The 56,236-nt window shown below is 65.7% G+C and carries 55 protein-coding genes (2 of these 55 cut by a window edge); 42 read left to right on the forward strand and 13 right to left on the reverse strand.

Features of this window, described 5'->3' with window-relative positions:
• Positions 1 to 1,394 carry the final stretch of a pitrilysin family protein gene (locus tag P1IM2_RS12445; protein ID WP_186402652.1) on the forward strand. The gene continues 1,549 nt to the left of window position 1, outside the view, so only the last 1,394 of its 2,943 coding nucleotides appear in the window; the start codon falls outside the window, past its left edge; its stop codon occupies positions 1,392 to 1,394.
• Here the strand turns inward: P1IM2_RS12445 and P1IM2_RS12450 are convergent, their stop codons facing one another.
• Positions 1,395 to 3,170: a cation:proton antiporter gene (locus P1IM2_RS12450; protein ID WP_186402653.1), complete on the reverse strand. Its 1,776-nt coding sequence runs from the start codon at positions 3,168 to 3,170 to the stop codon at positions 1,395 to 1,397.
• A gap of 78 nt (positions 3,171 to 3,248) precedes the next feature.
• Positions 3,249 to 4,463 carry an NADP-dependent isocitrate dehydrogenase gene (locus P1IM2_RS12455; protein WP_062900589.1) on the reverse strand — a complete coding sequence of 405 codons (1,215 nt, stop codon included), beginning with the start codon at positions 4,461 to 4,463 and terminating at the stop codon, positions 3,249 to 3,251.
• A gap of 146 nt (positions 4,464 to 4,609) precedes the next feature.
• On the opposite strand from P1IM2_RS12455, the gene P1IM2_RS12460 reads away from it, so the two are divergent.
• Both P1IM2_RS12460 and P1IM2_RS12465 read left to right on the forward strand, forming a co-directional pair.
• Positions 4,610 to 5,344, forward strand: coding sequence for a phosphatidylserine decarboxylase (locus tag P1IM2_RS12460; RefSeq protein WP_003040171.1), 735 nt, complete (start codon positions 4,610 to 4,612; stop codon positions 5,342 to 5,344).
• Entirely contained in the window at positions 5,344 to 6,117 is a 774-nt protein-coding gene (locus P1IM2_RS12465; protein ID WP_062900588.1) for a CDP-alcohol phosphatidyltransferase family protein, read from the forward strand. The genes P1IM2_RS12460 and P1IM2_RS12465 overlap by 1 nt, the downstream gene beginning before the upstream one ends.
• Here P1IM2_RS12465 and P1IM2_RS12470 read toward each other — a convergent pair.
• A complete protein-coding gene (locus P1IM2_RS12470) occupies positions 6,101 to 6,349 on the reverse strand; it encodes a hypothetical protein (RefSeq protein ID WP_058812614.1) in 249 nt (82 codons plus the stop codon). The genes P1IM2_RS12465 and P1IM2_RS12470 overlap by 17 nt on opposite strands.
• 322 nt (positions 6,350 to 6,671) lie before the next feature.
• On the opposite strand from P1IM2_RS12470, the gene rpsB reads away from it, so the two are divergent.
• The 12 genes from rpsB to rpmE all read left to right on the forward strand — a co-directional run bounded on the left by rpsB (position 6,672) and on the right by rpmE (position 18,029).
• The gene (gene rpsB, locus P1IM2_RS12475) at positions 6,672 to 7,481 is read left to right on the forward strand and encodes a 30S ribosomal protein S2 (RefSeq protein ID WP_003040161.1); all 810 of its coding nucleotides are present in this window, start codon (positions 6,672 to 6,674) and stop codon (positions 7,479 to 7,481) included.
• A gap of 130 nt (positions 7,482 to 7,611) precedes the next feature.
• Entirely contained in the window at positions 7,612 to 8,538 is a 927-nt protein-coding gene (gene tsf, locus P1IM2_RS12480) for a translation elongation factor Ts (protein WP_062900587.1), read from the forward strand.
• A 115-nt stretch (positions 8,539 to 8,653) separates the two neighbouring features.
• Complete coding sequence (gene pyrH, locus P1IM2_RS12485) at positions 8,654 to 9,376, forward strand: UMP kinase (RefSeq protein WP_186402654.1); 723 nt, start codon at positions 8,654 to 8,656, stop codon at positions 9,374 to 9,376.
• Positions 9,377 to 9,399: 23 nt separating this feature from the next.
• The gene (gene frr, locus P1IM2_RS12490; RefSeq protein WP_003040152.1) at positions 9,400 to 9,954 is read left to right on the forward strand and encodes a ribosome recycling factor; all 555 of its coding nucleotides are present in this window, start codon (positions 9,400 to 9,402) and stop codon (positions 9,952 to 9,954) included.
• A 122-nt stretch (positions 9,955 to 10,076) separates the two neighbouring features.
• Complete coding sequence (uppS, locus tag P1IM2_RS12495) at positions 10,077 to 10,763, forward strand: polyprenyl diphosphate synthase (RefSeq protein ID WP_082819790.1); 687 nt, start codon at positions 10,077 to 10,079, stop codon at positions 10,761 to 10,763.
• Between the two features lie 3 nt (positions 10,764 to 10,766).
• Entirely contained in the window at positions 10,767 to 11,444 is a 678-nt protein-coding gene (locus P1IM2_RS12500; RefSeq protein WP_003040145.1) for a phosphatidate cytidylyltransferase, read from the forward strand.
• Position 11,445: 1 nt separating this feature from the next.
• Positions 11,446 to 12,606, forward strand: a complete 1,161-nt coding sequence (locus tag P1IM2_RS12505) for a 1-deoxy-D-xylulose-5-phosphate reductoisomerase (RefSeq protein WP_186402655.1) — start codon at positions 11,446 to 11,448, stop codon at positions 12,604 to 12,606.
• Complete coding sequence (gene rseP / locus P1IM2_RS12510) at positions 12,599 to 13,732, forward strand: RIP metalloprotease RseP (protein ID WP_186402656.1); 1,134 nt, start codon at positions 12,599 to 12,601, stop codon at positions 13,730 to 13,732. Before P1IM2_RS12505 ends, rseP begins: the two co-directional genes overlap by 8 nt.
• Positions 13,733 to 13,805: 73 nt before the next feature.
• On the forward strand, positions 13,806 to 16,499 hold the full coding sequence (gene bamA / locus P1IM2_RS12515; protein WP_062900583.1) for an outer membrane protein assembly factor BamA: 2,694 nt from the start codon (positions 13,806 to 13,808) through the stop codon (positions 16,497 to 16,499).
• The gene (locus P1IM2_RS12520) at positions 16,499 to 17,182 is read left to right on the forward strand and encodes an OmpH family outer membrane protein (protein ID WP_062900582.1); all 684 of its coding nucleotides are present in this window, start codon (positions 16,499 to 16,501) and stop codon (positions 17,180 to 17,182) included. The genes bamA and P1IM2_RS12520 overlap by 1 nt, the downstream gene beginning before the upstream one ends.
• A gap of 6 nt (positions 17,183 to 17,188) precedes the next feature.
• Positions 17,189 to 17,662: a 3-hydroxyacyl-ACP dehydratase FabZ gene (gene fabZ / locus P1IM2_RS12525; RefSeq protein WP_186402657.1), complete on the forward strand. Its 474-nt coding sequence runs from the start codon at positions 17,189 to 17,191 to the stop codon at positions 17,660 to 17,662.
• Between the two features lie 139 nt (positions 17,663 to 17,801).
• Entirely contained in the window at positions 17,802 to 18,029 is a 228-nt protein-coding gene (gene rpmE, locus P1IM2_RS12530) for a 50S ribosomal protein L31 (protein ID WP_003040127.1), read from the forward strand.
• Between the two features lie 34 nt (positions 18,030 to 18,063).
• On the opposite strand, the gene P1IM2_RS12535 is transcribed toward rpmE, so the two are convergent.
• Positions 18,064 to 19,536, reverse strand: a complete 1,473-nt coding sequence (locus tag P1IM2_RS12535) for a glycerol kinase (RefSeq protein WP_186402658.1) — start codon at positions 19,534 to 19,536, stop codon at positions 18,064 to 18,066.
• A 333-nt stretch (positions 19,537 to 19,869) separates the two neighbouring features.
• On the opposite strand from P1IM2_RS12535, the gene P1IM2_RS12540 reads away from it, so the two are divergent.
• Together P1IM2_RS12540 and P1IM2_RS12545 are read left to right on the forward strand one after the other, a co-directional pair.
• Entirely contained in the window at positions 19,870 to 21,258 is a 1,389-nt protein-coding gene (locus P1IM2_RS12540) for a DEAD/DEAH box helicase (RefSeq protein WP_062768744.1), read from the forward strand.
• A gap of 49 nt (positions 21,259 to 21,307) precedes the next feature.
• Positions 21,308 to 22,351, forward strand: coding sequence for an alpha/beta fold hydrolase (locus tag P1IM2_RS12545; protein ID WP_186402659.1), 1,044 nt, complete (start codon positions 21,308 to 21,310; stop codon positions 22,349 to 22,351).
• Here P1IM2_RS12545 and P1IM2_RS12550 read toward each other — a convergent pair.
• From P1IM2_RS12550 to P1IM2_RS12565, 4 genes are all read right to left on the reverse strand, one after another.
• On the reverse strand, positions 22,296 to 23,057 hold the full coding sequence (locus tag P1IM2_RS12550) for an alpha/beta fold hydrolase (protein ID WP_260834092.1): 762 nt from the start codon (positions 23,055 to 23,057) through the stop codon (positions 22,296 to 22,298). The two genes, P1IM2_RS12545 and P1IM2_RS12550, sit on opposite strands and share 56 nt — an antisense overlap.
• A gap of 58 nt (positions 23,058 to 23,115) precedes the next feature.
• On the reverse strand, positions 23,116 to 23,361 hold the full coding sequence (locus P1IM2_RS12555; protein ID WP_186402661.1) for a hypothetical protein: 246 nt from the start codon (positions 23,359 to 23,361) through the stop codon (positions 23,116 to 23,118).
• Positions 23,362 to 23,545: 184 nt separating this feature from the next.
• Complete coding sequence (locus P1IM2_RS12560) at positions 23,546 to 24,016, reverse strand: hypothetical protein (protein WP_062902960.1); 471 nt, start codon at positions 24,014 to 24,016, stop codon at positions 23,546 to 23,548.
• Between the two features lie 64 nt (positions 24,017 to 24,080).
• Positions 24,081 to 24,707: a class I SAM-dependent methyltransferase gene (locus tag P1IM2_RS12565; protein WP_186402662.1), complete on the reverse strand. Its 627-nt coding sequence runs from the start codon at positions 24,705 to 24,707 to the stop codon at positions 24,081 to 24,083.
• A gap of 101 nt (positions 24,708 to 24,808) precedes the next feature.
• Between P1IM2_RS12565 and trxB the strand changes: the two genes are divergently transcribed.
• Positions 24,809 to 25,774, forward strand: a complete 966-nt coding sequence (trxB, locus tag P1IM2_RS12570) for a thioredoxin-disulfide reductase (RefSeq protein ID WP_062900576.1) — start codon at positions 24,809 to 24,811, stop codon at positions 25,772 to 25,774.
• Between the two features lie 173 nt (positions 25,775 to 25,947).
• Here trxB and rplI read toward each other — a convergent pair whose 3' ends face one another.
• The 4 genes from rplI to P1IM2_RS12590 form a co-directional block, all read right to left on the reverse strand.
• Complete coding sequence (gene rplI, locus P1IM2_RS12575; RefSeq protein WP_058812625.1) at positions 25,948 to 26,577, reverse strand: 50S ribosomal protein L9; 630 nt, start codon at positions 26,575 to 26,577, stop codon at positions 25,948 to 25,950.
• Positions 26,578 to 26,590: 13 nt separating this feature from the next.
• The gene (gene rpsR / locus P1IM2_RS12580) at positions 26,591 to 26,815 is read right to left on the reverse strand and encodes a 30S ribosomal protein S18 (protein WP_003040094.1); all 225 of its coding nucleotides are present in this window, start codon (positions 26,813 to 26,815) and stop codon (positions 26,591 to 26,593) included.
• Positions 26,816 to 26,826: 11 nt separating this feature from the next.
• On the reverse strand, positions 26,827 to 27,192 hold the full coding sequence (rpsF, locus tag P1IM2_RS12585) for a 30S ribosomal protein S6 (RefSeq protein ID WP_003040085.1): 366 nt from the start codon (positions 27,190 to 27,192) through the stop codon (positions 26,827 to 26,829).
• A 158-nt stretch (positions 27,193 to 27,350) separates the two neighbouring features.
• Entirely contained in the window at positions 27,351 to 28,739 is a 1,389-nt protein-coding gene (locus P1IM2_RS12590) for a Mur ligase family protein (protein ID WP_062900575.1), read from the reverse strand.
• A gap of 102 nt (positions 28,740 to 28,841) precedes the next feature.
• Between P1IM2_RS12590 and P1IM2_RS12595 the strand changes: the two genes are divergently transcribed.
• The 4 genes from P1IM2_RS12595 to P1IM2_RS12610 all read left to right on the forward strand — a co-directional run bounded on the left by P1IM2_RS12595 (position 28,842) and on the right by P1IM2_RS12610 (position 32,065).
• Positions 28,842 to 29,669: an LD-carboxypeptidase gene (locus P1IM2_RS12595; protein ID WP_062900574.1), complete on the forward strand. Its 828-nt coding sequence runs from the start codon at positions 28,842 to 28,844 to the stop codon at positions 29,667 to 29,669.
• Between the two features lie 125 nt (positions 29,670 to 29,794).
• On the forward strand, positions 29,795 to 30,733 hold the full coding sequence (gene fabD / locus P1IM2_RS12600; RefSeq protein ID WP_062900573.1) for an ACP S-malonyltransferase: 939 nt from the start codon (positions 29,795 to 29,797) through the stop codon (positions 30,731 to 30,733).
• Between the two features lie 22 nt (positions 30,734 to 30,755).
• Positions 30,756 to 31,496: a 3-oxoacyl-[acyl-carrier-protein] reductase gene (gene fabG, locus P1IM2_RS12605; protein ID WP_003040073.1), complete on the forward strand. Its 741-nt coding sequence runs from the start codon at positions 30,756 to 30,758 to the stop codon at positions 31,494 to 31,496.
• 29 nt (positions 31,497 to 31,525) lie between these two features.
• Positions 31,526 to 32,065, forward strand: coding sequence for a hypothetical protein (locus P1IM2_RS12610; protein ID WP_186402663.1), 540 nt, complete (start codon positions 31,526 to 31,528; stop codon positions 32,063 to 32,065).
• 65 nt (positions 32,066 to 32,130) lie between these two features.
• Here the strand turns inward: P1IM2_RS12610 and P1IM2_RS12615 are convergent, their stop codons facing one another.
• Positions 32,131 to 34,203 carry a TonB-dependent receptor gene (locus P1IM2_RS12615; protein ID WP_186402664.1) on the reverse strand — a complete coding sequence of 691 codons (2,073 nt, stop codon included), beginning with the start codon at positions 34,201 to 34,203 and terminating at the stop codon, positions 32,131 to 32,133.
• A gap of 195 nt (positions 34,204 to 34,398) precedes the next feature.
• Between P1IM2_RS12615 and P1IM2_RS12620 the strand changes: the two genes are divergently transcribed.
• From P1IM2_RS12620 to P1IM2_RS12715, 20 genes are all read left to right on the forward strand, one after another.
• Positions 34,399 to 35,379 (forward strand): cysteine synthase A, encoded by a 981-nt coding sequence (locus tag P1IM2_RS12620; RefSeq protein ID WP_062768714.1) that lies wholly within the window; start codon positions 34,399 to 34,401, stop codon positions 35,377 to 35,379.
• Positions 35,376 to 35,762: a hypothetical protein gene (locus tag P1IM2_RS12625; RefSeq protein WP_186402665.1), complete on the forward strand. Its 387-nt coding sequence runs from the start codon at positions 35,376 to 35,378 to the stop codon at positions 35,760 to 35,762. Before P1IM2_RS12620 ends, P1IM2_RS12625 begins: the two co-directional genes overlap by 4 nt.
• Complete coding sequence (locus tag P1IM2_RS12630) at positions 35,759 to 36,913, forward strand: hypothetical protein (RefSeq protein ID WP_186402666.1); 1,155 nt, start codon at positions 35,759 to 35,761, stop codon at positions 36,911 to 36,913. Before P1IM2_RS12625 ends, P1IM2_RS12630 begins: the two co-directional genes overlap by 4 nt.
• Before the next feature lie 274 nt (positions 36,914 to 37,187).
• The gene (locus P1IM2_RS12635; RefSeq protein ID WP_062900568.1) at positions 37,188 to 37,688 is read left to right on the forward strand and encodes a division/cell wall cluster transcriptional repressor MraZ; all 501 of its coding nucleotides are present in this window, start codon (positions 37,188 to 37,190) and stop codon (positions 37,686 to 37,688) included.
• Positions 37,685 to 38,677, forward strand: a complete 993-nt coding sequence (gene rsmH, locus P1IM2_RS12640) for a 16S rRNA (cytosine(1402)-N(4))-methyltransferase RsmH (protein ID WP_082819788.1) — start codon at positions 37,685 to 37,687, stop codon at positions 38,675 to 38,677. Before P1IM2_RS12635 ends, rsmH begins: the two co-directional genes overlap by 4 nt.
• The gene (locus P1IM2_RS12645; protein ID WP_062768706.1) at positions 38,671 to 39,267 is read left to right on the forward strand and encodes a hypothetical protein; all 597 of its coding nucleotides are present in this window, start codon (positions 38,671 to 38,673) and stop codon (positions 39,265 to 39,267) included. Before rsmH ends, P1IM2_RS12645 begins: the two co-directional genes overlap by 7 nt.
• Positions 39,264 to 40,958, forward strand: a complete 1,695-nt coding sequence (locus P1IM2_RS12650; RefSeq protein ID WP_186402667.1) for a penicillin-binding protein 2 — start codon at positions 39,264 to 39,266, stop codon at positions 40,956 to 40,958. Before P1IM2_RS12645 ends, P1IM2_RS12650 begins: the two co-directional genes overlap by 4 nt.
• Positions 40,958 to 42,397, forward strand: coding sequence for a UDP-N-acetylmuramoyl-L-alanyl-D-glutamate--2,6-diaminopimelate ligase (locus P1IM2_RS12655; RefSeq protein WP_186402668.1), 1,440 nt, complete (start codon positions 40,958 to 40,960; stop codon positions 42,395 to 42,397). The genes P1IM2_RS12650 and P1IM2_RS12655 overlap by 1 nt, the downstream gene beginning before the upstream one ends.
• On the forward strand, positions 42,394 to 43,770 hold the full coding sequence (gene murF / locus P1IM2_RS12660) for a UDP-N-acetylmuramoyl-tripeptide--D-alanyl-D-alanine ligase (protein WP_186402669.1): 1,377 nt from the start codon (positions 42,394 to 42,396) through the stop codon (positions 43,768 to 43,770). Before P1IM2_RS12655 ends, murF begins: the two co-directional genes overlap by 4 nt.
• A complete protein-coding gene (mraY, locus tag P1IM2_RS12665) occupies positions 43,770 to 44,840 on the forward strand; it encodes a phospho-N-acetylmuramoyl-pentapeptide-transferase (protein ID WP_062900564.1) in 1,071 nt (356 codons plus the stop codon). The genes murF and mraY overlap by 1 nt, the downstream gene beginning before the upstream one ends.
• On the forward strand, positions 44,837 to 46,144 hold the full coding sequence (gene murD, locus P1IM2_RS12670) for a UDP-N-acetylmuramoyl-L-alanine--D-glutamate ligase (protein ID WP_186402670.1): 1,308 nt from the start codon (positions 44,837 to 44,839) through the stop codon (positions 46,142 to 46,144). The genes mraY and murD overlap by 4 nt, the downstream gene beginning before the upstream one ends.
• A complete protein-coding gene (locus tag P1IM2_RS12675) occupies positions 46,137 to 47,387 on the forward strand; it encodes an FtsW/RodA/SpoVE family cell cycle protein (RefSeq protein WP_003040034.1) in 1,251 nt (416 codons plus the stop codon). The genes murD and P1IM2_RS12675 overlap by 8 nt, the downstream gene beginning before the upstream one ends.
• A gap of 10 nt (positions 47,388 to 47,397) precedes the next feature.
• Positions 47,398 to 48,576 (forward strand): undecaprenyldiphospho-muramoylpentapeptide beta-N-acetylglucosaminyltransferase, encoded by a 1,179-nt coding sequence (gene murG / locus P1IM2_RS12680; RefSeq protein ID WP_186402671.1) that lies wholly within the window; start codon positions 47,398 to 47,400, stop codon positions 48,574 to 48,576.
• Positions 48,576 to 50,006 carry a UDP-N-acetylmuramate--L-alanine ligase gene (murC, locus tag P1IM2_RS12685; RefSeq protein ID WP_186402672.1) on the forward strand — a complete coding sequence of 477 codons (1,431 nt, stop codon included), beginning with the start codon at positions 48,576 to 48,578 and terminating at the stop codon, positions 50,004 to 50,006. Before murG ends, murC begins: the two co-directional genes overlap by 1 nt.
• Positions 50,003 to 50,902 (forward strand): UDP-N-acetylmuramate dehydrogenase, encoded by a 900-nt coding sequence (murB, locus tag P1IM2_RS12690; protein ID WP_186402673.1) that lies wholly within the window; start codon positions 50,003 to 50,005, stop codon positions 50,900 to 50,902. The genes murC and murB overlap by 4 nt, the downstream gene beginning before the upstream one ends.
• The gene (locus P1IM2_RS12695) at positions 50,899 to 51,825 is read left to right on the forward strand and encodes a D-alanine--D-alanine ligase (RefSeq protein ID WP_186402674.1); all 927 of its coding nucleotides are present in this window, start codon (positions 50,899 to 50,901) and stop codon (positions 51,823 to 51,825) included. Before murB ends, P1IM2_RS12695 begins: the two co-directional genes overlap by 4 nt.
• A gap of 10 nt (positions 51,826 to 51,835) precedes the next feature.
• Positions 51,836 to 52,774: a cell division protein FtsQ/DivIB gene (locus P1IM2_RS12700; RefSeq protein WP_186402675.1), complete on the forward strand. Its 939-nt coding sequence runs from the start codon at positions 51,836 to 51,838 to the stop codon at positions 52,772 to 52,774.
• 5 nt (positions 52,775 to 52,779) lie between these two features.
• Positions 52,780 to 54,036 (forward strand): cell division protein FtsA, encoded by a 1,257-nt coding sequence (ftsA, locus tag P1IM2_RS12705; protein ID WP_003040016.1) that lies wholly within the window; start codon positions 52,780 to 52,782, stop codon positions 54,034 to 54,036.
• Positions 54,037 to 54,188: 152 nt separating this feature from the next.
• Positions 54,189 to 55,628, forward strand: coding sequence for a cell division protein FtsZ (gene ftsZ / locus P1IM2_RS12710; protein ID WP_186402676.1), 1,440 nt, complete (start codon positions 54,189 to 54,191; stop codon positions 55,626 to 55,628).
• Between the two features lie 57 nt (positions 55,629 to 55,685).
• Positions 55,686 to 56,236, forward strand: the 5' portion of a protein-coding gene (locus tag P1IM2_RS12715; RefSeq protein WP_062900555.1) for an SPOR domain-containing protein. Its footprint extends 1,198 nt past the window's final position; only the first 551 of its 1,749 coding nucleotides appear in the window; the start codon lies at positions 55,686 to 55,688; its stop codon lies off the right edge, out of view.

Below are 56,236 nucleotides of genomic sequence, written 5' to 3' on the forward strand. Positions count from 1 at the left end.
GCGTCGCGGCGGCCAAGGTCGATTTCAGCCAGCTTCCCGCGCTGGGGCATCCCGGCACGATCGAATCCGAAACGCCGCTCCCCGGCCTGCATGTCCAGCGTCTCGAATTCGCCAATGGCGTGACCGCGCTGGTGGCCGACAACAAGGTCGAACCCGGCAAGGTGCGCGTCAACGTCCGCTTCGGCAGCGGCAATCGCAGCGTCGCGGGGAACGCACCCAATCTGCTGTGGACCGGCGATTATGCGTTGATGGCAAGCGGTGTCGGTCCGTGGGGCCAGAACGAGCTCGACCAGGCAACCAACGGTCGCCAGATCCAGATGGGCTTCGATATCGACGACGACGCCTTTGAGATGACCGCAGAGAGCAACCCCGCCGATCTGCGCGATCAGCTGCGCCTCATGGCGACCAAGCTCGCGGCGCCGCGCTGGGATGCCTCGCCGATCGAGCGGCTGCGCGTTGGCCTGCTGACCGGTTTCGACCTCAATGACGCGACGCCCAATGCGGTACTCGACCGCAATCTGCGCGGCTGGCTGGCGGGCGGCGACACGCGCTGGGCGCCGCCGTCGCGCGCCGCGATCGAAGGGCTTACGCCCGCCGCCTTCCGCGCTTTCTGGGAACCGCGCCTCAAGAGCGGCCCGATCGAGGTCCAGATATTCGGCGATCTCGAATCGGTCGATTACAAGCAGTTGCTTGCCGAAAGTTTCGGAGCGCTTGCGCCGCGCCAGCCGCTCGCACCGGCGGGCGGGCAGAGCGTCGCCTTCGCGCAGCATAATGCAAAGCCGTTCGTTGCCTATCATACCGGCGACAAGGGGCAGGCGGCGGCGATGATCGCCTGGCCGACGAGCGGCGGGATCGACAATATGCGCGATGCGCGGGCGATGGATGTGCTCGCTGCGATCTTCAACGACCGCCTGTTCGACCGGCTGCGCGCCGAACAGGGCGCAAGCTATGGCCCGGTCGTCGACAGCCATTGGCCGACGGGTTTCGAAAAGAGCGGCGGCTATCTGCTGGTCGGCAGCCTGCTGGCGCCGAAGGACGTTAACCGGCTCTATAGCATCGCCGACGACATTGCCGCCGATCTCGTCGCGCGGCCCGTCAGCGCCGACGAACTCGCGCGCAATGCCGGGCCGATCCGCGAACAGGTCGCGCGCGCGACGACCGGCAATCTCTACTGGATGTATCTGCTCGAGGGCGCGACGCGCGATCCGCGCTATATCAAGGCGGCGATGGCGATCGAGGACGATGTGACCAATATCAGCGCCGCCGATATTCAGCGTCTGGCGCGGCAATATCTGGTGCCGGGGCGGAAATGGTCGCTGGCGGTGCTGCCGAAGGGAATGACGCTGGCGCAGGCGGCGGCGCTCGATGGCGGGGCGATCGGCGGCGGCAAATAGTCAGGCGCTGCCTTCGGGGCGGCGCAGCTTGCGGATGCGCGGTTCGTCGGCGAGCTCGCCCTTGGTCATGATGTCGTGGCGCATGCGCGCCCGGACATCGTGGATCGAGGCGATGACGGGGCCCATCGCAACGCCCAGATCGACCAGCACCGCTTCGGCGAGTTGCAGCGAGCTTTCGAGCGTTTCGGGCACTGCGTCGGTGGCGCCGGCCCGATAGAGCGCCGCGGCATGATCGGCGTCGCGCGCGCGGCTGATGATCGGCAGCTCGGGATATTTCTGGCGAAGCTGGCGCGTCATGCGCAATTGCTGCACCGGATCGTCCATCGTCAGCACGATCGCGTCGGCATTTTCGATCCCCATCCGGTCGAGGCTGCCCGGGCGCGCCACATCGGCGAAACGGACCGAAAAACCGTCGCGCCTCGCAGCCGCGACGGTGTCGATATCGGCGTCGACCGCGACATAGGGTCGCTGATGTTCGCGCAGCAATTCGGCGACGGTGCGCCCGACGCGGCCGAAGCCGACGACGACGGTACGGCCTTCGGGCGTTTCTTCTTCCTGCGCGTCGCCGCTGCGCATCTCTATCCGGCGCGCGACATCGTGGCCCACGCGGGCGAGGAGCGGCGTGATCGTCAGGCCGATTGCGGTGACGAGCTGCCAGAATTCGGCGGTGGTGCGGCTGATGAGCTGCGCCTGAAGCGCCGTTGCAAGGACGATCAGCGTCGTTTCCGACGGGCTGGCCATCAGCAATCCGACCTCGGCCGCCGTGCCGCGCCGCGCGGCGCCCGAAAAGCGCAGCAGCGCCGCGGTCACGATCGATTTGATCAAGACCACGCCGACTACGGCGGCGATCAGCTCGGGCCATTGCGCCGCGATCGTCTTGAGGTTGAGCCCCATGCCGACGCTGATCAGGAACACGCCGAGCGCGAGGCCTTTGAACGGCGCCGTGATTGCTTCGACTTCGCTATGATATTCGGTCTCGGCGATCATCAGGCCGGCCAGCAGCGCGCCGACGATCGGCGACAGGCCGACCGCGGCGGTCGCCAGCGCCGCGACGATCACGACCAGCAGGCTCGCCGCCAGAAACAGCTCGGGATCCTTTGCGCGCGCGGCCTGCGCGAAGATGCGCGGCAGCAGGAACCAGCCCGCGACCGCGAGGATCGCCACGACCAGCGCGCCCTGCCACAGCGTCGTCAGCATAAGCTCGGTATTGTCGCTCGCCGCGATGGGGGACAGCGCGCCGAGAACGAAGATGATCGGGACGATCGCCAGATCCTCGAACAGCAACATCGCAAAGGAAGCGCGGCCGACGGCCGATTTGGTGCCCGCGATCGGCAGCACCAGCGCCGTCGATGAGAGGGCGAGGGCGATGCCGAGGCCATAGGCCGCGGCGGTCGAATGATCGCCCAGCAGGAACAGCGCCGTGCCCAGTATCGCGCCGCCCAGCAACAGTTCGGCAGCCCCGATGCCGAAGACCAGCTTGCGCAGCTGCCACAGGCGTCGGAACGACAGTTCGAGCCCGATCGAAAAGAGCAGCAGGATGATGCCGAATTCGCCGAACAGCGCGATGTCTTCGCTCGAAGCGATGGTGATGTGCCGCAGCCACGGATAATCGGCGGCGAGCGCCCCGAGCCCCGATGGCCCGACGAGCAGCCCGACGAGAATGAACCCGATCACCGGCGAGATGCGAAAGCGCGCAAAGGCCGGGATGACGATTCCCGCCGCCCCCAGCACCACCAGCGCGTTGCCGATAGCCGATGTGTCCTGTTCACTTACCATAAGGGCCGACCTTATGCAGGCCGGCCCCGATTGGCTAGATGCCTATCCCAACCTTTTCGGTTGTTTAAGCCCGCTGGCTCAGGAGCCCATCTTCTTTTCGAGATTTTCGACGATTGCTTCGAAGAAGCCCTCGGTGGTCAGCCAGTTCTGATCGGGACCGATCAGCAGCGCCAGATCCTTGGTCATCTTGCCGCTTTCGACGGTTTCGATGCACACACGCTCAAGGTCTTCGGCAAACTTCGTCACCTCGGGCGTGCCGTCGAGCTTGCCGCGATGCTTGAGCCCGCCGGTCCAGGCAAAGATCGACGCGATCGGGTTCGTCGAGGTCGCCTTGCCCTGCTGGTGCATGCGGTAATGGCGGGTGACGGTGCCGTGCGCGGCTTCGGATTCCACGGTCTGGCCGTCGGGCGTCATCAGCACGCTGGTCATCAGGCCGAGCGAGCCGAAGCCCTGTGCCACCGTGTCCGACTGGACGTCGCCGTCGTAATTCTTGCAGGCCCAGACGAACTTGCCCGACCATTTGAGGGCCGAGGCGACCATGTCGTCGATCAGGCGATGCTCGTAAATGATGCCGGCTGCTTCGAATTTGGCCTTGAATTCGTTCTGATAGACTTCCTCGAACAGATCCTTGAAGCGGCCGTCATAGGCCTTCAGGATCGTGTTCTTGGTCGACAGATAGACGGGCCAGCCGCGCGCTAGGCCATAATTCATGCTGGCGCGCGCGAAATCGCGGATCGAATCGTCGAGATTGTACATCGCCATCGCGACGCCCGACGAGGGGAACTGGAACACTTCCTCGTCGATGATCGTGCCGTCCTCGCCTTCGAACACCAGGCGCAGCTTGCCGGGGCCGGGGACGCGATAGTCGGTGGCGCGATACTGATCGCCGAAGGCGTGACGGCCGACAACGATCGGGTCGGTCCAGCCGGGGACAAGCCGCGGGACATTCTTGATGACGATCGGTTCGCGGAACACGACGCCGCCCAGGATGTTGCGGATCGTGCCGTTGGGCGACTTCCACATCTTCTTCAGGCCGAATTCCTCGACGCGCGCTTCGTCGGGGGTGATCGTCGCGCACTTCACGCCGACGCCATATTTCTTGATCGCGTTGGCGGCTTCGACGGTGATCTTGTCGTCGGTGCGATCGCGTTCCTCGATGCCGAGGTCGTAATAATGCAGGTCGACGTCGAGATAGGGCAGGATCAGCCGTTCGCGAATCCACTGCCAGATGATCCGCGTCATTTCGTCGCCGTCGAGTTCGACGACCGGGTTGACTACCTTGATCTTGCCCATGCTGCTGCCTTTTCCTTGGGGAGTCGAATTGCAGGGGGCCTTAGGCAAAGCCGGGGCAATGTTCAACCGCCCTGGTGCCGTCCCGCGAGCGGGCGGGGCGGGATAAGCGATTGTCAGTGCTCGATGCGCGCCCTAGAACAATCGGCATGTCCACCACCATCTCTTCCAACCGTCCCGGCGGCGGCATCAAGTGGCGCTGGCCGTCGATTCACCCCGAGGGCCGCAAATTCCTGTTGATTGCGGCGATCGTCACCGTCTGTTTCTGGCTGCTCGGCTGGGAAATCGCCGGCTGGCTGATGGCCGGAATTACCGCGTGGGTCGGCGCCTTTTTCCGTGACCCGGTGCGCGTGACGCCGACCAGTGCCGACTTGGTCATCGCGCCTGCCGACGGGCTCGTCACCCAGATTGCCGAAGTCCCGCCCCCGCCCGAAATCGCTGGGGCCGACGGGCTGGGCGATGCGCCGATGCTGCGCGTATCGATCTTCATGAGCGTGTTCGACGTCCATATCAATCGTACCCCGGTTGCCGGGACGCTGCGCAAGCTCGTTTATATCCCCGGCAAGTTCGTGAACGCCGATCTCGACAAGGCGAGCGAGGAAAACGAGCGCCAGCATTTCGTCGTCGAACGCGCTGACGGGGTGCGCATCGGCTTCACCCAGATTGCGGGGCTGGTGGCGCGGCGCATCATGCCCTTCGTGAGCATGGGAACCGAGCTTGCGACAGGCCAACGCGTCGGCCTGATCCGCTTCGGCAGCCGCGTCGATGTCTATCTGCCGCAGGGTACCGCGCCGCAGGTGCTGCTGGGGCAGCGCACGCTGGCCGGCGAAACGATTGTTGCCCGGCTCGGCAAGGGCGACACGATCGACGGCATCGGGCAATAATGGCGGGCGATCGCGATCCCCGGACGGGTGTCGACCCGCGCCGCATCGGCGGCATCCCGCTGCGCGCCTTTGCGCCCAACGCGATTACCGCGCTCGCCCTGTGCTTCGGCCTGACGGGCGTGCGTTTCGCGATCGGCGAGGAATGGGAAAAGGCGCTGGCGGCGGTGATCTTCGCCGGGGTGCTCGACGGGATGGACGGGCGCATCGCGCGCCTGCTGCGCGCGCAGAGCAAATTCGGCGCCGAACTCGATTCCCTCTCTGATGTCATTGCCTTCGGCGTTGCGCCGGCGATGATCCTGTTTCTGTGGTCGCTGGACGACGCGCCCAAGTTCGGCTGGACTGCGGCGCTGGCGCTCGCGGTCGGCTGCGCGCTGCGGCTGGCGCGGTTCAATTCGCGGATGGACGCCGATGTCCAGCCGCACAAGTCGGCGGGCTTCAACACCGGCATTCCGGCGCCTGCGGGGGCTGGCCTTGCCTTTGTTCCCGTCTATCTCTGGCTTTCGACCGGCAACGACATGTTCCGCGAATGGTATGTCGTCATGCCGTGGGCGCTTGGCGTCGCGATGCTGATGATCTCGGCAATCCCGACATACAGCTGGTCGTCGATCCGCCTGCGCCGGTCGTGGCGGCTGTTCGCGCTGGCGGGGGTGGGGCTGCTCGGCGCAGCGCTCGTCACCGCGCCGTGGCCGACCTTGCTTGCGATCTGCGTCTTCTATGTCGCTCTGCTGCCCTTCGGACTTGCGAGCTACGCGAAAGTCAGGCGGCGCGGCTGATCAGCGGCTGAACGCGAACAGGGGTGCGAACGCCGCGCGGCATGTCGCGGCGGCGCAGCGGCACGACGGTCGCGGCCGGGCCGGTCTGCGGGGACGAGCCGTGCGGGAAGGCGCCTTCGCCGGCAAGCGCCGACAAGATCGCATCGCCATTGGTGCGCAGCATGGCGAGAATCACCAGCACACCCAGTCCGGCGGCACTTGCGAAGAGAAGAGCGGCGGCGACCTGAACCATTTTCTTGTCCTTTCGGCTTCCCTGTGCGAAACCTTCGCCCGGAGCTACGGTTTTGCTGACCTTTTCGTTCCATGTTCTCTATTTGTTCTCAATGCTAATGCGGCGAAGCGTTATGTTTTGTCGATGAGTTGAGTCGGGCGCGGTGCAAGGCGCGCCGAGCCAATAGGGGGGCTAATCGACGCTTGGGCCTTGCTTTTCGCGGGCAAGCCGTCTAACGGCCCGCCCATTCCACATGGAAGGCGCACATACCGGTGCCGGGATGATTCTCTAGCGGATCGCTCGGTTCTTGCCTTTCAGAGGACTAACCGGAAGGAGAAAGACTATGGCGGCTCCTGTCGTCACGATGCAGAATCTTATCGAAGCTGGCGCCCACTTCGGCCACCAGACCCACCGTTGGAACCCGCGCATGAAGCCGTATATCTTCGGCGCGCGCAACGGCATCCACATCCTCGACCTGTCGCAGACCGTGCCGCTCTTCGCGCGTGCGCTCGACTTCATCTCGTCGACCTCGGCCGCCGGCGGCAAGGTGCTGTTCGTCGGTACCAAGCGCCAGGCGCAGGGCCCGATCGCCGATGCGGCCCGCGCTTCGGGTCAGCACTTCGTCAACCACCGCTGGTTGGGCGGCATGCTCACCAACTGGAAGACGATCTCTAACTCGATCAAGCGCCTCAAGTCGCTCGAAGAACAGCTTTCGGGCGACACCTCGGGTCTGACCAAGAAGGAAGTGCTCAACAAGACCCGCGAACGCGACAAGCTCGAGCTCAGCCTCGGCGGCATCCGCGACATGGGTGGCATTCCCGACGTGATGTTCGTGATCGACGCGAACAAGGAAGAGCTGGCGATCAAGGAAGCCAACGTCCTTGGGATCCCGGTCGTCGCGATCCTCGATTCGAACGTCTCGCCCGATGGCATCGCTTTCCCCGTTCCGGCGAACGACGATGCGGCGCGCGCGATCCGTCTTTACTGCGAAGCGGTTGCCCAGGCGGCGACCCGCGGCGGCCAGCAGGCCCGCGCCGATCGCGGCGAAGATCTGGGTGCGGCGGTCGAACCCGTTGCCGAGCCCGTGCTGACCGAGGACGAACAGGTCCCGGCCGAAGCGGCTGCCGAAACCGAGCGCCAGGCCGACGCCTGAGCCCGTGCGGCATGACGGGGCGGCGCGCCGACCGGCGGTCGCCCCTGTCATCCCTTTGACTTATCGCCCCGCCATGCGCGCGGGCGTCCCGCGGGTCCAATTGCGCCCGCCCTTTTGAAAGGAACATCCGATGGCTGAAATTACGGCCGCTCTCGTCAAGGAACTGCGCGACCGCACCGGCGCAGGCATGATGGACTGCAAGAAGGCGCTTGCCGAAAACAACGGCGACATCGAAGCGTCGATCGACTGGCTGCGCACCAAGGGCCTCGCCGCCGCGGCCAAGAAGGCCGGCCGCGTCGCTGCCGAAGGTCTGGTCGGCGTTGCCGCGGACGGCACCAAGGGCGCCGTCGTCGAAGTCAACAGCGAAACCGATTTCGTTGCCAAGAACGAACAGTTCCAGGCGTTCGTTCGCGACGTGACGCAGGTCGCGCTCGCCGAAGGCATCACCGACATCGAAACGCTCGCCGCTGCCGGCTACCCGACGGGCGGCACGGTCGCCGAACAGCTCACCAACAATATCGCCACGATCGGCGAGAATCAGTCGCTGCGCCGCGCCGAGATCCTGTCGGTGAACTCGGGCGTCGTGACCGGATATGTCCACAACGCCGCGGCGCCGGGCATGGGCAAGATCGGCGTGCTCGTCGCGCTCGAATCGACCGCTGGCGCCGATGTTCTCGAACCGCTGGCCAAGCAGCTTGCGATGCATGTCGCCGCCGCCAACCCGCTGGCGCTGAACGGCGACGATCTCGACGCCGATCTCGTCGCGCGTGAACGGGCGATCGCGGAAGAAAAGGCGGCCCAGTCGGGCAAACCGGCCGAGATCGTCGCGAAGATGGTCGATGGTTCGATCGCCAAGTTCCGCAAGGAAAATGCGCTGCTGTCGCAGCTCTTCGTGATGGACGGCAAGACGCCGGTCGCCGAAGTCGTCGCCGCTGCGGGCAAGGACGTCGGCGCGACGATCACGCTGACCGGCTTCATCCGCTTCCAGCTCGGTGAAGGCATCGAGAAGGAAGAGAGCGACTTCGCCGCCGAAGTTGCCGCCGCCGCGGGCGTCTAAAAGCAGAACCGGATTGCTGCGCCTGGGGCGCCGCAGTCCGCTTGGCAATGGCGCGCACTCTCTCTAGGGTGCGCGCCATTCGCATATTACGAGTTTGCAAGAGGTTCCCCCCGACATGGCATTGCCCGGCATGAAACGCATCCTGCTCAAATTGTCGGGCGAGGCGCTGATGGGGCCGACGCCCTTCGGGATCGATCCCGAAACGGTCGCGAGCATGGCGGCCGAGGTCAAGGAAGCGAAGGATCGCGGCCTCGAACTCTGCCTCGTCATTGGCGGCGGCAATATCTTTCGCGGCATGGCGGGGGCGGCGAAGGGCATGGACCGCGCGCAGGCCGACTATATGGGCATGCTGGCGACGGTGATGAACGCGCTTGCCATGCAGAATGCGCTCGAGCAGCTCGGCGTCCAGACCCGCGTCCAGTCGGCGATCGAGATGGACAAGGTGTGCGAACCGGTGATCCGCCGCCGCGCCGAACGCCACCTCGAAAAGGGCCGCGTCGTCATCTTTGCCGCGGGCGTCGGTGCACCCTATTTCACGACCGACAGCGGCGCGGCGCTGCGCGCGGCGGAAATGAAATGCGATGCGCTGCTGAAAGGCACCAGCGTCGATGGCGTCTATAACGCTGATCCGAAACAGGATCCGAGCGCGGTGCGCTACGACAGCCTGAGTTATGACCGTGTCCTCGCCGACAATCTGAAGGTGATGGACGCGAGCGCGGTGGCCTTGTGCCGCGACAATAATATTCCGATCGTCGTGTTCAACATTCGCGAAGCCGGAAATCTGGCGCGGGTGCTGGCCGGCGAGGGCGTCGCCACCGTGGTCGGCGGCGCGGCCTGAAACGATCAAGAGAGGAAAGACAGATGGCGAAATATGACAAGGCCGACCTGGAACGCCGCATGCACGGCGCGGTCGAATCGCTGAAGCACGACCTTGCGGGGCTGCGCACCGGTCGCGCCAATTCGGCGCTGCTCGATCCGGTGACGGTCGAGGTCTACGGCAGCCATATGCCGCTCAACCAGGTCGCCTCGGTCAGCGCGCCCGAACCGCGGATGCTGGCGGTGCAGGTGTGGGACAAGTCGAACGTCGGCCCGGTGGACAAGGCGATCCGCTCGGCCGGGCTCGGCCTCAACCCGATCGTCGATGGTCAGCTTCTCCGCCTGCCGATCCCCGAAATGACGCAGGAACGCCGCAAGGAATTGTCGAAGCTTGCCGGGCAATATGCCGAAAAGGCGCGCGTCGCCGCCCGCAATGTCCGCCGCGACGGCATGGACAATCTGAAGCAGGACGAGGCGAAGAAGGAAATCAGCGAGGACGAGCGCAAGCGCGCCGAAACCGAAGTGCAGAAGCTGACCGACGCGACGATCGCCGAAATCGATGCGGCGGCGGCGGCGAAGGAAAAGGAAATTCTGGGCTAGTGCTCCTCCGCGCTGCCCTCTCGGCCGTTTGGGCTGAGCCTGTCGAAGCCCCGTCCTTTTCTTGCCCAGGAAAGAACGGCCCGTCGACAAGCTCAGGGCGAACGGAGTCTTAGGCTTTTCCGGTGTCCGAAACGCATCACGATGCCCGCCATGTCGCCATCATCATGGATGGCAACGGCCGCTGGGCCAAGAAGCGCCACCTGCCGCGCATCGCCGGTCATCGCGCGGGGGTTGAGGCGGTGCGTACGATTGTGCGCGCGGCCGGCGACCTGGGGATCGAAGCGCTGACCCTCTACGCCTTTTCGTCCGAAAACTGGAAGCGGCCGGAGGACGAGGTCAGCGATCTGATGGGCCTGCTCAAGCGCTTCATCGTCAGCGATATCGACGAATTTGCCGCCAATGACGTGCGGCTCAAGATCATCGGCGATTGGCGCGCGCTCGCGCCCGATGTCGTCGCACTGATCGAGGATGCGATCGCGCGCACCGCGCATAACCGGCGCACCACGCTGGCGGTCGCGCTCAATTATGGCGCGCAGGACGAACTGGTGCGGGCAGCGAAGGCCGCCGCGGCGGAAGGCGAGATCAGCGCCGAGACGATCGCGGCGCATCTCGACACCGCCGACATGCCGCCGCTCGACCTGTTGATCCGCACGTCGGGCGAAGTGCGGCTGTCGAATTTCCTGCTGTGGCAGGCGGCTTATGCCGAGCTCTATTTCACCGATCGGCTATGGCCCGATTTCAAACCCGCCGACCTCAAGGCGGCGCTCGATCATTTTGCGGCGCGCGAGCGCCGTTTCGGAGGATTATAAGGCATGGCGGGCGCAGCGAAGTCGGATCTGTGGGTGCGCATCGGGTCGGCGATCATCCTGTTCGCGATCGCCGGCACCGCGCTGTGGTTCGGCGGCATCGCCTTCGGCCTGCTGCTGCTCGTCGGCGGCGCGCTGCTGCTGGTCGAATGGTTCCAGCTCGTCCGCGCGATGGGGCTCGGCAGCGGCGGCAAGGCGGCCTTCTCGGCGCTCGGATTGCTGCTCGTCATCGGTGCGATCGGCGGGCTCTGGTATATCCGGCAGAATCTGGGAATGACGGCGGCGCTGTGGGTGTTCGGCATGGTCTGGGCGACCGACATCGGCGCCTATTTTGCCGGACGCGCCTTTGGCGGCGCGCGGCTCGCGCCGACGATCAGCCCTTCGAAAACCTGGTCGGGGCTCGTCGGCGGCATGATCGCGGCGCTGATTGCCAGCGCGACGATCGGTGACCGCGGCCAGATTATCGGTGTCCCGCTGTGGATCGGCCTGTTCATGGGCCTCCTCGCGCAGCTCGGCGACCTTGGCGAAAGCTGGATGAAACGCCGCGCCGGGGTCAAGGATTCGGGCAAGCTGATTCCGGGGCATGGCGGCATTTTCGACCGCGTCGACGGCCTGCTGCCGGTCGCGCTCATTCTCGGTGCGCTCGCCGTCGCGGGCCAGATCGCGGTCCGGGCGGCCGGCTGACATGCGCCGCCTCTCGGTCTTTGGCGCAACGGGTTCGGTCGGGCAATCGGCCCTCGACCTCGTACGCCGCGACCGCGACGCGTGGCAGATCGTCGTGCTCAGCGCCAACAGCGACGTTGCCGAACTGGCGCGTCTGGCGCGCGAGTTCACCCCCGAAGTCGCCGTGATCGGCGATCCCGCGCGTCATGACGAACTCAAGACGGCGCTGGCGGACACGCATATCGGCGTGGCGGCGGGCGCCGACGCATTGGTCGACGCTGCGCGGTTGCCGGCCGATCTCGTACTCGCCGCGATTGTCGGTACCGCCGGGCTCGCGCCTACGATGGCGGCGATCGAAGCCGGGTGCGACGTGGCGCTCGCGAACAAGGAATCGCTGGTGTCGGCGGGCGAGTTGATGATCGCGGCGGCGCAGCGGTCCGGCGCGACGATCCTGCCGGTCGATTCCGAACATAATGCGATTTTTCAGTGCCTGGCGGGCGGGCGCCTTGATCAGGTGCGACGCATCATTCTGACCGCGAGCGGCGGCCCGTTCCGCACCATGTCGGCCGAGGCGATGGCGCGCGTCACCCCGGCGCAGGCGGTCGCGCATCCCAATTGGTCGATGGGCGCCAAGATCAGCGTCGATTCGGCGACGATGATGAACAAGGGCCTCGAACTGATCGAGGCGCATCATCTCTTTCCCGTCGGCCTCGACCGGATCGAAATCCTCGTTCACCCGCAATCGGTGATCCACAGCCTCGTCGAATATGTCGATTGTTCGACGCTGGCGCAGCTTGGATCGCCCGATATGCGCATTCCGATCGCGAGCGCGCTCGCCTGGCCGCAGCGTATGGCGACGCCGTGCGCGCCGCTCGATCTTGCCGCCATCGCGCGGCTCGATTTCGAAGCGCCCGACGAAGCACGCTTCCCGGCAACGGCGCTCTGCCGCGCCGCGATCGCCGAGGGCGGCGCGCGGCCCGCGCAGCTCAACGCCGCCAACGAGGTGGCGGTCGCCGCTTTCCTTGCAGGGCGGATATCCTTTCCGGCAATCATCGACACGGTAAAGCGCGTCCTCGATGCCGATGCGCCCGCCGTGCCGGGCGCGCTTCAGGACATATTCAGCGTCGACGCGACATCCCGCGCGGTCGCGCAGCATTTTGTGGACCAACTCGAACATGCTTGAGTCGCCCGGTTTCCTGTTCACCATTCTTGCGTTTCTGGTCGTGCTCGGCCCGCTCGTGTTCGTGCACGAATATGGCCATTACATCGTCGGCCGCTGGTGCGGCGTGAAAGCCGACACCTTTTCGATCGGTTTCGGGCGCAAGATCCTCGGCTGGACCGACAAGCGCGGCACAGAATGGAAGATCTGCTGGCTGCCGCTCGGCGGCTATGTCCAGTTCGCGGGCGACCGTGATGCGGTGAGCCAGCCCGACGCCAACTGGCAAAACATGCCCGCCGAAGAACGCTCGCACAGCTTTCCCGCGCAGCCGGTCTGGAAACGCGCTCTCATCGTGCTCGCGGGGCCGGTGACCAACTTCCTGTTCGCCATCGCGATCTTTGCCGCCTTCAACATGGCCTATGGCGTCCCGACGACGCCCCCCGTCGTCGGCGCGGTGGAGCCGGGCAGCGCGGCCGAAGCCGCCGATCTGCGGGTCGGCGACCGGATCGTGGCGATCAACGGCGGCGCGATCGAGAAATTCGACGACATTCCGATGGCGGTGGCCTTCGACCTTGGCAAACCCGCCGAGCTTGCGATCCAGCGCGGCGGCGAACGCATCGATGTGCTGCTGCGGCCGCGCGTCATCACCGAAACCGATCGCTTCGGCAACAAGGGCGAACGCGCGGTGATCGGCATCCGGTCGGGCGAGATTGCCTTGGAACCTGTCAATCCGGTCGCGGCCGTTCAGGCTGGCGCGTCCCAGACCTGGGGTATCGTGCGGTTGACCGGGGATATATTGGGGCAATTCCTCACCGGGCAGCGGTCGGTCAAGGAAATGGGCGGCCCGCTCAAGATCGCGAAACAATCGGGCGAGATGGCGACGCTGGGGCTTTCCAGCCTGATCTTCTTCGTCGCTTTCGTTTCCATCAATCTGGGGTTCATAAATCTGTTGCCATTGCCCATGCTCGATGGTGGCCATCTGCTTTTCTACGGCTATGAAGCAATTCGGCGGCGGCCGGCACCGCCGCAGGCGCAGGAGTGGGCGTTCAGATTCGGTTTTGCGGTGATCGTGACGTTGATGCTGGTCGTGACTTTCAACGATTTGGGCTCAATTGGCGTTTGGGACAGGATCGCCCGCTTGATTGGATAGCCAGACTAAGGCAGGGAGAGCGCGCACTTGGGCCGGAGCGGGGCCTGGGCGCAGGGATACGGATTTTTGCGGGATGAACGGTGTGGCTTCACAGAAATTTTCGGCACGGACGCGACTGACCGCGGTGCTTATGACCGGGTCGATGCTGGCGTGGCCGGTTGCGGCGCTGGCGCAAGTCACCCCGCCGCCCGTGACATCGACGCTGCCCGTTCCGCCGACCGAGGCGGCGCCGACCGCGGCGACGATCAAGACGATCACCGTCGTTGGCAACCAGCGGCTCGAGGCGCAGACGATCCTCTCCTATCTGCGCCTGCGCGTGGGGCAGCCCTATGACCGTTCGGTGCTCGACCAGGCGCTCAAGGATCTGGCGTCGACCGAATTGTTCAAGGATTATCAGATCAGCGACGACAATGGCGCGCTGACGATCCAGGTGACGGAAAACCCCGTCATCAACCGCGTCATCCTCGAAGGCAACAAGCGGCTGAAGGAAGACAAGATCCGGCCCGAGATCAAGCTTGCGCCGCGGCAGATTTTCACCCGCTCGAAGGTCCGCGCCGATGTCGCGCGCATCATCGAACTCTACAAGCGGCAGGGCCGCTTCGCCGCGACCGTCGATCCCAAGATGGTCCAGCTCGACCAGAACCGCGTCGATGTGGTGTTCGAGATCGACGAAGGGCCGAAGTCGAAGGTCCGCCAGATCAACATCATCGGCAACGAACAGTTCAGCGACGGCGAACTGCGCGGCGAAATGGCGACGAAGCAGGCCAGCCTCGGCAATCTCCTGTCGTCGAACACGACCTACGATCCCGATCGTCTGGCCTATGACCAGCAGAAGCTGCGCCTCTTCTATCTCCAGCACGGCTATGCCGACTTCCGCGTGATTTCGGCGGTGGCGGAGCTGACCAGCAACAAGCAGGACTTCATCATCACCTATGTGGTGGAAGAAGGCGAGCGCTACAAATTCGGCGACATCGACGTGAAGAGCCAGCTGCGCGACTTCAAGCCGGAGACGCTGAAGCGCCTGCTGCCGATGAAGACGGGCGACTGGTACGACGCCAAGCTTGTGGAAGATACGGTGGAAAGCCTGAGCGAAACCGCCGGCCTCTTCGGCTATGCCTTCGCCGACATCAATCCCGAATTCCGCCGCGATCCCGAAACGCGGACGATGGCGATCACTTTCGACGTCGGCGAAAGTCCGCGCACCTATGTCGAGCGTATCGACGTCAACGGCAACACGCTGACGCATGACAAGGTGGTGCGCCGCGAGTTTCGCCTCAACGAAGGCGACGCCTTCAACAGCTTCGGCGTCAAGCGCACCGAGAACCGCCTGAACAGCCTTGGCTATTTCCAGGACAAGCTGGAGATCGAGCGCAAGGAAGGCTCGACTCCAGATCGCATCATCCTCGAAACGAATGTTGAGGAAAAGCCAACGGGCGAATTGTCGCTTTCCGCTGGTTTCTCGTCGATCGAGAATTTTCTGCTCCAGGCGTCGATCCGCCAGCGCAACTTCCGCGGTCTCGGCCAGCAGCTTCAGGCATCGGTCAATTATTCGAGCTATTCGAAGTCGGTAGAACTTGGTTTCACCGAGCCTTATTTGTTCGACCGCAACATCTCGCTTGGCGGCAGCATCTATCGCCGCGACCTCAACTCGTTCAACTTCATCAACAACAACCGCCAGACGACCTTCCAGCAGATTACGACGGGCTTCCAGGTCAATATGGGTGTTCCGCTTACCGAATTCATGTCGGTGTTCGGCCGCTACAGCCTCAATCTCGACGATGTGACGCTCGACAAGAATCTCTATTATTTCGGGGGCAATTGCGACCCGCTGGTCGCCGGCCGCTATCTTTGCGACGCGATCGGCAAGCGCACGACGTCGCTCGTAGGATACACCATCGCCTATGACGATCGCGACAACCGCCTGCGCCCGACGCGCGGTCAGTCCTTCACGCTCGGACAGGATTTTGCCGGCCTCGGCGGCAGTGTTCGGTATGTCCGGACGACCGCGACGGCGAGCAAGCATTTCAACCTCGGCAGCAAGTTCATCCTGAACATCTCAGCCGAAGGCGGCTATATCTATCCCCTTGGCGATGCTCCGTCGCCGACCAGCGACAAGGTGCGTTTGACCGACCGCTTTTTCCTTGGCGAACCGCAACTGCGCGGCTTCGACATCCGCGGCGTCGGCCCCCGCGTCGTGCGCTACGGCAATGTCGATCTGACCGATCCCATGAACCCGATCCTCGACACGTCGGACAATGCCCGCGTCGACGACGCCCTGGGCGGACGCGCCTATTACAAGGGGCGGTTCGAGGTCGATATTCCGCTCGGCAGCGGCGCCAAGGAGCTCGGCCTTCGCCCGTCGGTATTCCTCGACTTCGGGTCGGTCTGGGGCGTTAAGCGCCCGACGCTGACAACGCTGGCCGATTTCAGAGACCCGGCCGATGGTATCACCAAATATCTTTGCCGTAATGCCTCGACCGGCGCGACGACATTTGCGAGTCAGACCGTCGTCACCGACACAACGACCGGTGTGGTGACGCCGACTGGGCAATATACCACTTGCGACGCCACCAACGGCTTCACGCCGCTGGCACCATTCGAGGAACGCTATCTGGGCGACAGCTGGAAACCGCGCGTCGCGATTGGCGCCGGCGTCAACTGGAACTCTCCGTTTGGTCCTTTCCGGATCGACTTCGCTTACGCCCTTCGCAAAGAAGAGGGTGACGATACGAAACGCTTCTCATTCAATGTAGGAACACAATTCTGATGAAGAAAATTATTGCCGCCTCGGCGCTCGCCATTGCCGCGCTTTCGGTTTCGCCGCTTCTGTCGGCTCCGGCCGTTGCACAGGCAAAATCGGTCGCGCTCGCCGACGTTCGCGTCGCGGCCTCGCGTTCGAACGCCTTCACCGTCGCATCGCAGCAGATCCAGACGACCTACAAGGCGCAGATCGACCAGCAGGAAACCCGCGGTCAGACGCTGCAGGCCGAACTGAACGTGCTGGTGGCCAAATATAATGAGGAAGCGAAGAAGACGCCGCAGAATCAGGCTGCGCTCCAGGCCGCTGCCAAGGCCGTGCAGGACAAGCGCCAGGCGGCTTCCGCCGAGCTTAACAAGATCGGCGAACCCGTCGACCTCGCGATCGCCTATGTCGAGGATCAGATCAGCGTTCGCATGAACGAGGCGATCCGCGCCGCGATGACCGCCAAGAAGGTCGACCTGCTGCTGCAGCCCGACGCCGTGCTGGCGCGTGACCCGAGCACCGACATCACCGATGCGGTCGTTACCGAACTTAACCGCATTCTGCCGAACGTGTCGATCACGCCGCCGGCGGGTTACAAGCCCGGCCAGCTCGTGCAGCAGAAGAACCAGCAGGCGATGGACCAGGCGCGCGCCGCCGCGGCTGCCCAGCCGGCCGCGTCGGGCGGCACGCCGCCGGTCACCCGCTAAGCGCGCATGACCGACAGTGACGACAAGACGATGGGTCCGGCGGATATCCGCCGGATCCTGAGTCTGCTTCCGCATCGTTACCCGATGCTGCTCGTCGACCGCGTCGAATCGATGGTCCGCGACACCAGCATCCATGCGGTGAAGGCGGTCACGATCAACGAGCCCTTTTTCCAGGGTCATTTTCCCGGCCGGCCGATCATGCCCGGTGTCCTCATTATCGAGGCACTGGCGCAGGCGGGCGGGGTGCTCGCGATCGAATCGCTGGGTCTCGCGGGGTCGGGCAAGCTTGTCTATTTCATGGGGATCGACGGGGTTAAGTTCCGCAAACCCGTGGAGCCGGGCCATCTGCTCGACCTGCACGTCACGATCCTGCAGGCCAAGCGGAACATCTGCAAGTTCGAAGGCCGGGCGATGCTGGGCGATCAACTGGCAACCGAATGCCAGTTCACCGCGATGATCGCCGACCCGCCCAGCGATTGAATGATACGCGCCCGCCCGGCAATACGGCGGGTTGCAATTCCTTCCGTTCGTCGTTAGGGGCAGCCGCTTCGCGGCCCCCTGCGGGGATCGTACCGACTCACGCCGCTGGTCGGAAACCAGCGGCACAGGAGCTTAAGACATGAAAAAAGACATCCATCCGGCCTATCACATGATCACGGTCAAGATGACCGACGGCACCGAATATCAGACGCGCTCGACCTGGGGCAGCGAAGGTGACGTGATGACGCTCGAAATCGACCCCACCGCGCACCCGGCGTGGACCGGCGGCAACCAGCGCCTGCTCGATCAGGGCGGCCAGGTCGCCAAGTTCAACAAGCGCTTCGGCGGCCTTACCCTCAAGCGCTGATCGACGTCACCCCCCGCCTTCGCAGGGGCGACGATCAGGTCAAGATTTTCGCGAGCGCGCTTTGCCAGCCGGCAAGGCGCGTTTTGCGTCGCGCGTCGGTCAGCGCCGGGATGAAGCGCGTCGCACGCCCGCGCATCGTCCCCGCGGCGGTGGCGAGATCGGGGTAGAGTCCCGCGCCGCAGGCCGCCAGCATCGCGGCGCCGAGGGCGGTACTTTCGACAAATTCGGGTCGCTCGACGATCAAGGCGAGCATGTCGGCCAGATCCTGCGCCATCCAGTCGTTCGCCGCCATGCCGCCGTCGATCCGCAGATCGGCCCAATCGACGCCATCGGCCGCGAAGGCGGCTTTCAGATCATGCGCCTGATAGGCTTGTGCTTCCAGCGCGGCGCGCGCGACATGCGCCTTGCCACTCGCGAAACTCAGCCCCGATATTGCAGCGAGCGCATCGGGTCGCCAGTGCGGCGCACCGAGTCCTGCAAGCGCGGGGACCAGATAAACACCGCCATTATCCGGAACCGAGCGGGCCAGCGCCTCGCTCTCGCCTGCGTTCGCGAGCAGGCCGAGGCCGTCACGGAGCCACTTTATCAGGCTTCCCGCCACGAATACCGATCCTTCGAGTGCATAGCTGCGGCGCCCGTTTTCCTGAACCAATATTGTCGCGAGCAGCCGGTTGGCCGAATGCGGCCGTTCCGTGCCGCTCGCCGACAGGATGAAGGCGCCGGTGCCGAAGGTTGCCTTGGTCTGGCCCGGAGCCAGACAGGCCTGGCCGATCGTTGCCGCCTGTTGGTCGCCCGCCATCCCCGCAATCGGGATCGCGCCGCCGAACAGCTCCGGGTCGGTGGTGCCGACCGTGGCAGTGCAATCGACGATTTCGGGCAGCAGTCGCATGGGAACGCCGAACAGGTCGCACAGGCCGCCGTCCCAGCCCTCATCGCCGTCGATCGCCATCAACAGCGTGCGTGAGGCATTGGTCGCGTCGGTCACATGCGCGCCGCCGGTCAGGCGATAGACGAGATAGGATTCGATCGTCCCGACGGCAAGCCGATCGCCCGCCTCGGCCAACTGCGGCCAGTTGCGCAGCGCCCAGCCGATCTTGCTGCCGGAAAAATAGGGATCGAGCAGCAAACCGCTCTTGGCCTGTACCACCGGTTCGTGACCGGCCTCCTTGAGCTTCGCGCAATCGGCGGCGGTCCGCCGATCCTGCCACACGATTGTGGGGGCGAGCGGCCGGCCGGTCGTCCGGTCCCAGAACACGATCGTTTCGCGTTGGTTGGTGATGCCGATCGCGGCAATATTGGCCGCGCCGCCCGCCTTGTCGATCATCGTGCGCGTGCACGCGAGGGTCGCCTGCCATATTTCCTCGGCGTCATGTTCGACGAGGCCGGGGCCCGGATAATGCTGGCGAAACTCGCGCTGCGCGCTGCCGAGCGGCGTGCCGCTCGCGTCGAAAAGCATGGCGCGGGTCGATGTCGTGCCTTCGTCGATGACGATAATCTTTTCCGGCATGGCGCTCCGGCTCTCCCCTTTATTCGGTCTTGCAGGATCAAGATCAGCACGAACCGGCGAGGGGGGCAATCCCGGCCCGAGTAATCATCTTGCAATTTCGCGTAATATTCGCCATATGCTTGTGCAGCGCAGCATGGCGGACTTCACCGCCGCAACCACCGGCAGCGTGATTTTCCCGCCCGAGGCGCCGTAAAGGCCGCCAGCGCGGGACGAGCCGGCACCGCGCTTTGTCCCTTGAGGCACCCTTTCACGCGGGTCGTTTCGAACCCGCGGCCGTGCGCCGTCCGTTCGATGCGAACGGGCGCTGTGCGCGTCGCCCATTGAGAGTATGTTATGACGAGTTTCAACGACTTTGGCCTGCACGCCGACATCAATCGCGCGCTTGCCGCCAAGGATTATACAACCCCGACCCCGATCCAGACGCAGGCGATCCCGCCGCTGATGAAGGGCCGCGATCTATGCGGCATCGCGCAGACGGGTACCGGCAAGACGGCCGGTTTCTCGCTGCCGTCGATCCACCATCTGCTGACCTATCCGCATCGCGCCAATCCGCGCGGCTGCCGCATGCTGGTGCTGGCGCCGACGCGCGAGCTCGCGGCGCAGATTGCGCAAAGCTGCCGCGACTATGGTCGTTTCACCAAGCTGCGCGTTTCGACCGTGTTTGGCGGCGTGCCGATCAACAAGCAGATCCGTGACCTCGCGCAGGGCGTCGATATTCTCGTCGCCACCCCGGGCCGCCTGCTCGACCTGATCGATCAGCGTGCGCTGCGCATGGACGATGTCGAAATCTTCGTTCTCGATGAAGCCGACCAGATGATGGACATGGGCTTCATCCATTCGCTGCGCCGCGTTGCCAAGCTGCTGCCGTCGCGGCGCCAGAATCTCTTCTTCTCGGCGACGATGCCGAAGGAGATTGCGGGCCTTGCCGATCAGTTCCTGAACGATCCGGTCACCGTGTCGGTCGCGCCGCAGGCGACGACTGCCGAAAAGATTCGCCAGCGCGTGACCTTCGTCGAGCAGAAGGAAAAGCAGGCGCTGCTCCATCATGTGCTGCGTAGCGAGGACATCGACCGCGCCCTGATCTTTACGCGCACGAAGCACGGCGCCGACCGCGTCGTCCGCCATTTGAAGGGCGCGGGCATCGAAGCCTTTGCGATCCACGGTAACAAGAGCCAGGCGCAGCGCACGACCGCGCTGCAGGCGTTCCGTTCGGGTCAGGTCCGATTGCTCGTCGCGACCGACATTGCAGCGCGCGGCATCGACGTGTCGGGGGTGAGCCATGTGATCAATTTCGAGATCCCGAACGTCCCCGAACAATATGTTCACCGCATCGGCCGCACCGCGCGCGCCGGGGCGGAGGGTGTTGCGATCAGCTTTGTCGCGCCTGACGAGCGCCCCTATCTGCGCGATATCGAACGCGTGACGCGGACCAAGGCCGAGCCGGCGAAGCTGCCCGACAATTTCGGCGAGATGGTTCGCAATCTGCCCAAGCCGGCACAGCCGCCGCGCGACACCGGCAGCAAGGGTCGTGACCCGCAGCGCCAGCGCGACGATGCGCAGCGCCGCAAGGGGCATGGCGAGGGCGGTTCGCGCGACGGCGGCCATCGCGGCCCGCGCCGCGAGGCAGCGGCCGGCGACGGCGCACAGCCGCAGCGCAAGCGTCGCTTTCGTCCGCGCGGCGGGGTCGGGGCGCACAAGGGATCGGTGAAGCGGGTCGGTTGACGCCCGCCCCCGGCACGCTAGGTTTGCGCGCGGGTCGAGGGGACGGACGATGATCGACGACGACGAATATGAACCGCTGCCGCCGCGGCGGCCGCTCTTCCGCCGCAAGCGGGTGCTCATCCCGCTGGCGGTGTTGCTCGTCATCGCAGCGATCTTCCTTGCGCTGCGCACGCCCGACACCGACCGCGATGCCATGATCGCCAAATATGCCGGCCCCGACGCGAGCTTCGCGGCGGGGCCGGCAGGGCAGCGAATCCATTATCGCGATCAGGGCAGGCGCGACGGCCGCACCATCGTGCTGCTCCACGGGTCGAACAGCAGCCTTCAGACGTGGGAGCCGCTCGTCAAAAGGCTCGGCGGCGATTACCGGATCGTGACGCTCGATCTGCCGGGGCATGGCCTGACCGGCGGCACGCCCGACAAGGATTACAGCGCTGCGGGGATGATTGCCGCGGTCGATGTGGTGGCGGCCAAGCTCGGCCTCGATCATTTCATCCTGGGCGGCAATTCGATGGGCGGCTGGGTGGCGTGGCGCTATGCGCTCGCCGAGCCGGGACGCGTCGATGCGCTCCTGTTGCTCGATGCGGCGGGCATGCCGCTGCGAAAAGCCGAAAAGGCGCCCCAATCGAATCTCGGCTTCCGGCTTCTCAAAAATCCGGTCGGACGCTGGCTCGCCGGACAGATCACGCCGCGCTCGCTGGTCGAAAAGTCGCTCCGCCAATCGGTCGCGAAAACCGGCATCGTCGATGATGCGATGGTCGACCGCTATTGGGAATTGCTCCGCTTTCCGGGCAATCGCGAGGCGACGGCGCTGCGCGCCACGCTCGACCGCGAGCCCGCGATGGCCGACCGGATCGGCGAGATAAAGGTGCCGGTGCTCATCCTTTTCGGCAAGCGGGACCGGCTGATCAACCCGAGCGCCGCGCTGACCTTTCGCGACCGGATTGCGGGATCGGAGGTCGTTCTGCTCGACGATGTCGGCCATCTGCCGATGGAGGAAGCGCCCGACGCCACCGCGATGACGATCGCGGATTTCCTTACGCGGCGGCTTGCTCCGCCGTCGCCTCTGCCGGCTGTTCCAGAAAAGCGCTGATCCGCGCCGCCGTGTTCGCGGCGTGGGTGAAGGGGAAAAGGTGCGACCCCGGCACGACTTCCAGTATCGCGCCGTCGATCAGATCGGCGATCGCCTGGCCGTGCGCCGCCGGCACGACGCCGTCGCGCCGGCCCATCAGGATCAGCGTCGGCATGTTCTTGAGCTGCGGCAGCATAGGCGCACTGGTCCAGCCGGCCATTGCCATCGCCTGATAAATGAGGCCAAGCGGCGTTGCGGTGGGAAGCTTCAGTCCGCTCGCCAGCATGTCGTCGTCGAGCAGCGCGGCCCACCCGATTCCCGGTGCCCCTACACTCGGCGTCGTTGCCATCAGGACCATGCGCCGGATACGTGCCGGAAATTGCACCGCGATCTGCTGCGCCAACGCACCGCCCCAGCTGAAGCCGGCAAGGTCGAGCTGCGGGTGGCCGAGGCGTTCGGCAATCTCCATCACGATCGCGGCCATTGTCGGCGCGGTATAGGGAAGGATTGCGTCGGGCGACCCGCCGACGCCAGGCATGTCGAGCGTCCACACCTCGCGCCCATGTATCTGCGCGAGCAGCGGTGCCGCGGCAGCGATGTCGGCGCCGATCCCGTTGAGGAACAGCAACGGCACCCCGGTGCTGCCTTTACGCCAGCGCGCCGTGCGAAGCGCGAGCCCATAAAGATGTTCGGTGCCGATGACCGGGCGGCCGCTGATCCTGTTCATGCCCATGGCTTTGGCATGTTTTGGCCGTGGACGGAAGCACCTCGCCAGTTTCCTGATCCTAGCCGGCGGGTGGCTCGGCCGCCCGCCTTTCGGCCTGCTCGTAGCGCAGGCAGTCGAAGATTTTGGCGCCAGCAAGAAATACCGAACCGCTGCACGCGACGAGCAGCAACTGGCCGCCGTACCCGGGAAATTCATGCAGATAGGCTGTTCCGCGCGCCATGGCACCCGCCGCCAATGCATAGATGATCAGGCAGGCCTCGAACCTGGTCTTGATGATAAACAGCCGTCCGATTTTCTTCAGCATCGCCACCATCCGAAGCAAGGGATGTGCCAGTGGCGCAAATCAGGGATTCGCCGCCACCGGCTTATGGTAAACTGTAAGTTAATCCGACATGTTAGGGAAGGGCGGCGGTAATTGCCCGTCTATGAAGCGGGTTTCGTGGATAGGAACCGGGAGTGGCCATGCCGGAACGAGAATCGGGTTCGAATTAAGCGCCGATCAGATATTTGAAGCCGTTCAGCGCAACCACGCGGTCGTCTTCACAAACCGGTGCGGCGATCAGCCGGACCCAGCGTGGTTTGCGCCGCGACGCTTCGATCGCGACATCAAGGGTGAAGCCGCGACGATGGGTGATCGCGTGCGCGCGCAGTTTTTCCATCGCGGCGCGCGATTCCTCGCGATAGAGCGCGACGGCATCGCTGCGCGCGACTTCGACGCCGCGCGGCAGACCGAAGATGTCATAGACTGTGTCGGACCAGACAAGATGATCGTCGGCAAGGTCGCAGGTCCAACTGCCGACGCCGTGGCGCTCCATGACTGCGGCCGCGTCGTCGGCCATCGCTGGCGTGCGGCCCGGCGGACGGATCGATCGCCGGTCGACCCAGCCCAGATCGAAATGATGTCCCCGCTCGAAAAGCGGCCAGCTGTGATGCAGCGGAAGAGGGTATTGATGACGCACGCGAATCCGATCCTTCGCCCCCAAGTCTAGGCGGCCCATATTAAGGAATTGCTGCGCTCGGTAATCAGGCAGGAGCGCGCGCGGTTCCATATTCGACCCAGCCGAAAGGGCGAGGGGTTTTGGGCATATAATGTGCCGCCTGCCGTTCCACCGCAAAGCCCGCGCCCGCATAGGCGTCGGCGATCGGCCGCGTCAGATGGCAATTGCCGCCGATGCGTTTCCAGACGGGCTCGATCCGCCGTTGCCAGCGCGCAACCCGCGCGTCGGGGGCGCCGCCATGTTCCAGAAACAAGGCGGTTCCGCCCGGTTTGAGCACGCGGCGGATCTCGGCCAGCACCGCCGCCTGATCGTGCACCGAACAGAGGGTGAAGGTAGTGACGACGGTGTCGAATCGGCCGCTCTCGAAGGGCATCGCTTCACCGACGCCACCTTCGATCGTCGCCGCGATGCCGCGCGCCTGCGCCGCCGCGCGGCTCATCGCGAGTAGTTCGGGCGACGGATCGAGCCCGGTGAAGCGCGTCACCCGGTTCCAATCGTAAAATTCCATATTGATGCCGCCGCCGCAGCCAAGCTCCAGCACGTCGCCCGATGCCGCCGGCACCACCTTGCTGCGCACCTTCATGATCTGCCCCTGCGAGCAGGCGCATTTGATCAGCCGCGGCACCCCATGACGTTCCCACCAACTCGCCATTCCCGTCTCTCCCCTTGGCGTGCAGCCTGTCCCTTGCTAGCGCGATTGGCAACACCCATCTGGGCGTCCTCGCTCATAGCCGCCAACAACGAAAGACCGTCATGCCCGCCACGCACCACACCAAGATGCTGATCCTCGGTTCCGGCCCTGCAGGGCTTTCGGCCGCCATCTACGCGGCGCGCGCCGGGATGCAGCCGATCGTGGTGCAGGGGCTGCAGCCGGGCGGGCAGTTGACGATCACCACCGACGTCGAAAACTATCCCGGATTTGCCGAAGTGATCCAGGGCCCTTGGCTGATGGAGCAGATGACGGCGCAGGCGACGCATGTCGGCGCCAGCATGATCTGGGACACGATCGTCGACGTGGACCTGTCGCAGCGGCCGTTCCGTCTGATCGGCGACGGCGGCGACGTCTATGTCGCCGAAACGCTGGTGATCGCGACCGGCGCGCAGGCGAAATGGCTGGGCGTTCCCGGCGAACAGGAATTGGGCGGCAAGGGCGTTTCGGCCTGCGCGACCTGCGACGGATTTTTCTATCGCGGCAAAAAGGTGGTGGTGATCGGCGGCGGCAATACCGCGGTCGAAGAGGCACTGTATCTGACCAATCATAGCGACGACGTGACGCTGATCCACCGTCGCGACACCCTGCGCGCCGAAAAGATCCTGCAGGACCGGTTGCACGCCAATCCGAAGATCAAGGTGCTCTGGAACAAGAAGGTCGATCGCTTCGTCGCGGGCGAAGGGACGGCGGGGCTGGTTGGAGTCGACCTGATCGACACGGTAACGGGCGAGGCGAGCCACGAGCGCACCGACGGCGGCTTCGTCGCCATCGGCCACAGCCCCTCGACCGGATTGTTCAAGGGCAAGCTGCCGCTCGACGCCGACGGCTATCTTGCGGTGACGCCGGGCACGTCGCTGACCGCGGTGCCGGGCGTCTTCGCGGCGGGTGACGTGACCGACAAGGTGTATCGCCAGGCGATCACCGCGGCGGGTATGGGCTGCATGGCCGCACTCGACGCCGAACGCTTCCTTGCGGAAGCGGAGTATCATGCGATGGTTGATGCTTGAACGCTGAGGGCGGACAGCGACCGATTGTGGAGGTTGGCCGACTTTTCTTCCATCGTCATCCCGGCGCAGGCTCCCACCCCAAAGCCGGTCTCCCGAAATAGCCCGCGCACGAAAAAGGCCCCGGAACCGATGTGGTTCCGGGGCCTTTTTGTTTCGTGCGAGCCGAAGATGCGTTAAGCGTCTTCGTCCTCGTCAGCGGCCGGCGCTTCCGCGGCCGGAGCGTCCGACGGCGGGGTGGCGTCGTCGAATTCGTCTTCGCTGTCGGGTTCGAGAGCAACCGCAGCCGCCGCAGCCTGTTCTTCTTCGAACATGGCGGCAATGACGTCGATGCCCTGCTTCTGCATTTCGGCTTCGTCCGGCGAGCGGGCGACGTTGACGCCCACGGTGACCGCGACTTCGGGATGCAGCTTCACCTTGACGTCGAACAGGCCGAGCGACTTGATCGGACGTTCGAGTTCGAACATCGCCTTGGTCAGGTTCGTCGCACCGTCTTCGATCAGCGCGTCGAGGATGTCGCGCACCGAAACCGAACCGTAAAGCTGGCCAGTGTTCGACGCCTGACGGATCAGGACGACCTGCTTGCCGTCGATGTCCTTCGCGCGGCCTTCTGCCGCGGCGCGGCGGTCGGCGTTGTCCGATTCGATCTTCGCGCGGTTGGCTTCGAAGAGCTTCTTGTTGGCTTCGTTCGCGCGCAGTGCCTTGTTGTTGGGCAGCAGATAGTTGCGGGCAAAGCCGTTCTTGACGGTGACGACGTCGCCGATACCGCCCAGTTTCTCGATGCGTTCGAGCAGGATGATTTCCATCGGTCCGCGCTCCTTACTTCACAATGTAGGGGAGCAGGCCGATGTGACGGGCGCGCTTGATCGCCTTCGCCAGCTCGCGCTGCTTCTTGGTGGACACCGCGGTGATCCGCGACGGGACGATCTTGCCGCGCTCCGACAGGTAACCCTGGAGCAGGCGGACGTCCTTGTAATCGATGACCGGTGCGTCCTTCGCGCTGAAGGGGCAGGTCTTGCGGCGACGGAAAAAGGGTCGTGCCATGGTCGTTTTCCTTATTCTTCGCCGTCGCGGTCACGGCCACGGCCGCCCCGACGTTCCTGCTTGCGCATCATTACCGACGGACCCTTTTCGAGTTCGTCGACCTTGATGGTCATCCAGCGGATGATGTCTTCGTTGATTGCCGCCTGGCGTTCGATTTCGGCGACGGCTTCGCCCGGCGCTTCGACCGACAGCATCGCGTAATGACCCTTGCGGTTCTTCGCGATCTTGTAGGCGAGCTGCTTCAGGCCCCAGGTTTCGGTCTTGTGGACCTGACCCTTAAATTCGGTCACGATGTTCGTGATGCCTTCGGCGAGCGCATCGACCTGAGCCTGGCTCAGATCCTGACGCGCGATAAAAACATGCTCGTAAAACGGCATGGTTTGCGTCCTTCGATTTGGCCGATCGCTGATTTCGCGCCAATCGCGAAACCCCTCCGGCTGTCGTCCGGCTTTGCGTATTGGTGCAAAGCAAACGGGGCGATGGCAACGTGGCCTCGCCCCGAATGAGCGCGCCTATACAGATTCGCGGGGATTAATCAAGCGCGCGATGCAAGCTTTTCCAGCAATTCCCGCCCGAAATCGGTGAGTGTGTCGTCGCGCGCGCCGAGGATCAGGATACGGTCGCCGGGCGCCGCCTCCTGCACCATCGCAGCGCCGCAATCGGCGCGGACCGGCACATGGACAGCGTCGGCACCGCCCGCGACGATGTCGGCGACGAGCGTTTCGCTCCCCATGCTGCGATCGACGGTGCCGCCGAAATAGACGGGATCGCAGACGAAGAGCCGGTCGCCGGGACGCATGCCGCGCGCAAAGCTGGCGGCAAGCTCGCGCCCCATCTGGCGGAGCGGGCCATAGCCGTGCGGCTGGAAGAAGAGCAAAGCGCGGCCGGGAAGCTCGGCAACTGCGGCGAGCGTCGCGGCGACCTTGTCGGGATTATGCGCGAAATCGTCGATCACGGTGACGCCGTTCGCCTGGCCGAGCACCTCGTACCGGCGCGCGAGCCCGGCGAAGTTGGCGAGCGCCTCGACCGAGCGGACGACCGGAATGTTGAGCGCGCGCGCGGCGGCGATTGCGGCGAGCGCATTGGCGGCATTGTGTCGGCCGGGCATCCGCAGCACCGCCGCGTGGGTGTCGCCGGCGAAATGGACCTTGAAGCGGCACCCGTCGGGAAGCGCCTCGAAGTCGCTGCCGCGCATCGCGGCGCTCTCCGAAAATCCAAAGCGCAGGACGTTTCCTCCCGCCAGCAGCGGCGCCGATTCGGGATCGTCGGCATTGACCACGGCAACGCGCGCCTTGGCCGCGAAATCGCCGAACAGGCTGTGCAGTTCGGCAAGGCTCTTGTGGTCGAGACTGATGTTGGTGACGACCGCAACGTCGGGCTGGTAGAGGGCGATCGACCCGTCGCTTTCGTCGACTTCGCTGACATAAGTCGCGGTATCGCCGACGAGTGCGCTAGCGAAGGGGGTTTGATCGTCGGCGAAATTGCGCATTACCGCGCCGTTCATCACGGTGGGATTGGCGCCCGCGCGATCGAGGATCCAGCCGATCATGCCGGTGACGGTCGACTTGCCGCTTGTCCCGCCGACGCCGACCGCGCGGCCCGCTTCGTTGAACAGGGCCGCGTTGAGTTCGGCGCGCGTCAGGCGCGGCAGGCCGAGCCGGTTTGCCGCTGCGACGTCGGGCACGCTGTCCTCGACCGCCGCCGAAGCGACGAGCGTCTGCCCGGCGGCAACGCCGCTGCCATCCTGCGGGAACAGCGCAATGCCGCGGCTTTCGATCCAGTGAAACTTGTCGGCGCTGCGACCCTGATCGCGGCTGCGATCGGACCCCGCGACCGCCGCGCCGCGCGCCGCGACAATCATCGCGAGCGGCAGCATCCCCGATCCGCCGATGCCGCAGAAGAAATAGGATTTGTTTTCGGCCATGCCGGCGCGATATGGCGTTGGCGAAGGGTTTGCAACTGGCGCAAGGCCGAGGGGCATCTCGACTTCGCTCGATGCGAACGGATCGTTGGGTTATTTCAAGTCATGCGCATAGGCATCATTGCCCCCTCCACCCCCATTCTTCCCGACGATGCGGAAGCGGTGCGGGCCATTGCGGCGCTGGGCTATCCCGAGGTCGAACTGGTGTTCGATCCGCAATGCTTTGTCGTTCACGGGCATTTTGCGGGCGCCGATGCGGTGCGGCGCGAAGCGCTGGTGGCGATGGCCAACCGCCCCGACATCGACGCGATTTGGTTCGCGCGCGGCGGCTATGGTGCCTGCCGCATCGCCGAGGATGCCGTCGCCGCCATGGGCGAGGCGGCGCGCCACAAGGCCTATCTCGGCTATTCGGATCAGGGCAATCTGCTCGGCTGCCTGTACCGCGAGGGCTTCGATCATGTCGCGCACGGCCCGATGGTCGCCGACATCCGGCGCGAAGGCGGTGAAGCGGCGGTGACGCGGGCGCTCGACTGGCTCGTCGCGCGCGATCCGGCGGCCTGCGAGCCCGGCCTGCGGCACGGCGCGCGCCATGCCGCGTTCAACCTGATGACGCTGTCGATGCTTCTCGGCACGCCGCTCGAGCCCGATCTGTCGGGGCATCTGCTGATCGTCGAAGAAGTGAGCGAATATCTCTACGCCTTCGACCGCGCCTTTTTCCATGTCGCGACCTGTCTGGCGCCGCGCGGTCTGGCGGGCATCCGGCTGGGACGCGTCAGCGACATTCCCGAAAACGACCGGCCGTTCGGAATGGAGGCCGAGGAAATCGCGCAGGACTGGTGCGCGCGGACCGGCATCACCTGGCTTGGCCGCGCCGACATCGGCCATGACGTGGCCAACAAGGTCGTGCCCTTCGGCTTGCATCGCGCGGGGTGAGCGAATAGGCGCGGCACTTTCCGTCGCCCCCGCGAAGGCGGGGGGCGTCGTCGGCCTGGTCGACGGCAAGGTGTAAAACGACAGCGGCCCCCGCCTTCGCGGGGCCGACGAGAAGGGGCTAGGTCATGCGCGCATTCATCTTTCCGGGTCAGGGCAGCCAGGCCGTGGGCATGGGCAAGACGCTCGCCGAGGCGTCGGCGCATGCGCGCGAGGTGTTTCAGGAGGTCGACGAGGCGCTCGGCCAGCATCTTTTCAAGCTGATGAGCGAAGGGCCGGAAGATCAGCTTACGCTGACCGAAAACGCCCAGCCCGCGATCATGGCGAACGCGATCGCCACGCTGCGCGTGCTCGAACGGGACGGCGGCGTGACGCTGTCGGGCAAGGCCGCTTATGTCGCGGGCCACAGCCTCGGCGAATATAGCGCGCTGTGCGCTGCCGGTGCCTTTGACCTGGCGACGACTGCGCGGCTTCTGAAAACGCGCGGGCAGGCTATGCAGGCGGCGGTCCCCGTCGGGGTCGGCGCAATGGCGGCGCTGCTCGGCGCCGACATCGACACTGCGCAGAAGCTCGCCGACGCCGCGGCCGAGGGCGAGGTCTGCACCGTCGCCAACGACAATGATCCGTCGCAGGTCGTCATCTCGGGCCACAAGGGCGCAGTCGAGCGCGCCGTGGCGATGGTAAAGGATTATGGCATCAAGCGCGGCGTATTGCTGCCGGTGTCCGCACCCTTCCACTGCCCGTTGATGCAGCCCGCCGCGGATGCGATGGCCGAGGCGCTAGGAGCCAACCCGCCGACGGCGCCGCTGGTGCCGGTGATCGCGAACGTCACCGCCAGTCCGGTGAGTGATGCCGATACCATCAGCAACCTGCTCGTCGAACAGGTGACGGGCCGTGTCCGCTGGCGCGAAAGCGTCGGCGCCATGGAAGCAATCGGGGTGACACAGTTCGTCGAATTCGGCGGCAAGGTGCTCGGCCCGATGGTCAAGCGCAGCGCATCGGGTGATGTGGAGACGGTGAGCGTGATATCGATGGACGACATCGAGGCATTGCTCAAGACGCTCTGAAAACGGATTCCAGGAGAATAATATGTTCGATCTCACCGGTATGACCGCGCTTGTTACCGGCGCCAGTGGCGGCATCGGGTCCGCAATCGCGCAGGCGCTTGCGGCGCAGGGCGCGCGGCTTGCGGTGTCGGGGTCCAATGCCGACAAGCTGAATGCCTTTCGCGATAGTCTGGGCGGCGATCATGTCGCGCTCCCGTGCAACCTGGGCGATGCCGCGGCGGTCGACGCACTCGTGCCCTCCGCGGTCGAGGCGCTTGGTCAGCTCGATATCCTCGTCAATAACGCGGGCGTGACGCGCGACAATCTGATCATGCGGATGAAGGACGAAGAGTGGATGGACGTCATCCGCATCAATCTCGAGGCCAATTTCCGCCTCGCGCGCGCTGCCGCCAAGCCGATGATGAAGGCGCGCTTCGGCCGCATCATCTCGATCACCAGCGTCGTCGGAGCCACCGGCAATCCGGGGCAGGCGAACTATGCCGCGTCGAAGGCGGGCGTGACCGGCATGACCAAGGCCTTGGCGCAGGAACTGGCGAGCCGGGGCGTCACTGCCAATTGCGTCGCTCCCGGTTTCATCGCAACTGCGATGACCGACGATTTGCCCGATGCGCAGAAGGAAGCGCTCAACCAGCGCATCCCCGCGGGCCGCATGGGCGAGGGGAGCGATATCGCCGCCGCCGTTGTCTATCTCGCGTCGAGAGAAGCGGGCTATGTCACCGGACAGACCTTGCACGTGAACGGCGGCATGGCCATGCTGTCCTGAGGGGCGCGTTTCAGGGGGTAAAAGCAGAAATGACAAGGATTTGGATAGCGGCGGTTGCACTCGGGTTCGCGGGCGTGCCCGGCGCCGCGCTGGCGCAGGACGGAGCCGCGCTCGATTGCGTCGCCAAGACGGTTTCGCCCGACCTGCGCGCGCAGATCGGCGCGGCGATGGCGGGTAGTGACAGCGACGCCGCGCGGCCGCTGTTCGAACAGTTCGGTGCGCTCTCGACCGACTGTATGACGAAGAACGGGATCGCGGCCGATCGCAAGGATGTCTATTTCGACTATAATCTTGCCCGCGTGTCGCGCGAATGGTTCGCAGGTCAGATCAGGAAGGCCGGCCTGTCGGTCGACCCGGTCGATCGCTCGCTCGACTTCGGGCCGAAGGGGGCCAACCCGGATCTCAGCAGCGAGATGACCGAGGATCAGATCAACACGATCATTAATGCCTATACCGCCGCCGGCGTCGATGTCGAAAGCGTCGATCAATCGGTATGGGAAAAAGTCGGCGCCTATGCCGCGGCCAGTTCAATTTACTGGAACCGCCGCCAGCAGTTTCTGAGCCACTAGAAGCCAAGGGGCAAAAAAGAGGGCCGGGTTTCGCACGGAAACCCGGCCCCTTTTTCGGCACGCGGTCAGAAGCTGGCGCGCGCGGTAATGCGGATGTCGCGGCCGGCAAGCGGCACATAATCCTTGGTGAAGCTCGCATGGCGGCGGGCATCGACGTCGAAGATATTGTCGGCTGCCAGCGTCAGCGACAGATTCTTCGTGTCGGGAAGCGGGCGCCAGGTCAGCGAGGCGTTGACCAGCGTAAAGCCCTTGGTCGCGGTCTCGAACGGCGCGATGCGGGTCTGGTCGTCGGTCCATTCGACCTCGGCGCGTGCATCGACGCGGTCGCTCTGCGCTTCGAGCCCGCCCCGGATGCGCAGCGGCGGGATGCGCGGGACATAGGGACCGTCGACGATCTTGGCGCGCGTCATGTCGGCGGTCGCGTCGGCAACGAAGTTGAAGCCCCCCGCCTGCGCCAGCGGGGCGGTGCCCTGAAATTCAAATCCCCATACCCGCGCCTTGTTCTGGCGGAATTCAAACAGCGGCAAGTCGTCGGCGATCAGGCCGGTGTCGGTTTCATAGATGAAATTGTCGAACCAGCTTGCATAGCCGGTCAGCCCCATCGACCAGCCGTCGCGGGTGAACTTGAGCGATGCCTCGCCGCCCCAGCTCGTTTCCTTGGCGAAATCGGGGTTGCCGCGTTCATAGGTCAGCGTTGCGACATGCGGCCCGTCCGAGAGCAGCTCTTCGGCCGAGGGCGCGCGTTCGCTACGCGAAACCGACACGCTGGCCTTAAGGCCGTCGGCGAGCTGATACGACAGGCCGGCCGCGCCCGACAGGCTGTCGAACGAGCGGTCGAAGCCGATGCTGTTCGCCGCTACTTTGGAATTTTCGAAACGCAGCGCGCCTTCGAGCGTCACCGGGCCGCGTTCGAGCTCCTGCAGCGTGAAGGCGGCGAGGCGCGTCGTTTCGTTGGCGGGAAGAAAGGCTTCGTCGCCGATCGCCGCGAAATCGCGGAAGCTGTACTGGACCCCGCTCGCACCGCGCCAGCCGCCACGATCATTCTGGGCGAGTTCGGCGCGCGCCTCGATGCCGCGATTGGTGAAGCGCGTGCCGGGCTGACCATCGTCGAATTCGGTGTGGGCATAGTCGGCATAGGCGCCGCGGATACGCAATTTGTCGAACAGGCCGTCGCCCAGATTGACCTCGCCGCGCACATCAACGCGATACTGGCGCGCCTTGATCGTCGGCAGCTCGTTGATGTCGGCGCGCGGCGGGATTCCATATTCGTCCTCGAGGTAGCCGAAGCTGATGCCGAGCGACCCGCCGTCGTCGACGAAGGCGGCTCCGACGCCGGCGCTCTTGCTCGTGCTCTGGCTGTTCGGCACGCGGCCGCGGCTGTTCGCGGCGTCAGTCAGCCGCGCCGCTTCCTCGGCGTCGCCGCCGGCGCTCGCATCGGCGGCGAGGTCGAGTAGATGCGCGCGCAGTGCAGGCGCATAGATCAGCCCGCCGACGCGCACGTCGTTCGAATCGCGATAATTGCCGTCAGCATGGACGACGAAGCGCTGGCCGAGCGGCACGTCGATCGAGGCGCCGATGCTCTTGTCCTGCGCCGCGGTGCCATAGCTGGCGAGCGCATCGATGTGGGCGGGGCTTTCGGGGATGGCGCGCGGGATACGGCGGTCGAAGACGTTCACCGCCCCGCCGACGGCCTGGCTCGAGAAGAGCAGCACCGACGGGCCGCGCAGAATTTCGATACGATCGGCGGTCAGCGGATCGATCGACACGGCATGATCGGCTGACGTCGAAGACGCATCGATCGCGCCGAGGCCATCGACAAGGACCGCGGCGCGTTCGCCGGAGAAGCCGCGCAGGATGGGGCGCGACGCGCCGGGTGAGAAGCTGCTCGACGATACGCCGGGCTGCGATGCGAGCGTGTCGCCGATCTGGCCGCGAATATCCTGTGCCAGCTTTTCGCCCTGCATCACCGACACATTGCCCAGGATGTCGAGGCTACGGACATAGGGCGCGGTGACGACGATGCCCTGGTCGGTGTGAAAATCATCGTCGCTGCCCGACCGGGCGGCGCCCTGCTGCGCGAAAGCGGGGGTGGAGAGGAGTAGGGCGAGGGTCAGGCTGGTGACGGGGAGCAAGCGCATGGCGACAATTTCCTGTTATATCGTGACGAGTTCGACGGGCGCAGTAATGATATACTGTTACAGATGCAACCCCGCGCTGGGACCGGGCCCCGTCGTTGGTCGGCGCCGGTGCCCCGTTCGTCGACAAAGCGCGGCCATGCGCGCCGCAAGCGAAGCTGTCTTGCAGGCGCAGGGGCGCGGGCCTAGATCAAGGACATGATCAATGCGAAGAACAGCCTCGACCTGATCGGCAACACGCCGATCGTGTTGCTGCGGGGCGCCAGCGAAGCCACGGGCTGCGAAATCTGGGCCAAGTGCGAATATGCGAACCCCGGCGGATCGGTGAAGGATCGCGCCGCGCTCTACATCGTCCGCGATGCCGAAGCGAACGGCCTGCTGCGGCCGGGCGGGACGATCGTGGAGGGTACGGCGGGCAACACCGGTATCGGGCTGGCGCTCGTCGGCAACGCGCTCGGCTACCGGACGATCATCGTCATGCCCGACAATCAGAGTGCCGAGAAGATGGCGACGATCCGCGCGCTTGGTGCCGAGTTGGTGCTGGTGCCGCCGGCGCCCTTCGCAAACCCCGGCCATTTCGTGCACACCTCGCGCCGCATCGCCGAAGAAACCGACAATGCGATCTGGGCCAACCAGTTCGACAATATCGCGAACCGCAAGGCGCATATCTGCGGCACCGCCGAGGAGATCTGGCAGCAGATGGAGGGGCGCGTCGACGGCTTCACCTGCGCGGCGGGGACCGGTGGCACGATCGCGGGAACCGGCCTGGGCCTCAAGGCCAAGGACGAGCGGATCACCATTGCGCTGACCGATCCGCACGGCGCCGGCCTCTATAATTACTACAAGTGCGGCGAGCTGAAACCCGAGGGGTCGAGCGTCGCCGAAGGCATCGGGCAGAACCGCATCACCGGCAATCTGGACGGCGCGCCGATCGACACGCAATTCCGCATTTCGGATGCCGAAGGCCTCGCGGTCTGTCGCAGCCTGCTCGACGACGAGGGGCTGTGCGTCGGCCTGTCGTCGGGGATCAATGTCGCGGGCGCGATGGCGCTCGCGCGCGAGCTTGGTCCGGGTAAGCGCATCGTGACGATCTTGTGCGACAGCGGCTTTCGCTATCTGTCGACGCTCTACAATCCCGAATGGCTGGCGAGCAAAGGCCTCGCCGAGGCGGCAGCATGAGCAGCAAGCCCGAGATCAAGCCAGCGATCGCGCCGAACCCCGCGGCACCCGCAGATGCGGCGCCGCCGCCGCCACATGATGCGATGCGGCGGCTCCAGATCGGCATTGCGGGGGTGTTGACCGTCCTGCTGCTCGTCGGGATGGCGGGGCTGATCGGCGACCGGGCGCGCGAACGCGCCGCCGCCGACCCCGACACTGCGGCGGAGGTCAAGGTGCCGGGCGCCGACCAGAAGCCCGCGAGCGCGCCGCTCGAGGAGCTGGGCGTGCAGCCGGTTTCGAAGGAGCAGAATGACGACCCCGCGGCGAAGGTGCCGACCGCGCCCGCCGTCCCCGACCTCGAACCCGATCCTGAACTCGAGCGCGTTCGCCAGTCGAAACAGTGACATTGCCGCCTCCCGGCGCTCTGCTGCGTGGCGCGCTGGCGGCGGCCGCGGTGCTGGCGCTGGGCTGGTTCGTCGGCGGACAGGCGATGCTCGGCCGGATCGATCCCGCGCTGCTGCTGCCTCTATGGCCGTTGCCGCTGGCGGCGCTGGCGTGGACGGCGCGCCGCGCTTCCCGAACTGAACGCCGCGCCGCCTTTGGCGTCGCGATTGCTTTGACGCTGATCGGGCAGGCGCTGCTTGCGGCCTGGCTCGCGGGAGCCTTCCCCTGGCTGCAACTCGTGCTGAGCGCGGGTTGCGGGAGCGTGGTGGCAGTTTGGGCCGACTGCATGGTCCAGGCCGCGCGGCCGCGCGGGCTTTTTCGCGTGCTGCTGATCGCCGCCGCGATCCTTAGCTGGTTTGCCGCCGCACACGGGCTGCTGGCGCTTGCCTATCGTGCTCCGGCGCCGCGCGCCGTGCCGGTGACGATGATGACAAGCCTGCCGCTGCGCTGGTCGGGCGGCGATCTGGCCGCGATGCTTGCCGAGGGCGCCCGCGACGACCCCGCACTCGACCGGATCGCGCGCGGCGGGCCGCTGCGGCTCGTCGACAGTCTTGCCGACCACCCGCTCGCGCGCGGCGATGCCCTGTTGCTCGCGCATCCCCCCGCGCTTGCACCGCGCGATCTTGTCGCGATCGACGCCTTTGTGCGTGGCGGCGGGCGCGCGGTGATCCTCGCCGATGCGCTTTCGGGCTGGCCGCCGCGCCACCCGCTCGGCGATCCGCGCAATCCGCCGGTGACGAGTCTGCTCACCCCGTTGCTCGACCATTGGGGCATCACGCTCGCCGCGGCGCCCGATACGGAAACAAGGCCGATCGCCGTCGATGGGGGCGGCGCCCGCCTGCGCCTGTTCAGCGCCGGTCGCTTTACGCAGGTGCCGCCTGCCTGCGTGCGGATCGCGGGCGGTCATCTGCTCCATTGCCGGATCGGGCAGGGCGAAGCGTGGCTGGTCGGTGACGCCGATATGCTGTTCGCCCCGCTCTGGCAGCCGCAGCCCCGCTGGGCGGCGCATCTGCGCCATGCCGACACGATGGAGTGGCTGGATGCGCGCTTGCGCGGAGCCGACGCGCGCGGCTGGTTGCGCCCGCTCTGGATAGGCGCCGCCGCCGACTGAGAGGTCGCGGCCCCATTACACCCCGAATTTCTGCTTCCCGCGGCTGGCGTTTCGGCGCCGGAGCCCGCTTTGCTTGATCAATTGAGCACATTTTTGCCCATTTGGGGCGCAATTACCCTGTTTTACCCTAAAATACCCCTTTTCACCCTAATCGACTCTTGATACTCAGGAATCGGAGAGGGGCAATCTCCACCCGAGTCTTTTGGCGCGAAATCCTGCGATTTTCGCGAACGGGGAAGTTTTGCCCGGAGGCGCGAAACGGGGGGCTTCAGCGATGGCAGTTGTGACGCCCGGCCGGTATTCGGGTACCAACTTCGCCGCGATCGATGGCAAGGGACGCATCGCCGTCCCTTCGCAGTTCCGCAATAATGTGCCCCTCAATGCGGACGGTCAGCGCGTGCTTTGGGTTGGTTTCCATGAAAAGCTGCCTTGTTTGGTCGCCTATGGCCAGGATCAATATGATCGCCTGACCGACGAGATCGAGCGCGACCGCGACACCGCGCTCGCCCGCAATATCGATTTCGACGAGGACGAGGCGTTCAAGAAGCGGTTCAGCTATACCGAGGCCTATACGCTCGACGACAGCGGGCGCTTCCTTCCCAATTTTACCGCGCGCGACCGCGTCGGCGATGCCGGCGCGACCGCCTTTGTCGGGTCGGGCCGCCGGTTCGAAGTATGGTGGCTGCCGACGCTCGCTGACTGCGTCGATGCCGATCCGGTGCTCCAGCGACTTGCCAAGGCCTGGGAAGAGACGAAGGGGAAGGGGCGCAAGTGACCGATCTTTCCCCCGACCTGCCTCGGGATCCCCGCCATGATCCGGTCCTCCGCGAAGAAGTCATCGCCGCCCTTGCCATCGCTCCGGGCGAGCGGCATGTCGACGCGACCTTCGGCGCCGGCGGCTACACGCGTGCGATGCTCGCCGCGGGGGCCGAGGTGATCGCGTGCGACCGCGACCCCGATGCGATTGCCGAGGGGCAGGCGCTCGTCGCCGAAGCCGACGGCAAGCTGATGCTGATCCACGGCCGCTTCGGCGAAATCGACCGCCTGCTCGCCGAACGGGGCATCGGCGCGGTCGACGGCATCACCTTCGACATCGGCGTTTCGTCAATGCAGCTCGACCGCGATGCGCGCGGCTTCTCGTTCCAGAAGGACGGCCCGCTCGACATGCGCATGGCGCAGGAGGGCGAGACTGCCGCCGAATGGCTCAATCGCGCCGACGAGGCCGAGATCGCCGACGTGCTGTATCATTATGGCGACGAACGTCAGTCGCGCCGCGTCGCGCGGGCAATCGTCGCTGCGCGCCCGCTGTCGCGCACCGGCGAACTGGCGACGGTGATCCGCAAGGCGCTGCGCCATCCGCCGGGCGCGCCCAAGGATCCGGCAACGAAGAGCTTTCAGGCGATCCGCATCCACATCAACGGCGAGCTCGACGAACTGATGGAGGGGCTCGCCGCGGCGGAGCGCGTCCTGCGCCCCGGCGGCCGGCTTGCGGTGGTCAGCTTCCACAGCACCGAAGACCGGATCGTGAAGAACTTTCTGCGCGAGCGTAGCGGCGGTGACGCCGCCGGCTCGCGCCACCGGCCCGCGCCGATCGGAGCGGCGCGGGCCGCCACCTTTCAGCCGCCGGCGCGCAAGGTGCGCCCCGGCAAGGCCGAAGAGGCGCGCAACCCCCGCGCGCGCTCCGCGACGCTGCGCAGCGCCGTGCGCACCGCAGCCCCGGCCTGGCCGACCCAATTGACGACGAAGGAGGCAATCTCATGCTGATGGCGGCCCGCAAGCTTCAGGGGATCGGCCTGGTGCTGCTCGTGCTCATCTTCGCGATGATGCTCTATCCGGTCTCGTTGAAGGTCGCTGCGACGCGCAGCGAACTCGCGCGCATCAATCATCAGATCGAGCGCACGCGCGACAATATCCGCTACCTTGAATCCGAACTCGCGGTGCGCGCTTCGATGCGCCAGCTCGAACAGTGGAACGCCGACAGCTTCGGCTACTCGGCGCCGGATGCCTCGCAATATCTGTCGAGCGAGCGCCAGCTTGCTTCGCTCGACGGTTTGCCGCGCGCTCGCGGCGCCAATGAAGTCGCGCCGGTGCTGATGGCAATGGTCAGCCCCGTCGGAACACCCGAACCCGCCGCGACGCCGGTGAAGGCCGAGGCGAAGCCGGCCGCCGAAAAGCCCGTCGTACTGGCGCAGGCCGAAACGCCGGTGCGCAGCGACAGCGCGCCGCGTCTGGCGCCGACGCGTCGCCGCGAACAGCTCAAGATGATCGAGGACCAGCTCCTTGCGGAATCGACGCTCGCCGACCTCAAGCGTGCCGCGGCGCGTGAAGCGAAGGAGGGCAAATCGGGCCAATGAACACGCTGGTCGTCCGTCCGACCCGGGTTCGAACCGCTGGGGTGCGGCAGCAGATATTGCTGACCGCGCAACAGCGGCTGATGATGCTCATGCTGCTGTTCATGGCGGCATTTTTCCTCGTTTCGGTGCGGCTGCTCTATTTTGCGCTGTTCGACAGCGATGCCGGCCGCGGCGGCAACAGCACGGCCTTCGTGCCCGCGCGCGCCGATATCGTCGATCGCAATGGCGTGCCGCTCGCTCGGACGATCGACGGCTATTCGATCCGTGTGATGCCGTCGAAACTGCTCAACGACCGCCAGTATCTCGCCGACGAACTGCACAAGATCTTTCCAGACATGACGCGCGAGGACCTGCTCGCCAAGCTGACGGGCCCGCGCCCGACCTATATCCGGCGACGGGCGCTGCCCGATCAGGTGGCGGCAGTGAATGCCATCGGCGATGTCGGGTTCGATTTTCCGCGCGAAAAGGAGCGCCTCTATCCGCAGATGTCGCTCGCGGCGCATGTGCTGGGCTTCACCAACGCCGAAGGCCATGGCGTCACTGGCGTCGAGGGCGCGTTTGACCAGCGGCTGATCGACAAGGCGACGCGCGGCGATCCGCTGACGCTGTCGATCGACGCGCGCGTGCAGGGCGTGCTCGAAAGCGAGTTGTCGAACGCTGTCACCAATCTAGAGGCGATCGGCGGGGCGGGCATCATCCTCGACGTCCACACGGGCGAAGTGATGGCGATGACGTCGCTGCCCACCTATAATCCGAACAAGCTGGCGGGTAGCGATCCGACGACGCGGCGCAACGCCGTGACCTATAATCTCTACGAGCTTGGATCGGTCGTCAAACCGCTCTCGATCGGCGCCGCGATCGACAATGGCGTCGTGACGAGCATGGCGAAGCGCTATGATGCAACGCAGCCGCTGGCGATCGCCGGTTTCCGCATCCGCGATTCGCACATGATGAACCGCTGGCTCAACGTCCCCGAAACGCTCATCCACAGCTCGAACATCGTCACCGCGCAGATCGCCGACCAGCTCGGCAAGGAAAAGATGGAGGCGATGTTCCGTAGCCTCGAATTCAACAAACGCCCCGAAATCGAACTCAAGGAGCGTGCCTTCCCGCTGTGGCCGCGCGAATGGGGCCGGCTGTCGACGATGACGACCAGCTATGGCCACGGCATTGCGGTCACTCCGCTGCACCTTGCCAGCGCCTATGCCGCGCTGGTCAACGGCGGCATCTGGCGTCCGGCGACGATCCTGAAGCTGGGCGACAAGGCGCCGCCGCAGGGACGCCGCGTGTTCAAGGCATCGACGAGTGCGCGGATGCGCCAGCTCCTGCGCCTGATCGTGTCCGACGGCACGGGCCGCCAGGCCGACGCCCCGGGCTTTCGCGTCGGCGGCAAGACCGGCAGCGCCGAAAAGCCGGGCGCCGGCGGCTATCGTCGCCATTCGCTCGTGTCGACCTTCTCCGCCGTCTTCCCGATGGACAATCCGCGTTACGTGGTGCTGGTGATGATCGACGAACCCAAGGGCAACGCCTTCAGCTCGGGGCAGCGCACCGCTGGCTACACCGCCGCGCCGGTGGTCAAGAAGGTGGTGATGCGTGCGGGACCGATGCTCGGCGTGTTCCCCGACGAAAGCCGCGACGTCGACGTGTCGGAACTGACGCCGCTGCTGTGGAAGAACGGGGAAGGCGAATAATGCGGCTCGCGGCGCTGACCGGCGGCGATCATGTCGATGGGGACGGCCCGGTGGTGACCGGGCTTGCCATCGATCATCGCAAGGTTGCGCCGGGCAATGTCTTCGGCGCCTTCGTCGGCGAAAAATTCAACGGTGAGGACTTTATTGCCGCCGCGGTGGCGGCGGGCGCCGTCGCCGTCGTCGCGCGGCCCGAAGCCGTGGTCGAGGGCGCGGTGCATATCGCCGATGCCAATCCGCGGCGCGCCTTCGCGCGGCTTGCGGCGCGCTTCTTTCACCGTTTTCCCGCAACCTGCGTCGCGGTCACGGGCACCAATGGCAAGACTTCGACGGTCGAGATGACGCGTCAGCTCTGGCGAATGGCGGGCCTTCACGCAGCATCGATCGGTACGCTTGGCGTGACCACCGGCGCCGACCGGGTCGTCACCGGACTGACGACGCCAGACATCGTGACCTTTCTGTCGAACATGGCGGGCCTGGCGGCCGAGGGCGTGACTCATGCGGCCTTCGAGGCGTCGAGCCACGGGCTCGATCAATATCGCACCGAAGGCCTGCCGGTGAAGGCGGCGGCCTTCACCAATCTCAGCCACGATCATCTCGATTATCATGGCACGATGGAAGCCTATCTGGGCGCCAAGTTGCGGCTATTCACCGAGGTTGTCGAACCCGGCGGAGCCGCGGTTGTCTGGGCCGACGATGCCCATTCGCCCAAAGTGGTGGAGACGGCGCGCGCGCGCGGACTGCGCCTGCTTACCGTGGGAACGAAGGGTGAGGAACTGCGCCTTGTCGGGCGGACGCCGACGCAGCTCGGGCAGACGCTGACCGTTGCGGCAGGTGCTCTGACGCAGAAAGTCGACCTGCCGCTTATCGGCGCCTATCAGGCCGCCAACGCATTGGTCGCGGCCGGGCTGGTCATCGCGACCGGCGGCGATGGTGCGCAGACGCTTGCCAATCTGGCGCGGCTCCAGCCGGTACGCGGACGGCTCGAGCGTGCGGCGATCACGCGCGCGGGCGCCCCCGTCTATGTCGACTATGCCCACACCCCCGACGGGCTGGAGGCGGCGCTCGATGCGTTGCGGCCGCACGCCACGGGGCGGTTGATCCTGGTGTTCGGTGCGGGCGGCGACCGCGATCAGGCGAAGCGCCCGGAAATGGGCCGCATCGCCGCCGCCAAGGCCGATATCGCGATCATCACCGACGACAATCCGCGCGGCGAAGATCCCGCGTCGATCCGCGCCGCCATCGCCGAAGGCGCGCCGGGTGCCCAGGTGATCGGCGACCGCCGCGCCGCGATTGCTGCCGCGATCGAGATGGCGCGCGCCGACGACATTATCTGCGTCGCAGGCAAGGGGCACGAACAGGGGCAGATTGTCGGACGCGGTGACGCGCTGCGCGTCATCCCCTTCGACGATGTGAGCGTCGCGCGCGAGGTGGCGGCATGACCCCGCTGTGGACGGCGCGCGCGATCGCGGCGGCGTGCGGCGGCACCGCTAGCGCCGATTTCACGGTGCAAGGTGTTGCCTTTGATTCGCGCGAAGTCACGAAGGGCGACCTGTTCGTCGCGATGAAGGGCGAGGCGACCGACGGCCATAACTTCATCGACAAGGCGATTGCCGCCGGCGCAGCGGGTATCATCTGCGAAAACGATATAGACTTTCCGCACATCCGCGTCGCCGACAGCGCCGCAGCGTTGAACGCGCTCGGCGCCGCGGCGCGCGCGCGCAGCCATGGGCGGATCATCGGTGTCACCGGCTCGGCGGGCAAGACGGGGACCAAGGAGGCGCTGTTCGCGGCGCTCGACCGCTTTCGCCCGGGCAAAGCGCACCGTTCGGTCAAAAGCTACAACAATCATGTCGGCGTGCCTTTGAGCCTGGCGCGCATGCCCTCGACCGCCGATTTCGGCATCTTCGAAATGGGGATGAACCATGCGGGCGAGCTGGCGGCACTGACGCGGATGGTACGCCCTCATGTCGCCATCGTGACCACCATCGCGCCTGCGCACATGGAATTTTTCGGCAGCGAGGAAGCGATCGCCGACGCGAAGGGCGAGATATTCGAGGGGCTGGAGCCGGGCGGCACCGCAATCCTTCCCTTTGACAGCCCGCATTACGCGCGGCTGCGCGCCAAGGCCGAACAGCATGCGGCGCATGTCGTCAGCTTCGGGCTGGGCGAAGGGGCCGATGTGCGCGCGGTCGACTGGTTGCCCGACGGGCAGGGGGGATCGCTCGTTACGGCACAGGTTCAGGACGCGCTGCTCTGCTTCACCATCGCGCAAGGCGGCGCGCATTGGGTGGCCAATGCGATGGCGGTGCTTGCTGCGGTCAAGGCGGTTGGCGGTGACCTGCCCGCCGCGGGCCTGGCCTTCGCCGAGATGGGCGGTCTTGCGGGTCGCGGCGCGCGCACCCGCGTCGAGGTGCCGGGCGGTTCGATCCTCGTCATCGACGAAAGCTATAACGCCAATCCCGCATCGATGGCCGCAACCATCGGCCAGCTCGGCGGCGAATCCGGTGCGCGCAGGGTCGCGATTCTGGGCGCGATGAAGGAGCTTGGCGACGGCGGCGAGGCCTATCATGCCGGTCTGGCCGCTCCGCTCGTCGCAGCTGGTGTGCAGTTCGCCCTGCTTGTCGGCGAAGAGATGGCGCCGCTCGCCAAAGCGCTTGAGGGGCGGATCGATTTCGAGCATGTGGCCGACCACTCGGCTGCGGTAGGGCGGCTGGGGGCCTTGATCCGGCCCGGCGATACGGTGCTGGTCAAGGGATCGAACAGCGTGGGACTGTCGCATGTCGTGACCGCGCTGACCAATGGGGATTATTGATGCTATATTGGCTGGCGGAATGGCTTGGCTTTCCGGGGGTTCTGAACCTCATCCGCTATCTGAGCTTCCGCTCGGGCGCCGCGGTTGCGACGGCGCTGATCATCGGTCTGTGGATCGGGCCGCGCTTCATCCTCATGCTGCGGATGCGGCAGGGGAAGGGGCAGCCGATCCGCGAGGACGGACCGCAAAGCCATTTTGCGAAAAAGGGCACGCCGACGATGGGCGGGCTGATGATCCTGATCTCGCTAATGATTTCGGCGCTGCTGTGGATGGATTTGTCCAACCGCTTCGTCTGGGCCTGCATCTTCGTCACCGGCGGGTTCGCGCTGGTCGGCTTTCTCGACGATCTCGACAAGGTGACCAAGTCGAGCCATCGCGGGATTCCGGGGCGCGTGCGCCTGCTCGTCGAATTCGTGATTGCGGGCATCGCGGTGCTGCTGATCGTATCGCGGACCGGCACCGACCTTTATCTGCCCTTTTTCAGCGAAGTCTATATTCCCCTGGGGCCGCTCTATTATGTCTTCGCGATGGTGCTGATCGTCGGTTTCGGCAATGCGGTGAACCTGACCGACGGGCTCGACGGGCTCGCGACCTTTCCGGTGATGATCGCCAGCCTTGCTTTCCTCGTCATCGTCTATCTGTCGGGTAACGTGAAATTCGCGGGCTATCTGGGCATTCCCCACGTGCCGGGGGCAGGTGAGCTTGCAATCTTCGCCGCCGCGATCATCGGGGCCTGCCTTGCCTTTCTGTGGTTCAATGCGCCGCCCGCGGCGGTGTTCATGGGCGATACGGGCAGCCTCGCGCTCGGCGGCGCGCTAGCGACGATTGCGGTGACGGCGCAGCACGAACTGGTGCTGGTGCTGGTCGGCGGGCTGTTCGTCGTCGAGGCTTTGTCGGTGATCATCCAGGTCTTCTGGTACAAACGGACCGGCAAACGCATCTTCCGCATGGCGCCGATCCACCATCATTTCGAACAATTGGGCTGGCCCGAATCCACCGTCGTCGTCCGTTTCTGGATCGTCTCGATCGTCCTCGCGCTCGCCGGACTCGCGACGCTCAAGCTGCGGTGATCACCGCGCGCGCCTTTGCCGGTCGCCGCTATGCGGTGCTGGGACTGGCGCGCTCGGGGCTGGCGACCTGCGAGGCGCTGATCGCCAGCGGCGCGGGGGTGACCGCGTGGGACGAGCGCGAAGCGGCGCGCGATGCCGCGATGGCGCTCGGCGCCGACATCGGCAATCCGTTGGAGATCGACCTTGTCGGCTTTGCCGGCGTCGTCGTGTCGCCGGGCGTGCCGCTCAACCGCCATCCCATCGCCGACCATGCCCGCGAAGCCGGTGTGTCGATCCTCGGCGATATCGAATTGTTTGCCGAAGCTGCGGCTGATCTGCCGCCGCACCGCATCGTCGGCATCACCGGCACCAACGGCAAATCGACGGTGACCGCGCTTGTCACCCATGTGCTGGAAAGCGCGGGCGTTCCGGCGCTGATGGGCGGCAACATCGGGCTGCCGATCCTTGCCCGCGATCCGCTCCCCGAAAACGGCGTCTATGTGCTCGAACTGTCGAGCTACCAGATCGACCTGGCGCACAGCCTGGCGTGCGATGTCGCCGTGCTGACCAACATCAGCCCCGATCACCTCGACCGTTATGACGGTTTCGCCGGCTATGCCGCGTCGAAGGAGCGGCTGTTCGCGCTCCAGCACCGCGATCAGGTCGCGATCGTCGCGGTCGACGATGACCCGTCGCGGATGATCGCGGGGCGCATCAATCACCGGCTCCACCGCGTTTCGGCGAAGGACATCGATCCCGCCGATCAGGCGCGCTGGCCCGCGCTGCACGGTCCGCACAATGCGCAGAATGCCGTGTGCGCGATCGCGGTATGCCGCGTGCTGGGGCTGAACGACGAACAGATCGAACGCGGACTCGCGAGCTATCGCGCGCTCCCGCACCGTATGGAATTGGTCGGCGAAGTCGCTGGCGTCCGCTGGTTCAACGACAGCAAGGCGACCAACGCGGCTTCCGCTGCACCGGCGCTGGCGGCATTTCCGCCGGCGCCGGACCAGCGTGTCCACTGGATTGCCGGGGGGCAGGCCAAGGGCGACGGGCTGACCGCCTGTCGTCCTTGGTTCGGCCATGTCAAGCGCGCCTATCTGATCGGCGAGGCGATGGAGCCTTTCGCGGCCGAGATCGGCGACGCGCTGCCCGTCGAACGGTCGGGCGATCTGGCCGCCGCGGTCGCAGCCGCCGCCGCCGCTGCGACGCCCGGCGACATCGTGTTGCTGTCGCCCGCCTGCGCTTCGTTCGATCAGTTCAAGGATTACGAACAGCGCGGCGATCGCTTCCGCGAACTGGTGCAGGCGTTGGGGAATGGATGACGATATGAACGGGGGGGCGGACAATATGGATGCGACCACGGAGCGGCCCGTCATCGCGACGACGCGGACGACGAAGCGCCGCGGCCCGCGCCTCAGCCGCGCCGACCGCACGCCGCTGGGCCTGTGGTTCTGGGAAATCGACCGCGTATTGCTGTTGCTTGTGTCGATGCTGATCGCCATCGGCCTCGTCGCCGTGGCGGCGGCATCGCCGGTCGCCGCGCAGAAGCTGTCGACCGCGACCGCCAGCCTCGATCCGCTCTATTATTTCTATCGCCAGCTCATGTGGGTCATGGTCGGCGTGCCGGTCATGCTCGCGGTATCGATGCTGCCCAAACCGCAGGCGCGGCGCTTTGCCATCTATGGCACGATCACCTTCGTCTTCCTGTTGTTCATGGTGCCGCTGATCGGCACGACGGTGAACGGCGCGCAGCGCTGGATTGGCAGCGGCATCTTCCGCCTCCAGCCGTCGGAATTTCTCAAGCCCTTCTTCGCGGTGTCATTGGCCTGGATATTGTCGCTGCGGCTGCACGATCAGAATCTGCCGGTCGTGCCGCTGTCCTTCGTTTTTACCGGGATCATCGCGATCCTGCTGATGAGCCAGCCCGATCTGGGGCAAACGATCATCTTCGCGGGGACATGGTTCGTTCTCGTCATGGTCGCCGGCCTGTCGATGCGGATCATGGCGGGGCTCGCGGGCACGGGACTCGCGGGGCTGGTCCTTGCCTATTTCTTCTACCCGGTGGCGCAGCAGCGCATCAACATCTGGCTGTTCGCCGAGGGCGACAGCTTTCAGGTCGACAAGGCGCATGCGACGCTGACCGCCGGCGGGCTGATCGGCACGGGGCCGGGTGCGGGACTTGCCAAGTTCCAGCTTCCCGAGGCGCACACCGACTATATCTTCTCGGTCATCGGCGAGGAATTCGGGATCATCGCCTGCATCGCCATCGCCGTCCTTTATCTGGCGATCATCGTCCGCGTTCTGGTGCGGCTGCTCGACGAAGAGGACAGCTTTCTCATTCTCGCCGTCGCGGGTCTGATTGCGCAGTTCGGCGGGCAAGCGACGATCAACATGGCAGTGAATACCCAGCTCTTTCCGTCAAAGGGGATGACCTTGCCCTTTATCAGCTATGGCGGTTCGTCGTTCATCGCCTTGTCGATCGGCATGGGTTTGCTCTTGTCGCTGACCCGGCGAAACCCCTATGCGGCGCGGGTATCGATGACCCGTAACTGGAACAGGAAATGACGGCCCGGCCATGACCGCGACGCGCCACTATCTACTCGCCGCCGGAGGCACCGGCGGCCATATGCTGCCCGCTTATGCGCTGGCGGGTGAACTGATCGCGCGCGGGCACCGCGTCGCGCTGGTCAGCGACGACCGCGGCCTCAGGATTCCGGGCGCGCCGGCCGAGCTGGAAACGCATGTTCTGCCCGCCGGCCGCGTTCAGGGCGGTCCCGTCGGCTGGGTGAAGGCGGCGCTGGCGATCCGCAAGGGGCGCGCGATGGCGATCGACCTGATCCGCGATTTCGACCCGGCGGTGGTCGTCGGCTTCGGCGGCTATCCTTCGCTGCCCAGCCTGCTCGCGGCGCGCGCGACCAAGACGCCCAGCGTCATCCACGAACAAAATGCCGTGCTGGGCCGGACCAACCGGCTGATGGCGGGACGGGTCGATGCGATTGCGGTCGCCTACCATCATATCCGCCGTTTCCCGCCCGCCTGTGCCGACAAGCGCCACCTGATCGGCAATCCGGTGCGCGAGGAAATTATCGCGATCCGCGAGGACGGCTATCCGCCGCTGCCCGAGGACGGCATCGTTCGTCTGCTCGTCGTCGGCGGCAGCCTAGGCGCCACGGTGCTGAGTGACGTCGTTCCCGCTGCCGTCGCCATGCTCCCGCGCGCGCTGCTCGACCGCTTGCAGGTGGTCCAGCAATGCCGCGAGACTGACATCGAAACGGTGCGCGCCAAATATGCCGCCCTTGGCGTCGCGGCCGAGTGTGCTCCCTATATCACCGATTTTCCCGAGCGGCTGCGCTGGGCGCACCTCGTCATAGCGCGGGCGGGGGCGTCGACCGTCGCCGAGCTGGCCTGCGCCGGCAGGCCGGCGGTTTTCGTGCCCTATCCGCACGCGATGGACGATCACCAGACCTATAATGTCGGCGATCTCGTCGCGGCGGGTGGCGCGATCTCGATCCAGCAGAGCGATTTCAATCCCGCTGCGCTCGCCAAGCATATCCAGCGCATGGCGCTCGAACCCGGCGCGCTCGAAGAAGCTGCCGACCGGGCGGCGAGCTGCGGCCTGCCCGATGCGACCCGTGACCTTGCCGACCTTGTCGAAAGCTTTGCCGCGCCGCCGATGATGGATGTCATCCGCGTCGGTGCCGGCACCCAGCGCGCCGCTTCGGGTGTCGCCGCCGCGCGGCGGGAGGCGAACTGATGCGCGGCGTTGCGACCGATATCGGCATCATCCACTTCATCGGGATCGGCGGCATCGGCATGTCGGGCATCGCGGAGGTGATGCACAACCTTGGCTATCAGGTGCAGGGCAGCGACATTGCCGACAGCTATGTTGTCGAGGGCCTGCGCCAACGCGGCATCAAAGTCGCGATCGGGCACGAAGCCGCGAACGTCGATGGCGTTGCCGTGGTTGTGACCTCGACGGCGGTGAAGCGCGGCAACCCCGAGGTCGAGGCCGCGCTCGCGCATCGCATCCCGATCGTCCGCCGCGCCGAAATGCTCGCCGAGCTGATGCGCCTCAAATCCACCGTCGCGATTGCGGGCACGCACGGCAAGACGACGACGACCAGCCTGGTCGCCGCCTTGCTCGATGCGGGCGGCATCGACCCGACCGTCATCAACGGCGGCATCATCAACAATTACGGCTCGAACGCGCGGCTCGGTGCGTCGGACTGGATGGTGGTCGAAGCCGATGAAAGCGACGGCAGCTTTCTGCGCCTCGACGGGACGATCGCGGTCGTCACCAACATCGATCCCGAACATCTCGATCATTATGGCAGCTTCGACGCGATCAAGGACGCGTTCGTCGAGTTTATCGAAAATGTGCCCTTCTATGGCGCGGCGATGCTCTGCCTCGACCATCCCGAAGTGCAGGCGATCATCCCGCGCATCCGCGACCGCCGCATCGTCACCTATGGCTTTTCGGCGCAGGCCGACGTGCGCGGCACCAATGTGACACCGGGGCCCGACGGCAATCGCTTCGACGTCGTCGTGCGCGACCGCGACGGCAATAGCCGTACGATCGAGGGTATCCACCTGCCGATGTCGGGGCGCCACAATGTCCAGAACGCGCTCGCGGCGATTGCGGTCGCGCTGCACATGGGCGTGTCGGACGAAAATATCGCGTCGGGCTTCAACGGCTTTGCCGGGGTCAAGCGCCGCTTCACCAAGGTCGGCGAGATTGCAGCCGGGGACGGCATCGTGACGGTGATCGACGATTATGCCCATCATCCGGTCGAGATCCGGGCCGTGCTGTCGGCAGCGCGCGAAGGTGCCGGGGCGGGACGCGTCGTTGCCGTCGTCCAGCCGCATCGCTTTACCCGCCTGCGCGATCATATGGACGATTTCCAGCAGGCCTTTAACGACGCGGACATGGTGCTCGCACTGCCCGTTTATGCAGCGGGCGAAAGCCCGATCGAGGGCGTGTCGTCGGATGCGCTGGCGCAGGGGCTGCGCGACCGCGGCCATCGCCATGCATCGACCGTTGCCGACGCCGGCGCGCTCGCTGCAACGATCGCCGACGCGATCCGCACCGAAACGCTCGGCGCGGGTGACATGATCATCTGCCTCGGCGCAGGCGACATCACCAAGATGGCGGCGGGGCTGGCGAGCGCGGTGGAGGCGGTATGAGCACCGCCGATACGCTTCCGGCGGTCCGCGGCAAGCTAACCGCAAAGGCGCCGCTGGCGCCGCTCGTCTGGTTCAAGTCGGGCGGTCCTGCCGACTGGCTGTTCGAGCCGAAGGACGCCGATGATCTTGCCGGTTTCCTGCGCGACCTCGATCCCGCGATTCCGGTGATGGCACTCGGCCTTGGCTCGAACCTCATCGTTCGCGACGGCGGCTTTCCGGGCGTCGTCGTCCGGCTCGGCAAGGCCTTTGCTAAGGTCGAAGCCGTCGACGCGACCAGCTTGCGCTGCGGAGGCGGTGCCTCGGGCATCCTCGTCTCGTCGACCGCGCGCGACGCAGGGATCGCGGGGATGGAGTTCCTGCGGTCGATCCCCGGCACCGTTGGCGGCTTCGTGCGGATGAACGGCGGCGCTTATGGCAGCGAGGTCAAGGACATATTGGTCGAGGCCGACATCGTCTTGCGCTCGGGCGAGCGCCGGACCTTGCCGCTTGCCGATCTGGGCTACACTTATCGCCACAGCGAATTGCCCGAAGGTGCGGTCGTCGTGGGCGCGACGTTCCGCGGGCGTCCGGGTGAACCCGAAGCCATCCAGGCCGAAATGGACCGCATCTCGGCGAGCCGCGAGGCGTCGCAGCCGCTGCGCTCGAAGACCGGCGGCTCGACCTTCAAGAACCCCGACGGTCACAAGGCGTGGCAGCTTGTCGATGAGGCCGGTTGCCGCGGTTTCGCCATCGGCGGCGCGCAGGTGAGCGAAAAGCATACCAATTTCCTGATCAACACCGGTGCGGCGACGAGCGCCGACATCGAAGCGCTCGGCGAGGAAGTCCGCCGCCGGGTGAAGGCGAAGAGCGGCATCGAATTGCAATGGGAGATTCAGCGCGTGGGAGTGGCGAAGTGAGCCGGGGTCCGTGGCATGTCGCCGTGCTGATGGGCGGCTGGTCCGCCGAGCGCGAAGTGTCGCTGATGAGCGGCAAGGGCGTTGCCGACGCGCTCGAAAGCCGCGGGCACAGGGTCACGCGCATCGACATGGGTCGCGATGTGGCGCAGCGGCTTGCCGAAGCGCGGCCCGATGTCGTCTTCAACGCCCTCCACGGCGTTCCGGGCGAAGACGGCACCGTGCAGGGCATGCTCGACCTGATGGGCCTCAAATACACCCACAGCGGGCTCGTCGCGTCGGTGATCGCGATCGACAAGGAATTGACGAAACAGGCGCTGGTGCCGCATGGTATTCCCATGCCGACGGGGACGATGGTCGACAGCGAAAGCCTGTTTTCAGCCGATCCCTTGCCGCGCCCCTATGTCCTGAAACCCGTCAACGAAGGATCGTCGGTCGGCGTCGCGATCGTCAAGGACGACAGCAACTACGGCAACCCCATTGCGCGCGAAGCTGTGGGGCCGTGGCAGGAGTTCGACCGGCTGCTCGCCGAGCCTTTCATCAAGGGGCGCGAACTGACCGTCGCGGTACTCGGCGATGAGGCGCTCGGTGTCACCGAACTGCGCGTGAAGTCGGGATTCTACGATTATGACGCCAAATATACCGACGGTCTGACCGAACATGTCTGTCCTGCCGATGTCCCCGCCGACGTTGCGCAGCGGATGAAGCATCTGGCGGTCGAAGCGCATCGCCTGCTCGGCTGCAAGGGCGCGTCGCGTTCCGATTTTCGCTGGGACGACGAGCATGGACTTGCGGGCATTTTCCTGCTCGAGGTCAATACGCAGCCGGGGATGACACCGCTCAGCCTCGTGCCGGAACAGGCGCGCGCCATCGGCATGGACTATGCCGAACTCGTCGAACGCATCGTGGGGGAAGCATTGGCATGAGCAGCGGAGTATGAGCAGCACCAGGATCAAACGCGCGAAGGCGCCGCCGCGCCGTCCGTCGCGCGCGCCCAAAAGGCGCCGGTCGGTCAAGCAGTCGCGCCTCAACATGGTCATCAACGCCTTGCCGATCAGCCCGGCGCATCTTCAGCGCGTCGCCAACTGGACGATCGGTATCGGCCTGGCGGGCGTGCTGGTGCTCGGTGCCGAGGTGACGGGTGTGACCGCGAAAATTCACGAAGAGTGGGCGCAGGCGGTCGGGCGCGCCGGATTTCAGGTAAAGAAGGTCGAAGTGGTCGGTGCCGATCGCATCGACCGGCTGAAGGTTTATGATATCGCGCTGGCGCAGAAGGACCGCTCGATGGCCGCGGTCGAGCTTGACGATGTGCGCCGCGACCTGATGCAGTATGGCTGGATCAAGGATGCGCGCGTGTCGCGCCGCCTGCCCGATACGCTGGTCGTCGATATCGTCGAGCGCACCCCGGCAGCGATCTGGCAGAATGACGGCCGACTGTCGCTGATCGACGACAGCGGGGTCGTTCTGGAACCCGTGACGGTCGCGACCATGCCCGACCTGCCGCTCGTCATCGGCCCCAATGCCAATCGGCGCGCGCAGGATCTCGATGCGCTGCTCGCCGAGGCCAGTTCGCTCAAGGAACTGCTCGCGGGCGCGACCTGGGTCGGCAACCGCCGCTGGGATCTGCGCTTCCGCAGCGGCGAAACGCTGTCGCTGCCCGAAGGCGATACCGAAGCGAAGGCGGCGCTCGCGAAATTCGCGCACATGGACGGGGCGAACCGCCTCCTTGGCCGCGGCATCCTGCGTTTCGACATGCGCGACCCCAGCCGTTTCGTGCTACGCATGCCGCACGAAGGGCAGGTGGCGCCGTCGAAGATCGACGACGCGCGTGCCGCCGCCGACGCGGTGTCGGCGGGTCAGGCGAACGAGGGATAGAAGCGATGGCGCCGCCGCGCATCGAAAAGATTATCACCGCGCTCGATGTCGGGTCGTGGAAGGTCTGTGCGCTCATCGCGGGCCAGACTGCCGACGGGCAGTTGCACGTGCTCGGCACCGGCCAGCGCGAAAGCCGCGGCGTCCAGCGCGGCTATGTCGCCGACATGGAGCAGACCGAGCATATCGTGCGCGAGGCGATCGAACAGGCCGAGCGTATCGCGGGTCTCAATATCGACGACGTCTGGGTCAGCTTCTCGGCGGGCAGCCTCTTGAGCGACGTCGCCCCGATCGAGAGCGAATTGGGCGGTCACCGCATCGAACAGGAAGATATCGACGATCTGCTCGCCGCCGGGCGCGCGGGGATCGATCCCGAAGGGCGGATGATCCTGCACGCGCAGCCGGCGCTCTACACGCTCGACGGGTTGACCGGCGTCAAGAATCCGATCGGCCTGCACGCCGACCGGCTGGGCGTCGACATCCACATCATCATGGCCGACGGCGCCCCGGTGCGAAATCTGGAAGCCGCGGTGCGGCAGGCGCATCTCGACGTCAATGCGGTGGTCGCCTCGCCGATCGCGGCGGGGCTCGCCTGCCTGTCGGAAGAAGAACGCGACCTTGGCGTGGCGCTTGTCGAGCTCGGCGCGGCGGTGACGACGGTATCGCTCTATGCGGGCGGAATGCTCGTCGAGATGGTTTCGCTGCCGTTCGGGGCGAGCGACATCACCGACGACATCGCCTCGGCCTTCGGTATCCGGCGCAGCCAGGCGCAGCGGCTGCAGAGCTTCTACGGCTCGGCCTCGGCCAGCCCGCGCGACAACAATGATTTGATCGAACTCGATCCCGGCGCGCCCGCGGGCAGCGATGCGCCGCGCATCACGCGCGCGCAGCTGATCTCGGTCATTCGCCAGCGGCTCGACCAGATGATGGGCGACATCGGACGGACGCTGAAGGATCTTCACTTCGTCGGCCCGATCGGCCGCCAGGTCGTGCTCGTCGGCGGGGGCGCCGATCTGAAAGGCATCGCCGATTATACCCAGATCGCACTCGGCCGGGCGGCGCGCGTCGGGCGACCGCGCGGCTTGCACGGCCTGCCCGATGCCCATTCGGGACCGGCTTTCGCGACGCTTGCCGGTCTGGTTCTTTATGCCGCATCCGACCCCGTGGATCTGCGCGACCTGCCCACGATGGCGCAGGATGTGTACCGTCCCAAGGGGTCGTCGATCATCAACCGACTTATCACCGCGCTGAAGAGCAGTTTCTGACGCGCGGTTGCGCGAAAGGTTAATTTTTTGGGTGATTCCGGCGTCACAATAGTGCAATGCGATAAATCAATGACGGGCGGCCGGACTACCGCCCGAATGGGTCGCAAGGTGAGGGAAGCGGCGTTGGTCCGCCGCTACTGGGAGATTGGTTGATGAGCATCAATATTGGCCCGCCGCAGGTCGATGAACTGAAGCCGCGTATCGCCGTGATCGGCGTCGGCGGCGCGGGGGGCAATGCCATCGCGAACATGATCGCGGCGAAGGTCGAGGGCGTCGATTTCGTCGTCGCCAACACCGACGCGCAGGCGCTCAACGCCTCGCCGGCGGAGCGTCGCATCCAGCTCGGAACGCAGATCACCCAGGGTCTGGGTGCGGGTTCGCGTCCCGAAGTCGGCCGGGCGGCGGCCGAGGAAAGCATTGCGCAGGTCGAAGAGGCGCTGAACGGCGCGCATATGTGCTTCGTCGCGGCCGGCATGGGCGGCGGCACGGGCACCGGTGCGGCTCCGGTCATCGCCAAGGCGGCCCGCGACCGCGGCATTCTGACCGTCGGCGTCGTGACCAAGCCCTTCACCTTCGAGGGCAACCGCCGCATGCGGTCGGCCGAAGCCGGCATTGCCGAGCTTCAGGACCATGTCGACACGCTGATCGTCATTCCCAACCAGAATCTCTTCCTGGTCGCCAACCCGAACACGACCTTCAAGGAAGCCTTCACCATGGCGGATGAAGTGCTCCAGCAGGGCGTGCGCGGTATCACCGATCTGATGGTCATGCCCGGCCTCATCAACCTCGACTTTGCCGACGTGCGCAGCGTGATGCGCGAAATGGGCAAGGCGATGATGGGCACCGGCGAAGCCGAAGGCGACGGTCGCGCGCTCGAAGCTGCGCAGAAGGCGATCGCCAACCCGCTGCTCGATGGCGTGTCGATGGCGGGCGCGAAGGGCGTGATCATCTCGATCACCGGCGGCGAAGACATGCGCCTGATGGAAGTCGACGAAGCGGCGAACCATATTCGCGAACTCGTCGATCCCGACGCCAACATCATCTGGGGCAGCGCCTTCAACGAAGGGCTGGAAGGCAAGATTCGCGTATCGGTTGTCGCGACCGGCATCGACGGTTCTGGCGACGCGGCGGCTCCGGCGGCTCCGGCGGCGCGCAGCTTCTCCTTCGCCCCCGCGCGCAGCCCGGCGCCGGCGCCCTTTGCCGAGGAGCCGGTCGAGGCGGCGGCTGTGGAAGCGCCGGTCGAAGCTGCGGAACCCGAAGTCGACACCGACCCCGCACCGGGCTTCTCGCTGGGCGATGCTCCCGCGGCCGAAGCACCGGCGCCGGCCGAGGAAGAGCCGATGGAACTGTCGCAGGTCGCCGCGACCTATGACGATACCAGCGACGAGCTCGTACTTGATGCACCCGAACCGGCGCCCGCGCCGGCTGCCGACCCGGCCCCCGCGGCCGAGCCTGCGCGGCCGATCGGTGGCGGCACCTTGTTCGAACGCATGTCGCGTCTGTCGCGTGGCGGTTCGGCCCCTGCCGAAGAAGGCGACAAGGAAGACGGAGTCGATATTCCGCGCTTCCTGGGCCGTCAGAACAACCAGTAACAGGGTTCATCGCGGCCGCCCGATGGGCAGGCGGCCCGAACACGGGATGATTTGCCCATGCGGCGATCCATATTGACGGCGGGGCCGCGGCGCGTTCGACTTCATGTCGGCGCGCTCGGCCTGCTGTTCCTGTCCGCTGCCCCCTTCGCAGCGGCGCATGCATTTCAGGTGACGCCGCCCGATGCGGCCACCAAGGCGGCGATGGAAAAACGCACCGCCGCGCGGACGATGCTGTCGTCGGCGATCGCTCGGCTCGCCTCGAACGCCGCCGACAGCGCCGCGCTGCTTGATGCCGGACGCGCTTCGATCGAGCTGGAGGATTATCGCGCCGCGCTCGGCTTTCTGACCCGTGCCGAGCAGGCGAGCCCGCGCGACGGCGGGGTCAAGGCGGCGCTCGGGTCGGCGATGCTCCATCTCGAAAAGCCGTCGCGGGCGCTCGACTATTTCGGCGAGGCGCAGCTTCTCGGCGCCCCCGAGCGGCTATTCCTTGCCGACCGCGGGCTTGCGCGCGATTTGCTGGGCCAGCAGGATGGGGCGCAGCGCGATTATCAACTCGCCCTGTCGATCGCGCCGAGCGACGAAGTGATCCGCCGCTATGCGATCTCGCT

The organism is Sphingopyxis sp. P1IMeth2 (assembly GCF_900185685.1).
Lineage (GTDB): Bacteria > Pseudomonadota > Alphaproteobacteria > Sphingomonadales > Sphingomonadaceae > Sphingopyxis > Sphingopyxis terrae_A.

Coding starts and splice junctions, on each gene's coding strand:
- P1IM2_RS12450 (WP_186402653.1), bottom strand. CDS start 3,170: ATGGTAAGTGAACAGGACACATCGGCTATCGGCAACGCGCTGGTGGTG.
- P1IM2_RS12455 (WP_062900589.1), bottom strand. CDS start 4,463: ATGGGCAAGATCAAGGTAGTCAACCCGGTCGTCGAACTCGACGGCGAC.
- P1IM2_RS12460 (WP_003040171.1), top strand. CDS start 4,610: ATGTCCACCACCATCTCTTCCAACCGTCCCGGCGGCGGCATCAAGTGG.
- P1IM2_RS12465 (WP_062900588.1), top strand. CDS start 5,344: ATGGCGGGCGATCGCGATCCCCGGACGGGTGTCGACCCGCGCCGCATC.
- P1IM2_RS12470 (WP_058812614.1), bottom strand. CDS start 6,349: ATGGTTCAGGTCGCCGCCGCTCTTCTCTTCGCAAGTGCCGCCGGACTG.
- rpsB (WP_003040161.1), top strand. CDS start 6,672: ATGGCGGCTCCTGTCGTCACGATGCAGAATCTTATCGAAGCTGGCGCC.
- tsf (WP_062900587.1), top strand. CDS start 7,612: ATGGCTGAAATTACGGCCGCTCTCGTCAAGGAACTGCGCGACCGCACC.
- pyrH (WP_186402654.1), top strand. CDS start 8,654: ATGGCATTGCCCGGCATGAAACGCATCCTGCTCAAATTGTCGGGCGAG.
- frr (WP_003040152.1), top strand. CDS start 9,400: ATGGCGAAATATGACAAGGCCGACCTGGAACGCCGCATGCACGGCGCG.
- P1IM2_RS12500 (WP_003040145.1), top strand. CDS start 10,767: ATGGCGGGCGCAGCGAAGTCGGATCTGTGGGTGCGCATCGGGTCGGCG.
- P1IM2_RS12505 (WP_186402655.1), top strand. CDS start 11,446: ATGCGCCGCCTCTCGGTCTTTGGCGCAACGGGTTCGGTCGGGCAATCG.
- rseP (WP_186402656.1), top strand. CDS start 12,599: ATGCTTGAGTCGCCCGGTTTCCTGTTCACCATTCTTGCGTTTCTGGTC.
- bamA (WP_062900583.1), top strand. CDS start 13,806: ATGAACGGTGTGGCTTCACAGAAATTTTCGGCACGGACGCGACTGACC.
- P1IM2_RS12520 (WP_062900582.1), top strand. CDS start 16,499: ATGAAGAAAATTATTGCCGCCTCGGCGCTCGCCATTGCCGCGCTTTCG.
- fabZ (WP_186402657.1), top strand. CDS start 17,189: ATGACCGACAGTGACGACAAGACGATGGGTCCGGCGGATATCCGCCGG.
- rpmE (WP_003040127.1), top strand. CDS start 17,802: ATGAAAAAAGACATCCATCCGGCCTATCACATGATCACGGTCAAGATG.
- P1IM2_RS12535 (WP_186402658.1), bottom strand. CDS start 19,536: ATGCCGGAAAAGATTATCGTCATCGACGAAGGCACGACATCGACCCGC.
- P1IM2_RS12540 (WP_062768744.1), top strand. CDS start 19,870: ATGACGAGTTTCAACGACTTTGGCCTGCACGCCGACATCAATCGCGCG.
- P1IM2_RS12545 (WP_186402659.1), top strand. CDS start 21,308: ATGATCGACGACGACGAATATGAACCGCTGCCGCCGCGGCGGCCGCTC.
- P1IM2_RS12550 (WP_260834092.1), bottom strand. CDS start 23,057: ATGAACAGGATCAGCGGCCGCCCGGTCATCGGCACCGAACATCTTTAT.
- P1IM2_RS12555 (WP_186402661.1), bottom strand. CDS start 23,361: ATGCTGAAGAAAATCGGACGGCTGTTTATCATCAAGACCAGGTTCGAG.
- P1IM2_RS12565 (WP_186402662.1), bottom strand. CDS start 24,707: ATGGCGAGTTGGTGGGAACGTCATGGGGTGCCGCGGCTGATCAAATGC.
- trxB (WP_062900576.1), top strand. CDS start 24,809: ATGCCCGCCACGCACCACACCAAGATGCTGATCCTCGGTTCCGGCCCT.
- rplI (WP_058812625.1), bottom strand. CDS start 26,577: ATGGAAATCATCCTGCTCGAACGCATCGAGAAACTGGGCGGTATCGGC.
- rpsR (WP_003040094.1), bottom strand. CDS start 26,815: ATGGCACGACCCTTTTTCCGTCGCCGCAAGACCTGCCCCTTCAGCGCG.
- rpsF (WP_003040085.1), bottom strand. CDS start 27,192: ATGCCGTTTTACGAGCATGTTTTTATCGCGCGTCAGGATCTGAGCCAG.
- P1IM2_RS12590 (WP_062900575.1), bottom strand. CDS start 28,739: ATGGCCGAAAACAAATCCTATTTCTTCTGCGGCATCGGCGGATCGGGG.
- P1IM2_RS12595 (WP_062900574.1), top strand. CDS start 28,842: ATGCGCATAGGCATCATTGCCCCCTCCACCCCCATTCTTCCCGACGAT.
- fabD (WP_062900573.1), top strand. CDS start 29,795: ATGCGCGCATTCATCTTTCCGGGTCAGGGCAGCCAGGCCGTGGGCATG.
- fabG (WP_003040073.1), top strand. CDS start 30,756: ATGTTCGATCTCACCGGTATGACCGCGCTTGTTACCGGCGCCAGTGGC.
- P1IM2_RS12610 (WP_186402663.1), top strand. CDS start 31,526: ATGACAAGGATTTGGATAGCGGCGGTTGCACTCGGGTTCGCGGGCGTG.
- P1IM2_RS12615 (WP_186402664.1), bottom strand. CDS start 34,203: ATGCGCTTGCTCCCCGTCACCAGCCTGACCCTCGCCCTACTCCTCTCC.
- P1IM2_RS12620 (WP_062768714.1), top strand. CDS start 34,399: ATGATCAATGCGAAGAACAGCCTCGACCTGATCGGCAACACGCCGATC.
- P1IM2_RS12625 (WP_186402665.1), top strand. CDS start 35,376: ATGAGCAGCAAGCCCGAGATCAAGCCAGCGATCGCGCCGAACCCCGCG.
- P1IM2_RS12635 (WP_062900568.1), top strand. CDS start 37,188: ATGGCAGTTGTGACGCCCGGCCGGTATTCGGGTACCAACTTCGCCGCG.
- P1IM2_RS12645 (WP_062768706.1), top strand. CDS start 38,671: ATGCTGATGGCGGCCCGCAAGCTTCAGGGGATCGGCCTGGTGCTGCTC.
- P1IM2_RS12650 (WP_186402667.1), top strand. CDS start 39,264: ATGAACACGCTGGTCGTCCGTCCGACCCGGGTTCGAACCGCTGGGGTG.
- P1IM2_RS12655 (WP_186402668.1), top strand. CDS start 40,958: ATGCGGCTCGCGGCGCTGACCGGCGGCGATCATGTCGATGGGGACGGC.
- murF (WP_186402669.1), top strand. CDS start 42,394: ATGACCCCGCTGTGGACGGCGCGCGCGATCGCGGCGGCGTGCGGCGGC.
- mraY (WP_062900564.1), top strand. CDS start 43,770: ATGCTATATTGGCTGGCGGAATGGCTTGGCTTTCCGGGGGTTCTGAAC.
- P1IM2_RS12675 (WP_003040034.1), top strand. CDS start 46,137: ATGGATGACGATATGAACGGGGGGGCGGACAATATGGATGCGACCACG.
- murG (WP_186402671.1), top strand. CDS start 47,398: ATGACCGCGACGCGCCACTATCTACTCGCCGCCGGAGGCACCGGCGGC.
- murC (WP_186402672.1), top strand. CDS start 48,576: ATGCGCGGCGTTGCGACCGATATCGGCATCATCCACTTCATCGGGATC.
- murB (WP_186402673.1), top strand. CDS start 50,003: ATGAGCACCGCCGATACGCTTCCGGCGGTCCGCGGCAAGCTAACCGCA.
- P1IM2_RS12700 (WP_186402675.1), top strand. CDS start 51,836: ATGAGCAGCACCAGGATCAAACGCGCGAAGGCGCCGCCGCGCCGTCCG.
- ftsA (WP_003040016.1), top strand. CDS start 52,780: ATGGCGCCGCCGCGCATCGAAAAGATTATCACCGCGCTCGATGTCGGG.
- ftsZ (WP_186402676.1), top strand. CDS start 54,189: ATGAGCATCAATATTGGCCCGCCGCAGGTCGATGAACTGAAGCCGCGT.